The sequence below is a fragment of the Donghicola sp. XS_ASV15 genome, from assembly GCF_041224595.1.
Taxonomy (GTDB): Bacteria; Pseudomonadota; Alphaproteobacteria; order Rhodobacterales; family Rhodobacteraceae; genus Donghicola.
In genome coordinates, this window is sequence record NZ_JBGFGN010000162.1 from 336,307 (window position 1) to 382,618 (window position 46,312).

The 46,312-nt window shown below is 58.9% G+C and carries 38 protein-coding genes and 1 tRNA gene (1 of these 39 cut by a window edge); 24 read left to right on the plus strand and 15 right to left on the minus strand.

Going from position 1 to position 46,312, the window contains the following annotated elements:
• A protein-coding gene (gene mnmA, locus AB9K37_RS18040; protein WP_369841366.1) for a tRNA 2-thiouridine(34) synthase MnmA crosses the window boundary here: on the plus strand, positions 1-137 show its final stretch. Its footprint begins 1,009 nt before the window's first position; 137 of the gene's 1,146 nt are visible here — the last part of the coding sequence; its start codon lies beyond the left edge, outside the window; the stop codon is at positions 135-137.
• A gap of 37 nt (positions 138-174) precedes the next feature.
• Positions 175-777: an NTP transferase domain-containing protein gene (locus AB9K37_RS18045; protein WP_369841368.1), complete on the plus strand. Its 603-nt coding sequence runs from the start codon at positions 175-177 to the stop codon at positions 775-777.
• Here the strand turns inward: AB9K37_RS18045 and AB9K37_RS18050 are convergent.
• The 3 genes from AB9K37_RS18050 to AB9K37_RS18060 all read right to left on the minus strand — a co-directional run bounded on the left by AB9K37_RS18050 (position 753) and on the right by AB9K37_RS18060 (position 6,038).
• Positions 753-1,460 carry a Hint domain-containing protein gene (locus AB9K37_RS18050; protein WP_369841484.1) on the minus strand — a complete coding sequence of 236 codons (708 nt, stop codon included), beginning with the start codon at positions 1,458-1,460 and terminating at the stop codon, positions 753-755. The two genes, AB9K37_RS18045 and AB9K37_RS18050, sit on opposite strands and share 25 nt — an antisense overlap.
• Positions 1,461-1,639: 179 nt before the next feature.
• On the minus strand, positions 1,640-5,176 hold the full coding sequence (locus AB9K37_RS18055; RefSeq protein WP_369841371.1) for a Hint domain-containing protein: 3,537 nt from the start codon (positions 5,174-5,176) through the stop codon (positions 1,640-1,642).
• 776 nt (positions 5,177-5,952) lie between these two features.
• A tRNA-Leu gene (locus AB9K37_RS18060) sits at positions 5,953-6,038 on the minus strand.
• Between the two features lie 152 nt (positions 6,039-6,190).
• Between AB9K37_RS18060 and AB9K37_RS18065 the strand changes: the two genes are divergently transcribed.
• Together AB9K37_RS18065 and AB9K37_RS18070 are read left to right on the plus strand one after the other, a co-directional pair.
• Entirely contained in the window at positions 6,191-6,769 is a 579-nt protein-coding gene (locus tag AB9K37_RS18065; RefSeq protein ID WP_072706709.1) for a YqaA family protein, read from the plus strand.
• Positions 6,766-7,233, plus strand: a complete 468-nt coding sequence (locus tag AB9K37_RS18070) for a disulfide bond formation protein B (RefSeq protein ID WP_369841373.1) — start codon at positions 6,766-6,768, stop codon at positions 7,231-7,233. Before AB9K37_RS18065 ends, AB9K37_RS18070 begins: the two co-directional genes overlap by 4 nt.
• Positions 7,234-7,288: 55 nt before the next feature.
• Here the strand turns inward: AB9K37_RS18070 and AB9K37_RS18075 are convergent, their stop codons facing one another.
• Complete coding sequence (locus tag AB9K37_RS18075) at positions 7,289-7,558, minus strand: usg protein (RefSeq protein ID WP_072706540.1); 270 nt, start codon at positions 7,556-7,558, stop codon at positions 7,289-7,291.
• A 195-nt stretch (positions 7,559-7,753) separates the two neighbouring features.
• Here AB9K37_RS18075 and gyrA point away from each other — a divergent pair, with 195 nt between their 5' ends.
• From gyrA to AB9K37_RS18090, 3 genes are all read left to right on the plus strand, one after another.
• A complete protein-coding gene (gene gyrA, locus AB9K37_RS18080; RefSeq protein WP_369841376.1) occupies positions 7,754-10,531 on the plus strand; it encodes a DNA gyrase subunit A in 2,778 nt (925 codons plus the stop codon).
• A 113-nt stretch (positions 10,532-10,644) separates the two neighbouring features.
• Entirely contained in the window at positions 10,645-11,496 is an 852-nt protein-coding gene (locus AB9K37_RS18085) for a LysR family transcriptional regulator (RefSeq protein WP_369841378.1), read from the plus strand.
• 548 nt (positions 11,497-12,044) lie between these two features.
• The gene (locus AB9K37_RS18090) at positions 12,045-13,820 is read left to right on the plus strand and encodes a hypothetical protein (protein WP_369841380.1); all 1,776 of its coding nucleotides are present in this window, start codon (positions 12,045-12,047) and stop codon (positions 13,818-13,820) included.
• 275 nt (positions 13,821-14,095) lie between these two features.
• Here the strand turns inward: AB9K37_RS18090 and AB9K37_RS18095 are convergent, their stop codons facing one another.
• The 6 genes from AB9K37_RS18095 to AB9K37_RS18120 form a co-directional block, all read right to left on the minus strand.
• On the minus strand, positions 14,096-15,553 hold the full coding sequence (locus AB9K37_RS18095) for a carboxypeptidase M32 (protein WP_369841382.1): 1,458 nt from the start codon (positions 15,551-15,553) through the stop codon (positions 14,096-14,098).
• The gene (gene ctaA / locus AB9K37_RS18100; RefSeq protein WP_369841384.1) at positions 15,553-16,695 is read right to left on the minus strand and encodes a heme A synthase; all 1,143 of its coding nucleotides are present in this window, start codon (positions 16,693-16,695) and stop codon (positions 15,553-15,555) included. The genes AB9K37_RS18095 and ctaA overlap by 1 nt, the downstream gene beginning before the upstream one ends.
• Before the next feature lie 215 nt (positions 16,696-16,910).
• A complete protein-coding gene (locus AB9K37_RS18105) occupies positions 16,911-18,008 on the minus strand; it encodes an ABC transporter ATP-binding protein (RefSeq protein WP_369841387.1) in 1,098 nt (365 codons plus the stop codon).
• A 4-nt stretch (positions 18,009-18,012) separates the two neighbouring features.
• The gene (locus AB9K37_RS18110; protein WP_369841390.1) at positions 18,013-18,903 is read right to left on the minus strand and encodes a carbohydrate ABC transporter permease; all 891 of its coding nucleotides are present in this window, start codon (positions 18,901-18,903) and stop codon (positions 18,013-18,015) included.
• Positions 18,896-19,768, minus strand: a complete 873-nt coding sequence (locus AB9K37_RS18115; RefSeq protein ID WP_369841393.1) for a carbohydrate ABC transporter permease — start codon at positions 19,766-19,768, stop codon at positions 18,896-18,898. The genes AB9K37_RS18110 and AB9K37_RS18115 overlap by 8 nt, the downstream gene beginning before the upstream one ends.
• Positions 19,769-19,834: 66 nt before the next feature.
• A complete protein-coding gene (locus AB9K37_RS18120) occupies positions 19,835-21,079 on the minus strand; it encodes an ABC transporter substrate-binding protein (RefSeq protein WP_369841396.1) in 1,245 nt (414 codons plus the stop codon).
• A 244-nt stretch (positions 21,080-21,323) separates the two neighbouring features.
• Here AB9K37_RS18120 and AB9K37_RS18125 point away from each other — a divergent pair, with 244 nt between their 5' ends.
• The 10 genes from AB9K37_RS18125 (at position 21,324) to AB9K37_RS18170 (ending at position 31,008) form a co-directional block, all read left to right on the plus strand.
• A complete protein-coding gene (locus AB9K37_RS18125; protein WP_072706550.1) occupies positions 21,324-22,058 on the plus strand; it encodes a response regulator transcription factor in 735 nt (244 codons plus the stop codon).
• The gene (locus AB9K37_RS18130) at positions 22,055-23,476 is read left to right on the plus strand and encodes a sensor histidine kinase (RefSeq protein WP_369841399.1); all 1,422 of its coding nucleotides are present in this window, start codon (positions 22,055-22,057) and stop codon (positions 23,474-23,476) included. The genes AB9K37_RS18125 and AB9K37_RS18130 overlap by 4 nt, the downstream gene beginning before the upstream one ends.
• Positions 23,477-23,631: 155 nt before the next feature.
• Positions 23,632-24,573 carry a nucleoside hydrolase gene (locus tag AB9K37_RS18135; protein ID WP_369841402.1) on the plus strand — a complete coding sequence of 314 codons (942 nt, stop codon included), beginning with the start codon at positions 23,632-23,634 and terminating at the stop codon, positions 24,571-24,573.
• Complete coding sequence (locus tag AB9K37_RS18140; protein WP_072706553.1) at positions 24,570-25,019, plus strand: N-acetyltransferase; 450 nt, start codon at positions 24,570-24,572, stop codon at positions 25,017-25,019. Before AB9K37_RS18135 ends, AB9K37_RS18140 begins: the two co-directional genes overlap by 4 nt.
• A gap of 74 nt (positions 25,020-25,093) precedes the next feature.
• Positions 25,094-26,521, plus strand: a complete 1,428-nt coding sequence (locus AB9K37_RS18145; RefSeq protein ID WP_369841405.1) for a YdiU family protein — start codon at positions 25,094-25,096, stop codon at positions 26,519-26,521.
• 123 nt (positions 26,522-26,644) lie between these two features.
• Positions 26,645-27,697: an AI-2E family transporter gene (locus tag AB9K37_RS18150; RefSeq protein ID WP_369841408.1), complete on the plus strand. Its 1,053-nt coding sequence runs from the start codon at positions 26,645-26,647 to the stop codon at positions 27,695-27,697.
• An 88-nt stretch (positions 27,698-27,785) separates the two neighbouring features.
• Positions 27,786-28,202, plus strand: coding sequence for a Fur family transcriptional regulator (locus AB9K37_RS18155; RefSeq protein ID WP_369841411.1), 417 nt, complete (start codon positions 27,786-27,788; stop codon positions 28,200-28,202).
• Positions 28,203-28,286: 84 nt separating this feature from the next.
• The gene (locus AB9K37_RS18160; protein WP_369841414.1) at positions 28,287-29,180 is read left to right on the plus strand and encodes a DMT family transporter; all 894 of its coding nucleotides are present in this window, start codon (positions 28,287-28,289) and stop codon (positions 29,178-29,180) included.
• 34 nt (positions 29,181-29,214) lie between these two features.
• The gene (gene eno, locus AB9K37_RS18165) at positions 29,215-30,492 is read left to right on the plus strand and encodes a phosphopyruvate hydratase (RefSeq protein ID WP_369841417.1); all 1,278 of its coding nucleotides are present in this window, start codon (positions 29,215-29,217) and stop codon (positions 30,490-30,492) included.
• Between the two features lie 84 nt (positions 30,493-30,576).
• Complete coding sequence (locus AB9K37_RS18170) at positions 30,577-31,008, plus strand: cupin domain-containing protein (RefSeq protein WP_369841420.1); 432 nt, start codon at positions 30,577-30,579, stop codon at positions 31,006-31,008.
• 64 nt (positions 31,009-31,072) lie between these two features.
• On the opposite strand, the gene AB9K37_RS18175 is transcribed toward AB9K37_RS18170, so the two are convergent.
• Positions 31,073-32,191 carry an anhydro-N-acetylmuramic acid kinase gene (locus AB9K37_RS18175; protein WP_369841422.1) on the minus strand — a complete coding sequence of 373 codons (1,119 nt, stop codon included), beginning with the start codon at positions 32,189-32,191 and terminating at the stop codon, positions 31,073-31,075.
• Positions 32,192-32,255: 64 nt separating this feature from the next.
• On the opposite strand from AB9K37_RS18175, the gene tyrS reads away from it, so the two are divergent.
• Both tyrS and AB9K37_RS18185 read left to right on the plus strand, forming a co-directional pair.
• On the plus strand, positions 32,256-33,506 hold the full coding sequence (gene tyrS, locus AB9K37_RS18180) for a tyrosine--tRNA ligase (RefSeq protein ID WP_369841425.1): 1,251 nt from the start codon (positions 32,256-32,258) through the stop codon (positions 33,504-33,506).
• Positions 33,507-33,689: 183 nt separating this feature from the next.
• Positions 33,690-34,643 (plus strand): GNAT family N-acetyltransferase, encoded by a 954-nt coding sequence (locus AB9K37_RS18185; RefSeq protein ID WP_369841428.1) that lies wholly within the window; start codon positions 33,690-33,692, stop codon positions 34,641-34,643.
• Between the two features lie 42 nt (positions 34,644-34,685).
• Here AB9K37_RS18185 and AB9K37_RS18190 read toward each other — a convergent pair whose 3' ends face one another.
• Complete coding sequence (locus AB9K37_RS18190) at positions 34,686-35,240, minus strand: peptidylprolyl isomerase (protein WP_369841431.1); 555 nt, start codon at positions 35,238-35,240, stop codon at positions 34,686-34,688.
• Positions 35,233-35,739, minus strand: a complete 507-nt coding sequence (locus AB9K37_RS18195; protein ID WP_369841435.1) for a peptidylprolyl isomerase — start codon at positions 35,737-35,739, stop codon at positions 35,233-35,235. Before AB9K37_RS18195 ends, AB9K37_RS18190 begins: the two co-directional genes overlap by 8 nt.
• 130 nt (positions 35,740-35,869) lie before the next feature.
• On the opposite strand from AB9K37_RS18195, the gene pgk reads away from it, so the two are divergent.
• From pgk to AB9K37_RS18220, 5 genes are all read left to right on the plus strand, one after another.
• Positions 35,870-37,045: a phosphoglycerate kinase gene (gene pgk, locus AB9K37_RS18200; protein WP_369841438.1), complete on the plus strand. Its 1,176-nt coding sequence runs from the start codon at positions 35,870-35,872 to the stop codon at positions 37,043-37,045.
• Between the two features lie 133 nt (positions 37,046-37,178).
• The gene (locus AB9K37_RS18205; protein ID WP_369841441.1) at positions 37,179-37,475 is read left to right on the plus strand and encodes a septum formation initiator family protein; all 297 of its coding nucleotides are present in this window, start codon (positions 37,179-37,181) and stop codon (positions 37,473-37,475) included.
• A 235-nt stretch (positions 37,476-37,710) separates the two neighbouring features.
• A complete protein-coding gene (pdhA, locus tag AB9K37_RS18210) occupies positions 37,711-38,733 on the plus strand; it encodes a pyruvate dehydrogenase (acetyl-transferring) E1 component subunit alpha (RefSeq protein WP_369841444.1) in 1,023 nt (340 codons plus the stop codon).
• Between the two features lie 18 nt (positions 38,734-38,751).
• Complete coding sequence (locus tag AB9K37_RS18215; protein ID WP_293707620.1) at positions 38,752-40,122, plus strand: pyruvate dehydrogenase complex E1 component subunit beta; 1,371 nt, start codon at positions 38,752-38,754, stop codon at positions 40,120-40,122.
• A 12-nt stretch (positions 40,123-40,134) separates the two neighbouring features.
• Complete coding sequence (locus tag AB9K37_RS18220; protein WP_369841447.1) at positions 40,135-41,445, plus strand: pyruvate dehydrogenase complex dihydrolipoamide acetyltransferase; 1,311 nt, start codon at positions 40,135-40,137, stop codon at positions 41,443-41,445.
• A 302-nt stretch (positions 41,446-41,747) separates the two neighbouring features.
• Here the strand turns inward: AB9K37_RS18220 and cysE are convergent, their stop codons facing one another.
• Entirely contained in the window at positions 41,748-42,560 is an 813-nt protein-coding gene (gene cysE, locus AB9K37_RS18225; RefSeq protein ID WP_369841450.1) for a serine O-acetyltransferase, read from the minus strand.
• Between the two features lie 109 nt (positions 42,561-42,669).
• A complete protein-coding gene (locus AB9K37_RS18230; RefSeq protein ID WP_369841453.1) occupies positions 42,670-46,287 on the minus strand; it encodes a glycoside hydrolase/phage tail family protein in 3,618 nt (1,205 codons plus the stop codon).
• Positions 46,288-46,312 lie beyond the last annotated feature (25 nt).

Here is a 46,312-nt window from a genome sequence, read left to right on the forward strand (position 1 = left end):
GCCCGATCAGCGAGACCGAGGCAGAGGTTGAACTCCTGACCGCCGAAGAAGGCATCAGCCCCGGTCAGGCCTGCGTGTTCTACGATCCTGACAGCACCCGCATTCTAGGTGGCGGCTGGATTTGGCGCGGATACTGATCCTTTGCCACTATCGCGTGGCGCGGTACAGTCAGGCATGACACCCGCGCCCGCCATCCTCATCCTTGCTGCCGGAGCATCCTCGCGCATGGGCGAGGCGGACAAGCTCTTGATGAAGCTGGACGGTGTGCCTTGCCTGCGCATAATGGCAGAGAGAGCCGTCGCGACCGGGATGCGGGTTTTGGTGACCGTCCCAGCGGATCGTCCTGCGCGAGAGGCCGCTCTATCTGGGCTTTCTGTGACAATCGTCCCAGTCCGAGATGCCGCCGGCGGGATGGGACGTTCCATCGCGGCCGGTGTCTCTGCCCTGCCCCGCGACGTGACTGGCGTCATCATTCAGCCAGCAGATATGCCAGAGATTACGACCTTGGACCTGCAACTGTTTGCCAAGGCCCACGAAGCACATCCCAACCGGATTTGGCGCGCGATTACCGAAACGGGAAGCCCCGGCCACCCGGTCCTTTTTCCAGCTGCCCTGTTTAGCGCCCTGACAGCGCTGCGCGGAGATGAGGGCGCACGGTCTGTAATTCAAAACCACGAAAACAATTTACAAGGAATTACACTTGGAGGGGAGCGAGCCCGCCTTGATCTAGACACACCTGAGGCGTGGGAACGCTATTTGTCAGATCGCTTGAGGTGATCGAGCACATCAGCGCCACAGGACTCACGTGCGGGTTCAAAGACCGGACCGCGCAGTGGATCACGACCGGACAGAGCTGACAGCAAATCCTCTCGGACTTGAACTGGCAGAGACCGTACAACAGTCGTGTCGGGCCGATAGCTCTCAGTCCACGCGCCATCCGCAAGCAGGATTTCGTGACGCTCCATCAGGACATGCACAAACTCCACCTCGCGCTGAGGCGCAACGAGGATACCCGCCTGCCCCAGCAAATGACGCGCGGGCACCAACATCTCGGTTGTGGCCAACGGACTGGGAGCAAAACGGCGCGTCAGAAGCATTTGATGGTCAGGAGACACCAGAAGATCACTCTGTGGTACGCCATTCCCAAGGGCATTTGCCTTGATCAGGATAGGCTGCAAGCGTGCGCCACCGGTTGACCCGGATAAATTGTACTTACTGTGCCCCACCCAAAGCACCGGACGGAACCCATTGTCTCGGGTCAGCAAAACATCCCCGACGCGCAATTCCTCAACAGGCCTTGGTCCGTGTCGGGTGGCGATGAGTGACCCCGGCGTAAAGCACGGGACACTGAACGGGGAGGCATAGTCCGGATCATTGGCAAATGAACGCACGGCGTCGGCCTGCGGCGCCTTGCGCCAGCTGCCGTTGATCCGCACCACATTTTCGCCAGAAGCCTTCATATCCCTCACACATCATCGTTCTGCGCGCGTCAGCGCAGGCTCAATAGACCTGCCGTTAAAATAGGGCACAAATTGGCCCCCTTGCAGGCGGTTATGTGAGATTTTCTTACTAAAAAAGTTAACAGGCGATACCCATCGGATACCGCCTGTCACCTATTTGGTATGTTCGTTAACGCGAATTAATGAACCAAGAGCTTTGCTTCGTGCTTTTTCAGCGAACGGCGCGCGGCCTCGAAGTTCTCCAGACCCTTCTGGTTTTTCAACTCGGGGAACAGTTCATAGATCTCGTTCCGCTGCTCTTCGCCGATTCCTTTCAGCGAATAGTCACCAGGCTGGAAGCTTTCCGACCAGCACCCGTTCGACAGGACAACCTCGTGACGGTCGAACATGAAGTGGATGTAGGTGGTCGAGGGCACGTTCACTTCGTAGACGCCGCCGGTTCCCAGCAGGTGTTTCGCCGCTGCCAGAACTTCGGGTTCTTCGAAGTAAAGCGAGGTCTTTTCGTTCGCGATCAGCATCCGGTGGTTCGGGCTCACCATGATGTCAGTTTCCGGCAAACCATTGCCCAGTGCGCCGGCCTTGATCATGATCGGACGCAGGTGCTTGGAACGCTGCAGATCCTGCGAGGTCACGTTCTTGGCGCCAACCCAACGGATGCGCTGGATGCCGTTGTCGCGTGTGATCACACGGTCACCAACCTGCAGTTCTTCGACCAGACGCTCGCCCATGGGGGTCGCGATGACAGTGCCCGGGGTGAAGCACGGGATGATCTTTTCGATCTCTTCGAACTTCAGGGTGCCCGTCACATTGCCAAGGCTGTCGAGGAAGTTGACCTGACCACTGGTCGAGTCGCCGTCCGCGTCGGTGGTGACATTGCTGAACTGCCACTTACCCAGACCGGTCAGATCCAGAGTATCGTAGTCGTTGCCGCCGGTACCGCCATCAACGGTGTCGCCCGCGCCGACGCCAGTGAAGGAGTCACGATCGTCGCCGCCTTCTGCATAGTCAGCTTCTGCGTCACCCGGAAGGCCGAGGTTGATGAGGTCATCACCTTTGCCACCAAACAGCGAGTCTGCGTCGATACCACCGTCGATGGTGTCGTTTCCGTCGCCGCCGTAGATGGTGTCTGCGTCATCCGAACCGAAGACAAGGTCGTTGCCTTTGCCCGCATCAACATAGTCGGTGCCGTTGTTAGTGACCAGATCTTCGCTATCGGGAATGTACAGATCATCCGGCAGGTCAGGTGCAAAACCAGCATAGACGGTGTCGTTGCCGTCGCCCGCAAGAATGGTGTCAGCACCTTCGCCGCCGACGATCAGGTCGTCACCTGCCCCCGAGTCAACGGAGTCGTTGTCGATGCCAGCCAGAATGGTGTCGTTGCCACTGCCCGAAACGATCGTATCGCGGTCGTCGCCGGTCCAGACGTAGTTGTCGCCTTCACCTGCGTCGACAAAGTCACGGTCATTCTCGGTGTCGCTGTCCGCGTCGAACAGGCCGGGGTAGCCCAGATCAGGCAGAGCTTCGGTGTCCTGCCAACCGACCATGATCGAGTCATTGCCGTTGCCACCCAGAACGCTGTCCGCGCCATTGTAGGCGTCAACCGTATCGTTGCCTTCGCCCGCGTCGATGGTGTCGTCGCCCGAGCCACTGTCGATGTAGTCGTCGCCGTCGCCACCTTCCATGGAGTCGTTGCCGGAGCCGCCACGAACAAGGTCGTCGCCTGCGCCACCCAGAACAGTATCGTCGCCCGCACCGCCAGAGACGCTATCCTTGCCGTCACCGCCGTCAACAAAATCGTTGCCGTCTTCGCCGCGCAGGGTGTCGTCGCCGCCTTCGCCGCGGATCGAGTCATCGCCCGTGCCAGCGCGGACGCTGTCAGCACCGTCGCCCGCGTAGATCGAGTCATTCTCGGACCCACCGGTGATGCTGTCATCGCCGCCTTCGCCAAAAATCAGATCCTCGCCCGCGCCGCCTTCGATGGTGTCGTCGCCAAGGCCCGAATATACGGTGTCTTTGCCGTCGCCCGCGTCGATCAGGTCAGCGCCATCAAGGATCACCAAATCCGCATCGTCGATCAGGTCGTCGCCTGCGCCGCCTTCGATGGTGTCGGTGCCGGCGCCGTAAAAGATGGTGTCGTTGCCGTCGCCGCCGATGACAGAGTCGTCGCCGTCGCCCGAGTCGATCAGGTCGTCATCCGCGCCGCCATCGATGGTGTCATTGCCACCTTCGCCGTACAGCGTATCGTCGCCGTCCTCGCCGTAGATCACGTCATCGCCAGAGCCTTCGGTGACGATCGCACTGCCCACATCCGAAGAGGTCTCGTAATGGGCGTTGTCAAAGGTCGCGCCCGAGGTGCCCAGATCTACAGTAACCTTGACGTCATTGTAGTCTTCGTCACCCAGATTGTACCAATCTTCGAAACCGATTTTCACTGTGGTTTCGTCAACTTGGCTCAAGCCTTGAGTGTGAAGTTTGCCGTCGCTGTTCAGGCTCAGGTTATCGCCGTAGCCCGAGGACAGGAACTGGCCCTGCTCGTTGACAATGCCGATACCGACGACGGCACCCTGCGCAACCTCGTAGGAGTAGGTTTTGCCGATGCCGTCGCGGGCATCATCCTCGAGGCACAGGACATTCGAAATTTTACCGGTCTCGGGGTCGATGGTATAGGCGTAAATCTTGTTGGCCATGGCGGCCGATGCGTCGTCGATCTTGATGGTGACCGGCGAGGTCTCAGTGGTACCTTGCTTGCTGTCGCCATAGACGATGTCGTTGCCTTCGCCGGCTTCGACAGTGTCATTGCCTGCGCCTGCCAGAACCACGTCATCGTTCAGATCGCTGTTTGCGAGGATCGCATCCTCGTTGTCGATCATATCGCCTTCGGGGTCGTCGTCATAGTTGACGTCGATCACGTCATTGCCTGAAGTGCCTTCGACATATCCGTCGCCGGCGGGATCCTCGCTATCAAAGATCGCGACGTAATCGATCGCGCCTTTGAAGAAGTTCGAGTAATCGCCATCATAATCGCTGTCTTCGCGGGCGCCAACGGTCCAGCTTTCGCCATCATCGTCGCCGATCTGCATATCGAGACCTGTGACGTTGTGGGTCAGTGTGGTTTCCGTCGCCTCGGTCAGGTTCTCGATTTTGAAGGTGCCGCCGGTGTCTTCGTCCCAGGAATAAGAGACGTTGACGACGTCGCCAGCCGAAAAGAAGTGCGCGTCCGTTTCGAGGTAAGCTTCTTTGCCATCATCGGTGTGCGAGACATAGACGCGACCATCCGAGGTCACACCCATTTCGAAGTAACCTTCGGGGGCGTTCTTTTCGCCGCCATCGGCGTCCTCATACTCGCCGCGCGAGATCAGAACGTTCAAGCCGTCCTTGCAGTCCTTGAAAGAGTCCTGCGTGAACTGAATTTCGATTGTGCCCTGATCCAGATCGAACGGGTCGTCATTCCCTTCGACCGTCATATACTGGTCGTGACCATCAAGCTTCAGCTGTCCGTCTTTGACGCATGCGCCGCCGAACAGTTTGCCGTCCTGCGTTTCGTTGTCAGCGGTCCCAGTGTCTGGCGTGTAATGATTGGAACTCGAGAGGAAATCCCACAGACCGATCAGGCCTTCGGAGTTTCCGTCGGTGTAGTTTTCGGCAGAAGAACCATCATGCTCGGAGGAGTGCTTTTTCTCCCATTCCGACCACGAGCCGTACTTATAAAACGTCATCTCTCTTACTCCTGTCCGGCGCGTCTGGCCGTAGCGTCAACAAGAGCCCACAGAGGTTCTGCTCGAACCACAATGTCGCTTTCAACGTCCAAGGTGTAAGAGATCGTTCGCAAAACCTGACGGTTTGCGGTGCCCCAGCAAGGAGGACAAGTTTACTCGTTACGCCTTCCACTTCCCCTGCCAGAACAAGTTCAGACAGCAGTTGCTACTCAGTCAAAAGCGCCATCCCCCCAGATGGGCACTTCTTTGGGATACATCGCACCTACCCTTAAGACAAAGAGAAAATTCGAAATGGTTAGTACTCCCACCCCTTCTTTCGGCCCCAAACCTGCCTTTTTTCCGCCATATTTGCCCGATTTTCGCCTTTTTGTTTCTCATAGTGATCCAATGATGCACGCGCAGAAACCGAAGAGATCCACTTTTAGCTATAATTTACTGGGTTTTGCACGAATTCACGGAGTATCATCAAAACGTGAACGTTTCTGGTCCCGAATAAATTTAGTTTTTTTGTGAAAAGTTTATGCACAGGGGACGACGCCCACTTTCAGCCACATTCGTAAGTATGGATCTTTCGACACTTTCACGGAATTTCGTCCGTTTTACCGGCTTTCGAACTAGCGCCCTCTCCGAATCACGCGCGGTTTCAAGTGGTTAATTCTCGAAAGTATGGGGTTGCAGAATGCAAGCCGCACTGCGGCACTGCAAATGCAGAACACAGCTGCAAGAGCGCGGGTGATCCCTGCAAACTCTGCTTCATCAATGTCATTGAGAAACTGTGGTGCCTAAGGTGGGACTCGAACCCACACGATGTTGCCATCGGGGGATTTTGAATCCCCTGCGTCTACCATTCCGCCACTCAGGCAGGCACTGTGAGGGACTGACTAGCCCAACCAATCGGCAGGGACAAGACCCAACCCGCATATCAGGCACTGAAAAGCGCACGACACGTCAGCATTATTGACCGCCGCCACGCAGCGTGGAATGTCTGACGCGATTTCAGCAGGAGTAAGACCGATTATACGTCGACTTTATGATTGGACGATGGGACTCGCCGACCATCCTCGCGCACTTTGGGCACTGGCGATTGTCTCTTTCGTCGAAAGCTCGTTTTTCCCTATTCCCCCAGACGTCATCATGATCCCCATGATCCTTGCCCGCCCCAGCCGCGCTTGGCTGATCGCGGGCGTCGCTCTGATCAGCTCGATCCTGGGCGGTCTGTTTGGCTATGCGATTGGGGCCTTCGCATTCGAAACCGTTGGCCAGCCCATTCTTGCGGCACTTGGCAAGGCCGACGCGATGGAGGCGTTCAACGTCCGCTTCAATGACATGGGCTTCTGGGCCGTGCTGATCGCGGGCATGACCCCCTTCCCTTACAAGGTCATTACCATCATGTCCGGCTGGACCGGCATGCCACTGGCGACCTTTATGGTCAGCTCTCTCTTGGCGCGCGGCATCCGCTTCTTCCTTGTCGCCGCGCTGCTCAAGCAATTCGGCGCACCAATCCGTGATTTCATCGAGAAGCGGCTCGGCATTATGTTCGCGCTGTTTCTTGCCGTGCTGATCGGCGGCTTCTACGTGGTAAAGTTCCTATGACCCAACGCTCTCTCATCGCTCTGGCTGCTTTCGGCTCGCTGGCCATTTTGCTTGGCGCTTTTGCCTTCCAGTATATCGGAGGCTACCCGCCCTGCGCCATGTGCCTGTGGCAACGCTGGCCCCATGCGGCCGCGATCGCGCTTGGTGTGGTGGGAGTGCTGTTTCCCGCGTCGTTCATCGCATGGCTCGGCGCATTGGCGGCGGCCATCACCAGCGGCCTCGGCGTCTATCACACAGGGGTCGAGCAGAAATGGTGGCAAGGGCCCACAAGCTGCACTGGATCAGGTGATGCGCTGTCCGGCCTGACGGGCACTGACCTGCTAAGCCTTGACGGACCCACCGGCGTCGTCATGTGCGACGAGATCGTCTGGGATCTGTTCGGCATCTCCATGGCTGGCTACAACGCCATCTTCTCGGCGCTGTTCGTGCTGATCTGGATCGCCGCTGCGCGCAGCAAATACTGACACTCTCTATACAGAGACAACAGAGGCGGCCCACCCAAGGCCGCCTTTGGCATGTTTAGTGGATGCGGAATTCGCCCACGATCTGTTGCCAATCGGTCGGGCTCAGCAATTTACGGTGGGCAAAGCGGACCGTGTGCAGCTTGCCCTCGATCTCCCGTTCCCAGAATTCGATGAACTCGAACATCTTTGGGTAATCGGGGGCCAAGTCATACTCCTGCCACACAAACGTGTTCAGTACGGACGTGTAATCAGGCATGCGGTAAATCATCTCGGCGGTGGTCAAGCCGTAGCCCTTTAACAGCAGTTCAGTCTCACTCTTTTCCATCTGTGGTTCTCCTGTTCTTCCTGCCCTGATTCAAATTACAGGCCAACCGGAATTTTCTGGCAAGAAAAACAGTGTGTTAGCAGCCACCCTTTTGGGCTGCCAGCGCAGGTGTCCACTGGCATTGCGCACCATATGCTGGCTCTGCTATAACCCTTTCAACAAGATATAGAACCAACGGCTGGGACAGGCGACACAGTGACCGACACTCCGGAAACCCCTGAAAACGCAGAAGAAAATCCGAATCCGCGCGCGATCCATCACGGACCCACGATTTCGATCGCGGACGAGATGAAGACATCCTATCTGGATTACGCGATGTCGGTGATCGTCAGCCGCGCCATTCCCGATCTTCGCGATGGCTTAAAACCTGTGCACAGACGCATCCTCTATGCGATGCACGAAACCGGGAACGCGCACGACAAACCCTATCGCAAGTCCGCGCGTCCCGTCGGCGACGTCATGGGTAAATACCACCCCCACGGCGACAGCGCGATCTATGACGCGCTGGTCCGTATGGCGCAGGACTTCTCGATGTCGCTGCCGCTGCTGGATGGTCAGGGTAACTTTGGCTCTATGGACGGCGATAACGCGGCGGCCATGCGCTATACCGAAGTTCGCATGGACAAGCCCGCAGCCGCGCTGCTGTCCGACATCGACAAAGACACGGTCGATTTCCAAGACAACTATGATGGCAAGGACCGCGAACCCACGGTTTTGCCCGCCCGCTTCCCCAACATGCTGGTCAACGGCGCTGGCGGTATTGCGGTCGGTATGGCGACCAACATTCCGCCCCACAATTTGGGCGAAGTGGTTGATGCGACCCTGGCACTGATCGAGGATCCGGACCTGAGCAGCGAACAGCTGATTCAATATGTGCCCGGTCCCGACTTCCCGACGGGCGGCATTCTGTTGGGTCGCTCGGGCGCGCGCAAAGCCTATCTTGAGGGACGCGGCAGCGTGATCATCCGCGCCAAAACCCACGTCGAGGAAATCCGCAAAGATCGTTACGCCATCGTCTGCGACGAGATTCCTTATCAGGTGAACAAAGCCTCGATGATCGAAAAGATCGCCGAAGCCGCACGCGAGAAGCGGATCGAAGGCATCGCCCACGTTCAGGATGAATCGGACCGCAACGGCGTGCGCGTCGTGGTAGAGTTGAAGCGTGACGCAACCCCCGAGGTCGTGCTGAACCAGCTGTTCCGCTTCACCCCGATGCAGACCTCGTTCGGCTGCAACATGCTGGCTCTGAACGGCGGCCGCCCCGAGCAGCTGACCCTGCGCCGGTTCCTGACCTGCTTTATCGACTTCCGCGAGGACGTCGTGGTGCGCCGCACCGCCTATCTGCTGCGCAAGGCCCGCGATCGCGCGCACATCCTGTGTGGCTTGGCCGTGGCCGTCACCAACGTGGACGAAGTCGTCGCGACCATCCGTTCGTCCGCAGACGCCGCCGAAGCCCGCGAAAAGCTGATGACCCGTCGTTGGCCTGCGCAGTCCATCGCCGAATACATCAAGCTGGTGGACGACCCGACCCACACGATTAACGGAGACGGCACATATAACCTGTCCGAAGCACAGGCCCGCGCCATCCTCGAACTGCGTCTGCAGCGCCTGACCCAACTGGGTGTTCAGGAAGTCACCGACGAGCTGCAAGAGCTGGCCAAGTCGATCCGCGAATACCTGGAAATTCTTGGTTCGCGCGAACGCATCATGGGCATCATCGCCGACGAACTGCACGAAGTGCGTGACCAGTTCGCCGTTCCCCGCCGCACCGAGATCGTGGATTGGTCCGGCGACATGGAAGACGAAGACCTGATCGAGCGTGAGGACATGGTCGTGACCGTGACTCAGTCCGGTTACATCAAGCGGACCGCGCTGGCCGACTTCCGCGCGCAAAAGCGTGGCGGCAAAGGTCTGTCGGGCATGGCGACCAAGGATGATGACGTTGTCACCACCCTGTTCGTGGCCAACACCCACACGCAGCTTCTGTTCTTCACGACCGATGGCATGGCCTACAAGCTGAAGTGCTGGCGCCTGCCCCTTGGTGGTCGGACCGCCAAAGGCAAAGCAATCGTGAACATTCTGCCGATCCCGGTCGGTGTCTCGATCGCTGCGATCATGCCGGTGGACCGCCCCGAGGACGATTGGGACGACCTGCAGATTGTCTTTGCGACCTCCAAGGGCTCTGTCCGACGCAACCGTTTGTCCGACTTCACCAATGTGAAGGCGAACGGCAAGATTGCGATGAAGTTCGAAGGTGAAGATGAAAACACCCGCCTGATCAACGCCCGCATCTGTTCCGAAGAAGACGATGTGATGCTGGTCACGAACTCGGGCCGTGCGATCCGCTTCCCCGTGCCCGAAGTGCGCGTGTTCAACTCGCGCGCCTCGACCGGTGTGCGCGGTGTGAAGCTGTCGGGCGATGATGAGGTCGTGTCGATGTCTGTCATCCGTCACTTCGAAGCCGGCTCTGACGAGCGCGCCAGCTATCTGAAGATGCGCCGCCTGATGGCCGGCGTAACCGAAGATGATGCCGCGAGCGAAGAGGAAGGCAACGCAGACAGCCAACTGCCCCAAGAGCGCTACGCGGAAATGTCTGCAGCTGAAAACCTGATCCTGACCATCACGGCCAAGGGTTTGGGCAAGCTGTCCTCGAGCCATGACTACCCGATCCGGGGTCGCGGCGGCCTTGGCGTCACCGCGTGGGAGAAATCCATGCGCGGCGGTGAAATCGTCGCCTCGTTCCCAGTCGAAGGCGGCGACCAGATCATGCTGGCAACGTCCAAAGGCCAGTCGATCCGCGTGCCTGTCGATGGCATTTCTTTCCGCTCGCGGAGCGCTGGCGGGGTCCGCGTCTTCAACACGGCAAACGAAGAGCAGGTCGTCTCGGTCGCGCGCATCGCGGATCAGACAGACGAAGATTGCGAAGAGGATGGCGCAGCAGAGGCAGCACCTCCCGAGGCTCCTGAAAGCTAAGGCAGCCACCTATACGAAAGATACAGAAAAAATATCCTACGGGCGTGAACCTTTGTTCGCGCCCGAAACGTTTATAAAATAGCGTAAGTGTTAAAATGCTAAGTTGAGGGTACATGCCGAGCTTTAAGAACTGGGACGATCTGCGTTATCTGATCGCCTTTTATCGAACTGGAAATATGGCTGCCGCCGCGCAGCGCCTTGATTCAAACCCTGCCACTGTCTCGCGACGGATGGCACGCCTCGGAGAGGCGATGGGCTTTCCGCCATTTGAAAAACGCCCCGAAGGCTGGGTTCTCAACCCCCGTCTAGAATCCATCGTAGAACAAGCGCTGCAGTTCGATGGCGCGCTGATTTCCGCGATCCGTCAAGAAAACGAAGACACCTCTGGCGACCTGGCTGGGGATCTTCGGATTTGTGTGCCCTTTATGGTTGGCACTTATATGGTCTACCCACGCCTGTCCGAATTTATGACAGCGCACCCCAAGATCCGCATCTCGTTCAATCTGGACTCGATGCAAGAGAACTTGAACGACAACGACATCCTGATCACACCGGCGCGCCCGGACCATGGTCGTCTGATCTCGTCGCAATGCGGTGTTCTGCGCTTCAAATTATACAAACACCGCGACAACGCTTCAGACTCCAAGGAGTGGGCCAGTCTTCCGCCGGAAACAGACAAGTATTCTGCCATGAGCGTGGCCAAAGAGTACTTTGGCTGCGAGCCAATGATCCGCGTCGATAACTTTCAGTCGATCCATAGTGTCTCTTCAGAAACCGGCCTGTCTGCTGTGTTGCCCACCTTTGTTGGTGACAATGATCCGACGTTTGAAGCGATCGAAGATGCACCGCCGATTGACGAAGTGCCTTTGTACCTGTGTTACCACGAAACGCGCCGCAGCGACCCTGTCCTTAAGGTCGCCCGCGAATGGCTCAAGGAACGCACAACTGAGTTTCTGCGCGCCTAAAGCACCTCAATAAGATTAAAACGAATCAAAAGCCCGCCTCCCAAGGCGGGTTTTTTCGTGCGAAAAGGGCTGTTTTTTATTTTGACGCGGCGTTTCGAGAAAAAATTCGCAGCAATTTTGCATGTTTTTTTGCAACTCCACGCCCGCATAATCGCACTTTGATAGATTAATCGCCCCTTACATCAGTGTTGGTCGCCATATCCGTGGGAATATAGACCATCCACTCGAACGTGTTCTGCAACCACACTTTTGCAGTACCGATCTATCCTATCACGTCGAATTTGCACAACCATTACGTGATCTATACTTACGGATTATACATACTTTAGTGCTTGTTTCACGCCTTTGGGGTGGAACCCGAAAATCTCTCGCAGACCTATACTATCATGTTTTTCAGGGCTTTAAGGATCGTGCTGCAAAGGCTTGTTTGCGTACTTCCAAGGCTGCGAACCTCTACCTTTGCGTTACCGTCAATGCATCCACTTCGGTGCGACTATCAACTTTTCGAACGGGCACCCCCAACGTTGGGGCCCCCGCGGAGCAAACAGATGACCCTCGGTCTTACAACCAACGGCTCAATCAGCGCAGATGCTCTCGACATTACGAGTGATAGTTTTGGTGCACGGTACGTTAGCTTCCGCAGCTTTGGGCAATTCGATGACGCCCTGTCGCAGACCAATCTGGGCATGGTGGTCTGGCCAGGCGGCACAATGTCAGAGAAGAACCCAGAGCGGTTCGGCTTTGAGTACGATGGCCTGTATAACTCTGACGAGACCGGCAATAAGCCCGGTCTGGATCAGATGATGGAATACTGCGTGGAGAACGATCTGGGACTGACCGTCGTCCTTCCGACCGCACGCTACAACGACGACCACGACCTGCTGCGTGACCAGCTCGACACATTTTTGGACGACCTCTACTCTGGAGAATACGGCGAACTGCCTGACACTCTGATCTTCGAGGTCGGCAATGAATACTACGCAGTGTTCAAAGGTTCGGAGCTTGAGAAGTCCGCAGATTACGCCGAAGTAGTAAATGTCTACAGCGAGGCCGTTCTGGCCGCCAAAGCAGAGTATCCCGAGGTCGCCGACAAGATCGAGTGGAACGTTCAGCTTGGCCGTTCGGTCGAAGCCACCGAAGAGATCCTAGAGAACCTGTCCGATGCGTCGATGGAGATGACCGATGCGGTCATCCACCACCGGTTCGCGATCACTCTGGCGGCTTCTGAATCCTCGATCGACGACGTCACCGCGAGCCTTGAGGCATGGGAAGAAGAGGCTGCAGAGCTCGGCCTAGACCGTCCCTCCCTGTCCCTGTCCGCGTACAATACCGCGTCGCTGTCCCGCGTCGAAGCGGCCAACAGCTTCCTGGCCACGGATGCAGGCAGCAAGTACGACTTCGATGATCTGGATCTCGACGGTCGTAGCAATATCGCATTCGAACAGCACTACCAGAACATGCTCGACTATCGCCCCTACGGTCTCGAACAGGGCGAGCATCTTCTTCAGATGTTCTCGGAATATCAGGCGCTCGGGACGTCATCTGCGGGCGTGTATGGTTGGGACCTGACCCACGCTGGTCGTTCCAGTTATGTTGGCTCGGACGGAGACACCTACATCTTCACCCCCGGCGCCATGCAGGACATGATGGCAGAGTCGCTCGAAGGCACAAAAGTGCTCGATTGGTTCCAGGACAACGAACTGCGCGACGATACCGCCGTGACCACATATGGCTTCGATAGCGAAGATAAGCTGGTCATGTTCATCGCCGCCCCCGCAGACTTCAGCGGCAAAACCTTCAGTGCTGACATCGCGCTCGAAGGCCTTGGCGAGATCACCGAAGTCTGGGGCGAAAGCCTGCGCAGCGAAACTCCGGATAACTGGAAAGACCTGTTCGACGTACCAGATCTGCCCGGCGTCGATCAGACCCCCGAAGCCGAGACCTATGCGCTGGCCATCCGCGAGAGCTTTGGCCCCGAGGTCAAGAACGGGGTGATCTCACTCGACTTCACCCAGCCCGGCCAGATCATCCGCCTGACCTTTGCACGCAATGAAGACGCGGCGGACGAGATTGATCAGTGGCATGGCGGCGTCAGCACCGACCTCAGCGCAGGCGATAGTGACGGCAGCGCTGCGAACTTTGTCTTCCGTGCTGGCCCTGACGCTCTGGATGATGACGTACTGCCCTACCTCGAGGAGAGCAGCGAAGACGAAAAGGACGCAGAAAAAGAAAGCCTTGATAAGGAGACCGAGGGCGAAGGCGATATGAACTTCGCAAGTATCCTCACCTCAATGCTGCTTGGTCTGCTGGGTGTGGGCATCTAAGCCCACCCCTTTTGACTCTCTATTCAGGTTTCAAATTCGAATCGACGCAGGCGCCTTATGGCGCGACGTTCACGCGATGCACTGCAAATATGCATCACGACCTGCGGTCGGATGTATATGTTTTTATATGTGAAATCCGACTCAACCAATAATTTTGCAAAGAAATGCAAATACACGCAGGGAATAAATATTAACAACGCAATGCGATTGTGGTTTAATTTGCGCTAAGAAAGCCGCTCAAAACGCAGAGGGGGGCATTTATGCCCCCCTTTGTGTCATAAAGCGCTGAACTTCTCTTCCAGATAGTTTAGCAATGGGTCCGGACTTACAGGTCCACCAACGGCGCGTTCGATCACCTCGCGCGGGGCGTAGAGCGCACCATGCTGCTGGACCTTCTCCTTCAGCCAAGCCGTCGCAGGTGCGGTATCACCCTGCCCCAGCGCCGCATCCAGATCCGGTACATCGCGGCGCATCGCTGCATTCAGACAGCCCGCATAGACGTTCCCCAGACTGTAGGTCGGGAAGTATCCGAACAGCCCCACGGACCAGTGCACATCCTGCAGCACCCCGTTCGAAGGCTTGTCCACTGCATAACCAAAGTCCGCTTTGAACCGGTCATTCCAAGCCGCCTCTAGGTCGTTGACCTGTAGATCACCGCTGAACAGCGCCCGCTCTAGATCAAAGCGCAGCATGACATGCAGGTTGTACTGCACCTCGTCCGCTTCCGTCCGGATGTATCCGTTATGCACACGGTTTACGGCACGATAGAATGCCTGCGCATCCGCCACGCCAATCTCCCCGAACCGATCCACCATCCGGTCATAAAGCCAACCGGCAAAGGCCGCCCCACGTCCGATCTGGTTCTCGTAAATCCGGCTCTGACTTTCATGAACACCCATCGACACCCCGCGTCCCAAGGGGCTGAGCAGGTAGGTCCGGTCAATGTTCTGCTCATAGCAGGCGTGACCGACCTCGTGGATCGTCGAATACAGGCAGTTGAACGGGTCGTCTTCGGATGTCCGCGTGGTGATCCGCACATCCAGACCACTGCCAGAGCTAAACGGATGCACAGCCTTATCGATGCGCCCGTGGTTCAGATCATAGCCAAAGGCAACGGCGACCTCTTGGGCCAGCGCCATCTGGATCGCAGGGTCAAACGTGCCGCTCAACTGATAGCACTGCGGCTTTGCCAGTACCTGATCACGCAGGGCCACCAGCCTCGGACGCATGGCGTCAAACAGTTCGGCGATCTCGGCGCTGGATGTGCCTGGCTCGTAATCCTCGAGCAGCGCATCATAAGCGATCTCACCGCCCAAAGCCGCAGCTTCTTGGCGGCGCAGGTCAACCACCTCGGCAAGGGTGGGATGAAACGCCGCAACGTCCTCATTCGCCCGCGCCTTGGCCCAAATGCCTTGGGCCCGGCTGGTGGTCCGCGCCAGCGCCTCGGCCAGATCACCGGGCACTTTGGTGGCGCGATCATAGCTGCGCTTGACCTCACGAAGCATCGCCTTTTGCACATCATCCGCAGGCTCGGCAGCAGCCAGCCACTCGCCCACGCGGGGATCGCAGCGACGTGCATGAAGCACGGATTCCAACGCGGCCATTTCCTCGGCCCGCTGATCAGCAGCGCCTTCGGGCATCAGAACCTCTTGGTCCCAACCGGTGCGCCCCGCGACCTCGGCCAAAGCCGAGGTCTGACGCTGAAACGCCATCAACGCGTCATATGCAGACATCACAGACCCTCACGAACACTGGTGGAGACCGGGTAGCGCGACATGAACCGCGCCCGCAGGATCAGCACCCACAGCGCAACCGCGCCCACTTGGTGCAGGATCGCCAGATACCAAGGCGAGCTGTGCATCACAGTCACAATCCCCAACAACATCTGCAGCACCAGCATCGCGAACACGACGGTAAAGGCCCCGCGGGTCTTGGGGTACGCGCTCTTGCGCCCCTTCAGGAAGACCACGACGCCAAAGATGAACAGCAAGTACCCCGACATGCGGTGAATGAATTGCACAGTGCCGTCGTTCTCAAAGAAGTTCCGCCACACAGGCTCTAGGCTCAGCATATCCGGCGGGGTCCACGATCCGGCCATCATCGGCCAATCAGGATAATTCCGTCCCGCGTCGATGCCAGCCACCAACGCCCCCAGCAAAATTTGCAGAAAGGCAAAGTGCAGCAGACCGGTCGACATCCCGAACAGTTTCTTCTCGCCGCCGCGGCGCGCTTGCAGCAGATCGCGCGGCTCGCGCCCCAGCTCGAACACATACCACGCAATGAACCCAAGGATCACGAACGCCAAACCGAGGTGCGTCGCCAAACGGTAGCTCGCCACATCCAGCATCTCGCCGGTCAAACCGCTGGCCACCATCCACCAGCCAATCGCGCCCTGCACACCGCCCAAAGCGCCGACGAACAGCAATCGCCCGGTCCAACCGGGCGGAATGCTGCGGGTTACAGCAAAGCCGAGGAAGCCCAAAGCCCAGACCAGACCGATGGTCCGCCCCAGCTGCCGGTGCCCCCATTCCCACCAGTAGATCGCCTTGAACTCGGACAGGGTCATGCCCTTGTTCTGCAACTGGTATTCAGGGATTTCCTTGTACTTGGCGAATTCGGACTCCCATGTGGCCGCATCCAAGGGCGGCAAGGCACCGGTGACGGGCTTCCATTCGGTGATCGACAACCCGCTATCAGTCAGGCGGGTCAAGCCGCCCACCGCGATCATCGCCATCACCATGACAAACAAAAGCATCAGCCAGATCCGGACGGCGCCCCGCGCCCCGCGGCGGGTCCGGTCAATGGACCCGACGGCGCTGGTCTGCACCGCCTCTTTGCTGTCTACCTCTTCGAAAATACTGCGCTTTCCGCTCATGGACCTACTTCTCCAAGTTTCGAGCGGACATTAGGGCGCAAGCCCCCCATCTTCAAGCAAACCGCCCGCCCGCAATCACGAGACGCGCCAGAAAACCGCACCTGAAAGGTACATTTTCCCAAACGACAAAGGGGGCAGCGCACGCCACCCCCTCTTTCTTGGTAAAAATACCCACGGCGCACTGGGACCCTCAGGCACCGACACCGCAGAATAGATCACACCAGACGGGCACCGCTGGCAGGATCAAAGTACGTTGCCTTACCCAGATCGAACGCGAATTGCGCACGGGCGCCGGGGCGCACTTCGGTTTCTGCCTGCAAGCGCGCGGTGACTTCCTTACCGCCTAAACGCGAGACCACATAGGTGTCCGCACCGGCGGGCTCGACCACGTCCACGTGGACGTCGGCCAGCTCCAAGTTGTCGCCCTGACGGCTGCCCGGATCGGTGATGTCCTCGGGGCGCAGGCCGATGATCACATCGCGCGGCAGATCCACCCCGCGGCGGTCGGTCAGCACCAAAGGCGCCTCGCCGTCGCGGGCAATCTCGATCCGGCGGGCGTTGCCGTCTGCCGACACCGTGGCCGGTATCAGGTTCATCGCGGGGCTACCCATGAAGTCCGCCACAAACAGGTTGGCAGGCTGGCGGTAGATTTCCGCAGGCGTACCGATCTGCTGGATGATGCCGTCCTTCATGACTACGATCTTGGTCGCAAGGGTCATCGCCTCGATCTGGTCGTGGGTCACATAGACCATCGACGCATGAAGATCCTGATGCAGGCGCTTGATTTCAGTACGCATTTCCACGCGCAGCTTTGCATCAAGGTTCGACAGGGGTTCGTCAAACAGGAACAGCGCGGGGTCACGGACCAGCGCACGACCCATCGCCACACGCTGACGCTGGCCGCCGGACAACTGGCTAGGCTTGCGGTTCAGCAGCTTTTCGATTTGCAGCTGTTTCGCCACTTCGGCCAGCTTCTGGTCCTGCACAGATTTGTCGACGCCGCGGACCTTCATGCCAAAGGTGATGTTCTTAGCCACCGACATGGTCGGGTACAGAGCGTAGCTCTGGAACACCATCGCGATATTGCGGTCTTTGGGGCTGACATTGGTCATGTCCTGTCCGGCAATGTTCAGCTGACCGCCAGTGATGGGTTCCAGACCAGCGATACAGTTCAGCAGCGTGGACTTACCGCAGCCCGAGGGGCCGACCAGCACCAGAAAGTCACCCTTTTCGATGGACACGTTGATGTCCTTGAGGATCTCGGTCTGGCCGTAAGATTTGTACAGGTTTTGAATGTCGAGAATAGGAGCCATGGGGTTATCCTTTCACCGAACCGGCGGTGAGGCCGCGGATGAAGTACTTGCCGGCGACGACATAGACGAGCAGCGTGGGCAGAGCGGCGATGATCGCAGCAGCCATATCCACGTTGTATTCCTTAACGCCGGTGGTGGAGTTGACGATGTTGTTGAGGGCCACGGTGATGGGCTGGGTGCCCGCCTGGCTGAACGACACACCAAAGAGGAAGTCGTTCCAGATCTGGGTGAACTGCCAGATGACCGAGACCACGATGATGGGCAGCGACAAGGGCAGGAAGATCGAGAAGAAGATCCGGAAGAAGCCCGCGCCGTCGATTTTGGCCGCTTTGACCAGTTCGGCAGGGATGGTCACATAGTAGTTGCGGAAGAACAGCGTGGTGAAACCAAGGCCGTAGACCACGTGCACCAGGATCAGACCGGGGATCGAGCCTGCAAGGCCAAGGATACCCAGCATTTTCGCCATGGGCAGCAGGACCACCTGAAACGGAATGAAGCATCCAAACAGCAGCAGAGCAAAAATGATGTTCGCCCCGCGGAAGCGCCACTGCGCCACCACATAGCCGTTCATTGCGCCAATCACGGTCGAAATCAGAACCGCCGGAATGGCCAGCAGGATCGAGTTCCACATGTAGGGCTTCAGGCCCTCGCACTGGATGCCGGTACAGGCGCCGGACCATGCTTTGGCCCATGCGTCAAAGGTCACTTCGCGCGGCAGGGCAATCAGGCTGCCCGAGCGGATTTCATCTAGGCTTTTCAGCGATGTGGTGACCATCACGAAAAGCGGGACAAGGTAGTACAGGGCAAAGAGTCCCAGCAGGACATACAGGCCCCAGCGCAGGGCGATCTTGCCCCACGGGCGGGGTGCGCCTTGGGTTGCAGACAGATCAGTCATTGCGGGTTCTCAGTTCGGAATAGAGGTAGGGAACAACGATGGTGAACACGACGAGCATCATGATCATGGCAGAGCTTGCCGCCTGCCCCAGATCCCCGCGCGAGAATGCCATGGCATACATGTAAGTCGCCGGAAGGTCAGTCGCGTATCCGGGGCCGCCATTGGTCATGGCAATCACGAGGTCAAAGCTCTTGATCGCGAGGTGCGACAGAACAATGAACGCGGACAGGAAGATCGGCGCCATCGAAGGGATGATGATCGCGGTGTAGATACGGGTGGTCGGGATTCCGTCCACTTGGGCCGCCTTGATAATCTCGGTATCGACCGAGCGCAGACCCGCAAGGAAAAGCGCCATCACAAAACCGGACGCCTGCCAGACAGCGGCGATCACAATGGTGTAGATGGCATAATCAGGGTTCACCAGCCAGTCGAAGGTAAAGTTTTCAAAGCCCCAGCCCTGAACAACTTTTTCCAGACCCAGACCGGGGTTCAGAATCCATTTCCACGCGGTGCCGGTCACGATCATCGACAGCGCCATGGGGTAAAGGTAAATGGTGCGTAGCACGCCTTCGGTGCGGATTTTCTGGTCCAGTAGGATTGCCAGAAGCAGCCCAAGCACCATCGAAATCACGATAAACAGCGCGCCGAAGATATAGAGGTTGTTCATGGCCACATCCCAGCGGGGTGCAGCGAACAGACGCTCGTATTGGCCAAAGCCCTCGATATCGTACTTGGGCATCAGGCGGGATTTGGTCAGTGAGATCCATCCTGTCCAGGCGATGAAGCCATAAACAAAGAGCAGAATGGCAATAAAAGTCGGGGCCAGTACCAGCTTGGGTACATGGCGTTCAAGCCAGAGGGTCATTTTGGATTGCTCCTGACGAAAAGGCCCTCCGCGCTTTGGCGCGCGCGAAGGGCCGTAGTTCAGGGGTTACTGGACAGCCGCGACTGCGTTGACCAGCATTTCGACTGCGTCTTCCGACGACATGTCAGAGTTGAAGTGGGCGGTCACAACGTCGGTGATCGCACCCGATTGCGCGCCGCGCAGAGCCATGCCGTGCGCGTAGCTGGGAAGCAGCGAGCCGCTTTCGCTCGATGCTGCCATTTCTTCGCTCGAGGTGTGGGCGCACATGTCGAACTCGTCCAGCGAGACGTCGGTACGCACAGGGATCGAGCCCTTGTTCAGGTTAAAGACTTTCTGGAAGGACGGACCAACGATCAATTTCGCCAGCAGCGCCTGACCTTCTTCTTTGTCCGCACCGTCCACGTCGAACATCGCAAAGCTGTCTACGTTATAGAGGTAGCCTTCACCGGGGGTCGATGCGCAGAGGAAATCCTCGCCGGGGGTTTTGCCCGCTGCCAGGAATTCACCCTTGGCCCAGTCACCCATGATCTGGAACGCGGCTTCGCCGTTCATGACCATTGCGGTTGCCAGGTTCCAGTCGCGACCCGAGAAGTTCTGGTCCACGTAGCCGCGCATTTTGCGCATCTGGTCGAACGACGCCTTCATGGTGTCCGAACCCAGTGCTTCGGGGTCCAGCTCGACCAGCGCCTTGTGGAAGAACTCGGGGCCACCCAGACCCAGAACAACGGTTTCAAAGACAGTGGCGTCCTGCCATGCCTGACCACCGTGTGCCAGCGGGGTGATGCCAGCGGCCTGCAGCTTGTCTGCGGCGGCGTTGAACTCTTCCCAAGTGGTGGGCATTTCGATGCCGTTGTCGGCCAGCACCTGAGCGTTTGCCCAGATCCAGTCAACGCGGTGGACGTTTACGGGCGCGGCACACCAGGTGCCTTCGCACTTCATGTGCTCTGCGATCGCTGCGGGCAGTACGTCAGCCCAACCGTTTTCCTCTGCAACGGCCGAGATGTCCGACAGAACGCCCTCTTCGTACCATTCCTGAATCGCGGGGCCCTTGAGCTGAACCGCTGCGGGCGCGTTGCCCGACAGAACACGAGCACGCAGAGCGGTCATCGCCGCGTCGCCGCCACCGCCTGCAACGGGCATGTCGGTCCAGGTGCCGCCGTTATCCTTGAATTCCTGCTGCAGAACAGCAACCGACTTGGCTTCGCCGCCCGAGGTCCACCAGTGCAGAACTTCTGCCTGAGGCTCCGCGACAGATGTGGTTGCGAGTGCGCAAAGAGCCGCGGTCGCGGCTGCAAAAACTGTAAACTTCATGATTTCCTCCCATCGGCGCCCCAGATCATTGTAGGGCGTGAAGTGCGCAAAGTGTTGCGCCCCTATGCATCAGGCGCAAGGCCGCCACACGGTAGCTGCATGACATTTCGAGAGCCTTTGTTACCGTTTGTTACCCAACAGACAGCCATTTTGTTACAAAGCGTTACGCTCGACCGTCAGGTTCCACTAGACAGGGCCCTATTCGCCCGCCATTTTCGCGAGCCAAGCAGGGAGAGACCCCGACATGACGATACCCCGTTTGCTCGTTGTCGATGATGACACCGAACTCCGAGAGATGTTGACCAAGTATTTTCAGGGTCAGGGCTTTGCCGTGTGCCCCGCCGCGACGGGTGCCGAAATCAGCGCAGCGATGGAGCGCTACCGGATCGACCTGATCCTCTTGGACGTCATGCTGGGGGATGAAAGCGGGCTGGAGCTGTGCGCCCAACTGCGGACAGAACAGGATGTCCCAATCATCATGGTGTCTGCCCTGTCCTCGGACAATCAGCGGATGCAGGGCTATGCAGCAGGCGCGGATGATTACGTGGCCAAGCCGTTCAACCCCGATCTGCTGGCCGCCCGCGTCAAAGCGGTCCTGCGGCGCGGGAACCGTGCGGCATCGCTGACCTATCGCCGGTCCGCAGGCACTTATCGGTTCGAAGGCTGGTCCCTAGACGCCCGCACCGGCGAGGTCCGCGCGCCCGGTGGCTATCTGGTGTCCCTGTCCCGCCGCGAGGGCGCGCTGCTCAAGGCCCTGCTCGCCAACCCGATGATCCCCTTGAAACGCGAGGAGATCGCCGAAGCTTTGGACCCTGACCGTGATCCCCAGCGCGTGATGGACGCCGCCGAGGGCCGCGCAATCGATGTTCTGGTGGGCCGTCTCCGCGGCAAACTGGAAGCCAACCCCAAAGACCCCAAGCTGATCCGCACGGAACGCGGCGTCGGCTACGTGCTGGCCTGCGAGGTCACACAGGAATGAAGCTGCTGCCCTCCCTGCAGGCCAAGACCGTCAGCTGGATTTTGACGGGTACTCTGGCAGGGCTGATCACGGGCGCTCTGTGGAACGGCAGCCAGCAGGCGTGGGAACGCTATCTCGACCGCGCAGACTATGCCGGTCAACAACTCTATGGCGCGCTGAACGATGGCGCGCCCCTGCCCGCTGGCGTTTACCTGACCGAAGTCAAAGCGCCGCCGCGCGGTGTGGGCCGTGTGACCGAAGCCTCGATCCTGCAAAGCCTGTGGGACGAGGATTTCGGCGGCGCTCGCTTGTTGATCCAAGTCCATGATCCTGACCTGAGCTATACGCTCACCGATCTGCCGCCATTTTCCCTGCCGCCCCAGCAGCTTGGTGCCATGACCCGTAAAATGGCGCGCCTGTGCGGGGACCCCACCCTCTATGCCCGCGCCGAAGGCGGCAGTTGGGTACGGGTGAACGCCCCTGACATCTGGTCCTGCGCGGCGGCGCCCAATGACCTGCGCCTGCCCCTGGGCCTTGGGTTTTTGCTTTTGATCGTGACATTGCTAAGCCGCAGCACCGAAGTCACTGGTCGTCTGGGCCGGTTGGCGCGCATCTTTGCCAACAATGGCGCAGGCGGGACCGCAATGCTGCCCACCGAAGGCCCGTCAGAGTTGAACGAAATCGCAGGCGCGCTGAACGCCTCTATCGCCCAAGAGCGCGAGGCGCTGGAAAAACGGGCCGAGGTTCTCTCTGCCATCAGCCACGATCTGGGCACTCCTGCCGCGCGTCTGAAATTGCGCACTGCCTTGATCGGGGACGCGACCTTGCGCCAGAAGATGGAGGGCGACATCGACCAGATGATCGCGATGGTCGAAGGCGTTTTGTCGTTCACTCGCACAGAGTTAGACGCCGAAGCGGCACAACAGATTTCCTTGACCGCGCTGGTGGAGTCCATCGTGGACGATTACGAAGATCTGGGCCGCCGTGTGACTTTGGCCCCGGTGGAATCAGAGGTGCCAGAGGTGCGCCATTCCGTTTTCGGGGTTGCGCCCCGTGACACCAGCCTGCCCGAACCCCGCACCAGCCTGCGCGAGGCACAGCGCGTGCTGGTCGTCGCCCGTCCATTGGCGTTGCAACGGGCGATCACCAATCTGGTCGAAAACGCCCTGAACTACGGGCGCCGCGCCACGGTTCGGATCGAAAGCCACGCGGACGAGGTTTCGGTCTTGGTCGAGGATGCGGGTGGATCAGGGCTGTCTGCACTGGAGATAGGCGAATTGATCGCCCCGTTCCGACGCGGAGCGAATGCGGGGCGCGCTGCGGGCAATGGCCTTGGGCTGAGCATCGTGCAAACTGTCGCCCGCCAGCACAACGGGTCTCTGACCTTTGAGGAAGGCGCCGAGGGGCTGGTTGCGCGGTTGACCTTGCGGCGGGAATAAAGCCCGACATCCGGGTTGTTTGGCGGGCAGAGGGACGCTCCGCGGGGAGGTATTTTCACCAAGATGAAAGCCGAAGCGCGCCAGACCCCATGGCAGGGCTTGCAAGCGACGGTTTCGCCTGCCACTGAATTCCCCGAAAGTACAAAGGAAGTGACATGTCTGTGCGCAAAATCATCATTGATACCGATCCCGGACAGGATGATGCCGTGGCGATCCTGCTGGCGCTAGCCAGCCCCGAAGAGATCGAGGTTTTGGGGATCACGGCTGTGGCGGGCAATGTGCCGCTCCCGCTGACCGAAAAGAATGCGCGCATTGTCTGTGAGTTGGCGGGCCGCACGGATGTGCCGGTCTACGCAGGGTGCGATGCCCCACTAGAGCGCCCACTGGTCACCGCTGAACATGTGCACGGGAAAACCGGTTTGGACGGCCCCGACCTGCCCGATCCGACCATGGCGCTGGCGGAGGGGCACGGGGTGGATTTCATCATCGACACCCTGCGCGCGGAGCCTGCTGGCACCGTGACCTTGTGCCCCTTGGGGCCGCTGACGAACATAGCGCAGGCATTCAACAAAGCGCCAGATATCATTGAAAAGGTGCAGGAAATCGTCCTGATGGGCGGCGCCTATTTCGAGGTAGGAAACATCACTCCGGCCGCCGAGTTCAACATCTACGTGGACCCAGAAGCGGCCAAGATTGTTTTTGGTGCTGGCTGCCCGATCACCATCATGCCGCTGGATGTGACCCACAAAGCGCTGGTCACCAAAGACCGCAATTACGCCTTCCGCGCACTCGGCACCAAGGTGGGCGTGGCCGTCGCGCAGATGACCGATTTCTTTGAGCGGTTCGACAAAGAGAAATACGGGTCCTCCGGCGCGCCGCTCCATGATCCTTGCGTCACGGCCTATTTGATCCGGCCCGACCTGTTTACGGGACGCCATATCAATGTCGAGATCGAAACCGGCAGCGAACTGACGCTCGGGATGACCGTTGCCGATTGGTGGCGCGTGACAGACCGCGCGCCGAATGCCATGTTCATGGGCGACATCGATGCGCAGGGCTTTTTCGACCTGCTCACAGAAAGGTTGGCCCGTCTATGAGTGCGCAGCTCACGCTTGCTGTTTCCGAGGATTATCCCCGTCTCGCCCCCTTGATGGAGGCGCTCGATATCGAAATCGGGGTTGCCCACGATGCCGTGGCCCGCGAGGCGGCCATCATGCCCTTGCTCGAAGGGTCGCCGCTCGGGGCGGTCTATATCATCGGGCCGACCCGCGCGCCCATCGGTTTTCTGGTGATGACCCTGACGTGGTCGCTGGATTACGGAGGCATCATGGCCTCGGTCCGTGAAATCTATGTGCGCCCTGGCGTACGTGGCCGCGGGATCGCGCCAGAGGCCCTGACGGCGTTGGTCGCCCCCCTCCGTGCGGGCGGTGTGCGGGCCTTGGGGATCGAGATTGATCCCAGCAATAGCACCGGCCAGAGCGTTTATGCCCGCGCGCTGTTCCAGCCGCGCCCCAGCGTGTCGATGATGGTACGAAAGCTGTAGAGCCCTTTTGCAGGGCTGCTCTGGCAAAATCGGTGTCCGGTGCATAGGTTCTGTCCTAGCGAAAGGACACCGTCATGAGCTTGCACATTCCATTCGATAACAGCTACGCCCGTCTGCCGGACCGCTTCTTTGCCCGCCAAGGGGCCGCGCCCGCCACCGCGCCAGAGCTTTTGGCGTTCAACACGGGGCTCGCGCGGGAGTTGGGGATCGGCTTTGACGAAGACCCCGATGCGCTGGCCGCTGCGTTTTCAGGTGTCGCACTGCCGGACGGGGCCGAGCCACTGGCGCAGGCCTATGCAGGACACCAGTTCGGCGGATTTTCCCAGCAGCTCGGAGATGGGCGCGCGCTGCTCCTCGGCGAGGTTTTGGACCCGAATGGCATCCGCTATGACATCCAACTCAAAGGGTCGGGCCGCACGCCTTTTAGTCGCAACGGCGATGGCAAGGCATGGCTGGGTCCGGTGCTGCGCGAATACGTGGTGTCCGAGGCAATGCACGCTTTGGGCGTGCCCACAACACGGGCCTTGGCGGCAGTGTCCACCGGCGACAGCGTGATGCGGCAGGCCATGCTGCCCGGTGCCGTGCTGACCCGTGTGGCGCGCAGCCATTTGCGGATCGGGACATTCCAGTATTTCGCCGTGCGCAATGACATCGACGCCCTACGCACCCTGACCGATTACGCGATCCAGCGCCATTATCCGCAGGCCAAAGGACCGGCATGTCTGCTGCAATCGGTGATCGACGCGCAAGTCAAGTTGATCCCCCAATGGATGGCCTTGGGCTTTATTCATGGGGTCATGAACACCGACAACAGCACCATCTCGGGCGAGACAATCGATTATGGTCCTTGCGCGTTCATGGACGACTACCACCCGCACAAGGTCTTTTCCTCGATCGACCAACAGGGGCGCTACGCCTTCTCGAACCAGATGCACATCGTGATCTGGAACCTTGCGCAATTGGCCAGCGCTCTGGTCGCGCTGGCACCAGAGGCCGAGCAGGACGCGGTGGTCGAAGATTACACCCAGCGCATTCACGCCATGCCAGAAGCGCTTGATGCTGAATGGCTGCGCCTGCTGGGCCGCAAAGTCGGCATTGCGGACGCCCGTCCCGAGGACAAAGCCATGATCGAAAAGCTGCTTGATCTGATGGCCCATGATGGCACGGACTTTACCAATACCTTCCGCGCTTTGGCCGAGGGGACCGCCCGGGACCAATTCACCAACCGAGAGGCGTTCGACGACTGGCACGCGGGGTGGCAGCAGCGGACCGCCTCCGAAGAGGACTCGCACTCGCTGATGGCCTCGGTCAATCCGGTCTACATCCCGCGCAACCACCGGATCGAACAGATGATCGAGGCTGCGGTCGAGGGCGATTTGGCCCCCTTCAAGCGGTTGATGAAAGTGCTGGCGACGCCCTTTACCCCGCAAGACGGGGCCGAGGATCTGACCCTTCCTCCGACCCGCGATGAGGTGGTGCATCGCACTTTCTGCGGGACCTAAAGCGCCCCTGTCCTGAAATACTTGGCCCGAGGCGCAGGTTTTTCATTGCGTTCTGGGGGGCGGTTCATACATCCATGGGACTAGGGCCAATCACGGCGCACGCGTTCTGCAAGAGAGTATGACATGGGACAGGCCGACCGGCCCTTTGTGACACTGGTCTATAGCGTGGCTTTGGCCCTGATGCTTGGCTACCTTTTGGTGATCGGCAAACAGATCCTTGTCCCGATCCTGTTTGCGATCATCCTGTGTTATATCCTGCTCGAAAGCGCGCGGGGCATTGGGCGGGTACCCGGCCTGAAACGCAGCCCAACATGGCTGCGGCACATTTTTACCCTGCTCGCCTTTGCGCTGGTCCTGACCCTGCTGACCTCAATCACGACGGAAAACGCGCAGGCGCTGGCCCAACGGGTGCCGGAATACGAGATGCGCCTGAATGTCTTTGTCAACGATGTGTCAGAGCGCCTGAACCTGCAAGAGCAGCCCTCTTGGACAGCGCTGCGGAACATGCTGGGCACCGACATCAACCTTGGTCAGATCACCAGCCGGATGCTTGGCGTTCTGGCCAGCTTTGGCACCAATATGTTCCTTGTTCTTCTGCTGGCGGCGTTTCTCATGCTGGAAAGTGCTGGCCTGAGTGCCAAAGTCACCCGCGCCTTTGAGACCCGCGAACAGTCCGACGCGATCATCAACATCTTTCACAAGATCAACGCGCAGATCGGTCAGTACCTGGCGGCCAAGACTGCGATCAACCTATGTTTGGGCTTCATCTCTTGGGTGATCATGGCGCTGATCGGCGTGGACTTTGCGATGTTCTGGGCCGTTGTGATCGGGCTGCTGAACTATATTCCTTACGTGGGCAGTCTGATGGGTGTGCTGTTCCCGACGCTGCTGAGTGTTGTGCAATTTGGCGATATGGCGACCACCGTGACCACCGCGATCACCCTAACGCTGGCACAGATGCTGATGGGCAATATCGTCGAGCCCCGCCTCTTGGGCCGCCTTGTGAACCTGAGCCCGTTTGTCGTTCTGGTCTCGCTGGTTGTCTGGGGGAGCCTATGGGGCATTCCGGGCGCGTTTCTGGCGGTGCCCATGACCTCGATCGTGACGCTGATCCTCGCGGGCTTTCCAGCCACGCGCTGGATTTCGGTGCTTCTGTCCTCTGAGGGAAAGATCTGACCTTTTCCTTGGCGACTTTCCTATGGCACTCTTCGGCCTACGGCGCTATTCGGCCCGCCCGAAAGAGCAGTAACCAACTGGGATCTCTATGACGACTGACAGCATCATCGTGCGCTGCGAAGCCAAGGGCCTTCGGATGACCGGCCAGCGCCGCCTGATCGCAGAAGTACTGGAAAGCTCCAACGACCATCCCGATGTCGAAGAGCTGTACGCGTTGGCCAACGCGCGTGATCCCAAAATCTCTTTGGCGACGGTCTACCGCACGGTCAAACTGTTCGAAGAATCCGGCATTCTAGAGCGCGTGGATTTCGGCGACGGCCGCGCCCGCTACGAAGACGCCGAGCGCGAGCACCATGATCATCTGATCGACATGACCACAGGACAGGTGATCGAGTTCGTTGATCCCGAAATCGAAGAACTGCAAGAGCGTATCGCCAAACGTCTTGGTTACAAGCTCAAGGGCCACAAGCTAGAGCTCTATGGGGTTCCAATAAAGAAATCCTGATATATCGAACACGTCTCGTGTTATTTCTTGCGTTTGCGCTAACATTTCCGTAGGTCTTCCTACAAATGAGGGGGAGAAGCCGCTTTGGATAATCTGCGCGGTATCATGTTGCTTGTGTTCGCGATGGCCAGCTTCGCGATCGAGGATCTGTTTATCAAAACAGCCTCCCAGACCCTGCCAACAGGTCAGATCATCGGCATTCTTGGCATCGTTGGGGCTATTTTCTTTGCGATCTACGCCCGCGCCATGGGCCACCGGCTGATCCATCCCGACGCGCTGCATAGAACGGTGGTTATTCGTAACATCTGCGAGATTGTGGGCACCCTGTCTTTTGTCACTGCCATCTCGCTCAGCGCGCTCAGCACCTCGACCGCGATCTATCAGGCCGCCCCTTTGGCGACGACCTTGGGTGCGGCCGTATTCCTGAAGGAACCCGTGGGGTGGCGCCGCTGGATGGCAATCTTTGTGGGCTTTGTCGGGGTAATGCTGATCATCCGTCCCGGCTCTGAGGCATTCGAGCCAGCCTCGCTCTTCGCGGTGCTGACCGTGATCACCTTGGCGGGTCGCGACGTGGCCACCCGCGTGATCCCCCAGCGCTTGTCCACGCTGGCGGTTTCGGCCTACGCCTTCTTGGCCATCGGCATCTCGGGCTTTGTCCTGATGATCGCGACAGGCCAGCCCGTCACCCCAATGAATGCCGCCGAGGTCAAAACCGTCTCGGCTGCCATCGTTTTTGCCCTGATGGGCTACTACACCCTGACCGCCGCCATGCGAGTCGGCGAGATGGGTGTGATCATGCCCTTCCGCTATACACGCCTGATTTTCGCAATGATCATTGGCCTGACCTTCTTCGAGGAGCGACCTGATGCGCTAACATACCTCGGGGCCGTCATAATTATTGCATCTGGCGTATATACCCTTTTCCGTGAGCGCAAACAGAGGCTTACACGTCTTTCCACAGCGTCCGGCACCCGCTAGAACGCACACAAACCAATCCACCGAGGGACTTTTTATGAGCACCATCATCGATATCCACGCGCGCGAGATCCTCGACAGCCGTGGCAACCCCACCGTCGAAGTCGACGTCATCCTCGAAGACGGCACCATGGGCCGCGCCGCAGTTCCCTCGGGCGCATCGACCGGCGCCTATGAGGCTGTTGAAAAGCGTGACGGCGACAAGTCGCGTTACATGGGCAAGGGCGTTCTGGAAGCTGTTGCTGCTGTAAACGGCGAGATCGCAGAAAACATCGTTGGTTTCGACGCGACCGAGCAAGAAGCCATCGACGCCGCGATGATCGAACTCGACGGCACCGACAACAAGGGCCGTCTGGGCGCAAACGCCATCCTCGGCGTATCGCTGGCCGTTGCTAAGGCCGCTGCCGAATACACCGGCCAGCCTCTGTTCCGCTATGTTGGCGGCACCTCGGCGCGCACCCTGCCCGTTCCGATGATGAACATCATCAACGGCGGCGAGCATGCGGACAACCCGATCGACATTCAGGAATTCATGATCATGCCCGTTTCGGCCGCGAACATCCGCGAAGCCGTCCGCATGGGCTCCGAGGTCTTCCACACCCTGAAAAAAGAGCTGTCGGCTGCTGGCATGTCCACCGGTCTGGGTGACGAAGGCGGCTTTGCCCCCGAACTGGGCTCGACCCGCGAAGCATTGGATTTCGTTCTGAAATCGATCGAAAAAGCAGGCTACAAACCCGGCGAGGACATCTATCTGGCCCTCGACTGTGCCGCGACCGAATACTTCGAAAACGGCAAATACGAGATGAAGGGCGAAGGCAAATCGCTGAGCCCCGCCGAGAACGTCGAATATCTGGCACAGCTCTGCGCAGACTACCCGATCATCTCGATCGAAGACGGCTGTGACGAAGATGACTGGGAAGGTTGGGCCATGCTGACCGAAAAGCTCGGCGACAAAGTCCAGCTTGTTGGCGACGACCTCTTCGTGACCAACCCCTCGCGTCTGGCAGACGGCATCGCCAAGGGCGTTGCAAACTCCATGCTGGTCAAAGTGAACCAGATCGGCTCGCTGTCCGAAACCCTGAAGGCCGTCGATTTGGCCCACCGTGCGCGCTACACGAACGTGATGTCGCACCGCTCGGGCGAAACCGAGGACGCGACCATCGCGGACCTCGCGGTTGCCACCAACTGTGGCCAGATCAAAACCGGCTCGCTCGCGCGTTCGGACCGGCTCGCGAAATACAACCAGCTGATCCGCATCGAGGAAATGCTGGGTGAGACTGCCGTCTACGCGGGCACCTCGATCCTGAAAAAGTAATCACCCCATCCGGTGATCAAATGGCCCCGCTTGCACATCGCAGGCGGGGCTTTTCTTTTGCCTAATCGCCCCTCAACTCGCCCCATGACCACAGCTGACCAACTCATTGAGCGCCTCGCCCTCCAGCCCCATCCCGAGGGCGGCTATTACCGTCAGACATGGATTGCAGACAGCGCAGACGGCAAACGCCCCGCTGGCACCTGCATCTATTTCCTGCTCAAAGCGGGCGAGTCCAGCCAATGGCACCGCGTCGATGCCGCTGAAATCTGGCATTACTACGCAGGCGCTCCCCTGATCCTGAGCCTCTCGGAATCGGACGAAGGCCCCGCTAAGGATCACATGCTCGGCCCAGACGTCCTGAACGGCGAACAGCCGCAACTGATCGTCCCGCCACACCACTGGCAGGCCGCCAAAACCACAGGCGACTACACATTGGTTGGCTGCACAGTCAGCCCCGCCTTCGAGTTCGAAGGCTTCACCCTCGCCCCGCCGGACTTCGACATCCCGCGCAGCTAGGCTTCTTTTTGCAAGAAATACTCCGGGGGTGACGGCGCCCCGCGCCGGAGGGGGCAGCGCCCCCTTATTCCCCGATCGCCACAGCCCCTGCCGCCGGACGGCTCACAATACCGCCGCCCACTGCCGCAGGCACGCCAGTGGTCGACCGACACGACGTCGGCAGCCCCTTCAATACCCGCACGGCCAAATGCCCAAAAGCCTGCGCCTCAAGCATATCTCCGTCCAAACCAACGTCCTCGACTGGCAGAACCTCCGCATTAACCGCGCCGCGCAAGCCATTCATGATAAACGCATTCTTTCGACCGCCACCAGTCACGAGCAGCTTGGACGGCACCGCCGGGCAATGCTCCAGCCCCGCCGCCACACAGCGCACCGACAGCATCGACAGGGTCGCTACAGCGTCCGCATCGGACAGACCATCCACCCGCCCGATCACATCGGCAAAGTCATCGCGATCCAAAGATTTCGGCGGAATGCGGTGGAAGAATGCGCGCTCCAACACGTCAGCAATCAAAGCCTCATCCACGACGCCCGTGGCCGCCAACGCACCATCTGCGTCATAGGCCTGCCCCAGCCGCGCAAACATCACGTCATTCACCGGCGCATTCGCAGGCCCCGTGTCAAACGCCAACAACGCGCCCTCTTCCTCGGGCCGGTCAAACCGCGGGTCCACATAGGTGATGTTCCCCACACCGCCCAAATTCAGAAAAGTAATCGGCTCCTCAGCCCCGATATACTTGGCGCAGGCAAAATGGAAAAACGGGGCCAGAGGCGCCCCTTCACCGCCCAAGCGCACATCGGCGGATCGGAAATCCCACACGACCGGATATCCCAGCAATTCGGCCAGAACCGCGCCGTCTCCGCATTGGTGCGTGCCGCGCCCTGATGGGTCATGGGCCAAGGTCTGCCCGTGGAATCCCCCCAGATCAACCGGACCAAAGGGGGCCATCACCTGCGCATGAACTGTCTCGACAATCTCGGCGGCCTCTTCGAAATCCCCGTCCTGCCACTGGCCCAAAGCGGCGCGCAACGTGTCCCTCTGCCAGTCCGTATAGGGCCGATAGGCCGACGGCCCGAACCCGTGAATCCGCTCGCCATCACTCAGTACAATTGCCGCATCCACCCCATCGAGCGATGTTCCTGACATCGTTCCCAGGGCTTGCAGCACACCAGATTGCTTCATGCGCTTTTCCTCTGCTCGCAACCGCTCTATAGAGTGCCTCGCAACCGTAAAAGGGACAAGTGCAATGACCTACCATCCAAAGTCTGAATTCCTGCGCATCATGATCGAGCGCGGCTATCTGGCGGATTGCACCGACTATCAGAGCCTCGATGACGCGCTGATGGCGGGCACTGTCCCTGCGTATATCGGCTACGACGCCACCGCCGCGTCGCTGCACGTCGGGCACCTGCTGAATATCATGATGCTGCGCTGGCTGCAGAAAACCGGCCACAAACCCATCACCTTGATGGGCGGCGGCACCACCAAAGTGGGCGATCCGTCCTTCCGCAGCGATGAACGTCCCCTGCTTGGCCCCGATCAGATCCAATCGAACATCGACGGGATGCAGCAGGTGTTCGCCCGCTACCTCAGCTACAGCGACACACTCAATGGCGCGATCATGCTGAACAACGCCGAGTGGCTGGACAACCTGAACTACCTCGAGTTCCTGCGCGACATCGGCCGCCATTTCAGCGTGAACCGTATGCTGTCCTTCGAATCGGTCAAATCCCGTCTGGACCGCGAACAGTCGCTCAGCTTCCTCGAGTTCAACTACATGATCCTGCAGGCCTATGACTTCCTCGAGCTGAACCGCCGCTATGGCTGTCTTTTGCAGATGGGCGGCTCTGACCAGTGGGGCAACATCGTCAACGGCATCGACCTGACCCGCCGCGTGCTGGACCACGAAATCTACGGCCTGACCTCGCCCCTGCTGACCACCAGCGACGGCAAGAAAATGGGCAAGAGCCAAGGCGGCGCCATGTGGCTGAACGCCGACATGCTGTCGCCCTATGACTTCTGGCAGTTCTGGCGCAACACCACGGACGCGGACACTGGCCGCTTCCTGAAGCTCTATACCGAGCTGCCCGTGGACGAGTGCGAGCGTCTTGGCGCGCTGCAAGGCTCCGAGATCAACGAAGCCAAAATCATTCTGGCGAACGAAGTCACCAGCCTGCTGCACGGGGTCGAAGCGGCCAAAGCCGCCGAAGCCACCGCCAAAGAGGTCTTTGAAAAGGGCATCGCTGGCGGCGACCTGCCCCGTCTAACCCTAAGCGCCGATGAGCTTGGCGATGGCATCTCGGTCGTGCAGATCTTTGTCCGTTCCGGCCTTGCAGCCACTGGCAAAGAGGCCAAGCGCCTGATCGCCGACAACGGCGCTAAGATCGACGACGAGGCCGTCACCGACGCGGGCAAGCTGATCACCGCAGCCGATCTGTCCAGCCCCCTGAAGCTGAGCGCAGGCAAGAAACGCCACGCCATCGTCGAACTGGGCTAAACCAGCCAATCAATCAGGCTGAGCCCCAAGTACACAGGCACAGCCAAAACGCAGAACAACCAAAGCGCCCCGATCAACGTTGGTCGGGGCGCTTTTGCGTGAACGCCCTTTACGGTTTTTTCAGGTTTCTTAAAAAATTCCATACCGGCATTAACCAGTCGTTAAGTTTAGATATGGTTAATGATGTCCATGAACCTTGCATGGACCGCACCGTCAGCCATCCCCCCGGCCACTCACACGGTTCCCCTGCAGCAAAGCGCGGCATACCACAGAACTTGCGCAGCACTGGGTCATAAAACACTTTGCCTGACCCTCGGGGATGTCTCCGCACCTCTGGGTCAGGCACATGTTCTCTTCCGGCAGGTTCCGGTGATCGGCACGGTCGCATCCATCATCGGCGGTCCGATCTGGTCGGAGCACCTATCGAGCATACAAAAGAAAACTGCCCTGACAGGATTAACAAGGCGCATCAAGGCACGCGCCATCCTCATGGCGGCAAACAGCGCCGACGACCCCATCGCACGGCGCGCCATCCCGATTATGACGCCAGCAACCTCTGCCATCTGGGATTTGCGGACGGACCTCCGCGCAGGGCTCTGCCAGAAGTGGCGCAACCGTCTTATCAAAGCAGAAGCATCCGGCCTGTCGATCCGCAACGAGAATCTTCCAACCGCGCCCGATCACTGGCTTCTGAAAGCCAACGCGGAACAAGCAAAGCTGAAACGCTTCCGCCCCTATCCGCCCGCCTTTGTCGCCACATGGGCGCGCACGCAGGGCAAGGGCTTTACACTGACTGCCCTCCACAAAGGCAACCCGATTGCCGCCCTCTTGATCCTGATCCACGGCGACAGCGCCACCTACCAGATTGCGTGGACCACAGCTGAGGGACGCAAGGTGCACGCGCAAAACCTTCTGCTGTTCTATGCCGCGCTGACCCTGCGCGACCAAGGGGTCACGCGTCTCGACCTTGGCATTCTGGACACCGACCGCGCCGCAGGTCTTGCCCGATTCAAACTCGGCACAGGGGCACAGGCCCACACCCAAGGGCCAACTACCCTCCTCGCCCCCTTCACGCGCCTCTTTGCCAAAAAGAAAAAGGGCAGACGCTCAACAGCGCCTGCCCCTCTTTCTTGGTAAAAATACCCAATCCGCCGCGATAGCGGCGCACAGAGTCAGCTCCTATTCGGTGACTTCAACCTTGGTCATCACGTCAGGTTCGCCGACAACAGCGCCATTGCGACCCGCGCCGCGCTTGATCGCGTCAACCACGTCCATGCCCTCGGTCACTTCGCCCACGATGGTGTAGCCACCATTCAGATGGGGCGCAGGCGCGAACATGATAAAGAACTGCGAGTTTGCCGAGTTTGGGTTCTGAGACCGCGCCATGCCGACAACACCGCGCTCGAACGATTTGTCCGAAAACTCGGCCTGCAGGTCCTCGCGGTCCGACCCGCCCATACCAGCGCGGCGGATGTCAAAGCCTTCGCCCATTTTGCCGAACTGCACGTCACCCGTCTGCGCCATGAAGCCGTCGATCACGCGGTGGAACACCACGCCATCATAAGCCCCTTCGGCTGCCAGAGCGGTGATCTGCTCTACGTGCTGGGGGGCGACATCTTCGAACAGGTCCACGTGGACGGTGCCGTTGGCCTCGCCCGAAACCGTGATATCCAGACCGGTTGCCAGTGCGGGGCCTGCAACCAGTGCAAACCCCAGAGCCGACAGATTACGCATCTGCGGCCACCTTGACGCTGATCATGCGGTCAGGGTTCGCAGGGGGCTCGCCGCGCGCGATCTTGTCCACGAACTCCATGCCGGAAACCACACGGCCATAAACGGTGTACTGACCGTTCAGGAAGTGGTTGTCCTTGAAGTTGATAAAGAACTGGCTGTTCGCCGAGTTCGGGTTCATCGAACGCGCCGCACCCAGAGTGCCACGGTCATGGGGCAGCTTGCTGAATTCTGCGGGCAGATCGGGCTTGTCCGACCCACCGGTGCCTGCGCGGCCAGGGTTGTAGTCCTTTTCCATGTTCGCGTGCTGCACGTCGCCAGTCTGCGCCATGAAGCCGTCGATCACACGGTGGAACGCGACATTGTCATACGCGCCTTCGCGGGCCAGTTCTTTCATGCGTTCTGCATGCTTGGGCGCGACGTCGGCCAGCAGTTCGATGGTCACGGTGCCGTCCTTCAGTTCGATCAGGATGGTGTTTTCAGGATCTTTGATCTCGGCCATAACTGGTCCTCTCATTGGTATTTGCGCACAGACTTAAGCCTTGGACGCAGGATTGCCAAGCTAAGCCGTTGACCTGAGCGTCCCGACACGCGAAGAAACGCGCAGGTTATATTTAGGAGGAGCCACGATTATGGCCTGGAAAACCCTCGACCAGATGGACCTGAACGGCAAACGCGTTCTGACCCGTGTAGATATCAACGTCCCGATGAAAGACGGGGTCGTCACCGACGCCACCCGTATCGAACGCATCAAGCCCACCATCGACTCGATCTTTGCGGCTGGCGGCACCCCTGTCTTGTTGGCGCACTTCGGTCGCCCCAAGGGTCAGGTTGTGCCGGAAATGTCCCTGAGCCACGTCGCCCCCAAGGTCGAAGAGGTTCTGGGCCGCAAGGTGACCTTCATCGAGAAGCCTGATTCCGCTCAGTTGGATGCCGCTGACGCAGGCAGCATCATCCTGATTGAAAACACCCGTTTCGCTGCTGGCGAAGAAAAGAACGACCCAGAGATGGCCAAGTTCCTTGCAACTCTGGGTGACGTGTACTGCAACGATGCGTTTTCTGCGGCCCACCGTGCCCATGCCTCGACCGAGGGTGTGGCCCATCTGCTGCCCTCTTGCGCGGGCCGCAACATGGAAGCCGAACTGACCGCACTCGAGTCCGCTCTGGGACAGCCCGAGCGCCCTGTTGTTGCAGTCGTCGGTGGGGCCAAGGTGTCGACCAAGCTTGAGCTGCTGTCGAACCTGATCGAGAAGGTCGATTATCTGGTGATCGGTGGCGGCATGGCCAACACCTTCCTTGCCGCACAGGGCATCAACGTTGGCAAATCGCTCTGCGAACATGACCTGACCGGCACCGCCAAAGAGATCATGGACAAAGCCAGCGGCGCAGGCTGCGAGATCGTCCTGCCAGAAGATGTTGTTGTGGCTTGGGAATTCGCGGCGAACGCCAAGAACGATACCGTGGCCAACACCGCCTGCCCCGAGGATGCGATGATCCTGGATGCGGGCCTTGCCGCGGTTCAGAAGATCGTGTCGGTGTTCGAGCAGTCGAAAACCCTAATCTGGAACGGTCCCCTTGGTGCCTTCGAGATTGAGCCCTTTGATACTGCGACCAACGCTGCGGCCAAAGCGGCCGCCGAGCTGACCAAACAGGGCAAGCTGGTGTCGATCGCAGGTGGCGGCGATACCGTTTCGGCACTGAATCAGGCCGGTGCAGCTGACAACTTCACCTACATCTCCACCGCTGGCGGCGCGTTTTTGGAGTGGATGGAAGGCAAAACCCTGCCGGGCGTCGCCGCGCTCGGCTAGGGCACCCCACAAAACTGAGGGGGTGGGCCATACCTACCCCCCAAATTTGGGGTATTCCCTGATTTGTATCGTTGTGGCAATATCTTATCCACAGGCTTACGCAACGACAGAGCGGATAACCGCCAGAGGCAGCATGGCAGAGCAACGTCCCGGTCTCGGGTTCTTGATATACTTTACTGCGGCCTTTACGTTAGGTCTCTACTTTACATTCGCTGCGGTTCAGGGTGATTACGGTGTATTCCGTCGCGCTGAAATCGAGGCGGAGACCCAGGCGCTGCGCGCCGAACTTGCGTCACTGCAAGCAGAGGTCGACAGGATGGAGAATTTGACCCGTCGTCTGTCTGACCGCTATCTGGATCTGGATCTGCTGGATGAGCAGGCCCGCGAGGTCCTTGGAATGGTTCGATCCAACGAGATCATCATTCAATAAAGTTTCTTGTCACCACTCACACGACAAGGCCGCTCCCTTCGGGGGGCGGTTTTTTGTATACAATACTTACAGATTACTCCGATCTGTATACTAAGCCCCCTTCAGATTTTGCAAAGCCGTTGCGATGCGCTCCCGTTTTTCGGGTGTGCAAGATTTTCTCTCGCATCATGGAAACAGATAGGATATAGATAGTTCAACGTTAAACTATTTGCTTGAAAATGGGAGGGGACGGATTATGGCCACTCGGAAAAGTCCAGCAAAACCGAATGTATCGGCGGAAGAGCTGCTCGAATACTATCGTGAAATGCTGTTGATCCGCCGGTTCGAAGAAAAGGCAGGCCAGCTTTATGGCATGGGCCTGATCGGCGGGTTTTGCCACCTGTATATTGGTCAGGAAGCTGTTGTTGTCGGCCTTGAGGCGGCAGCAAGCGAAGGTGACAAGCGCGTCACATCCTACCGCGACCACGGCCACATGCTGGCCTGCGGCATGGACCCTAAGGGCGTCATGGCCGAACTAACTGGCCGCGAAGGCGGCTATTCGCGCGGCAAAGGCGGCTCGATGCACATGTTCTCGAAAGAGAAGCACTTCTACGGTGGCCACGGCATCGTGGGTGCGCAGGTGCCGATCGGTGCCGGTCTGGCGTTTGCCGACAAATACCTTGGAAATGACCGCGTGACCTTTGCCTACTTTGGCGACGGCGCAGCGAACCAAGGTCAGGTCTACGAGACCTATAACATGGCGCAGCTCTGGGAACTGCCGGTCATCTTCGTGATCGAGAACAACCAGTACGCCATGGGCACCTCGGTCGCACGTTCGACCAAATCCCCTGCCCTGTGGAAACGTGGCGAAGCCTACGGTATCGCAGGTCAAGAAGTGGACGGCATGGACGTTCTGGCGGTCAAAGAAGCGGGCGAGAAAGCTGTCGCACACTGCCGCGCAGGCAAAGGCCCCTACATTCTGGAAGTGAAAACATACCGTTACCGCGGTCACTCCATGTCGGACCCTGCGAAATACCGCACCCGCGAAGAAGTGCAGAAGATGCGCGAAGAGCGTGACGCAATCGAACACGTGCGCGATCTGCTGCTGTCCGGCGGCCACGCGTCCGAAGATGACCTGAAAGCCATCGACAAAGAGATCAAGTCTGTTGTCAACGAAAGCGCCGAGTTCGCCAAGGAAAGCCCCGAGCCCGCGCTCGACGAACTCTACACCGACATCTACGCCGCGGAATTGCCCGCAGGCCAAGAAGCAGACGCCTAAGGGAGAGGACATAGGATTATGGCAACCGAAGTTTTGATGCCCGCCCTTTCGCCCACGATGGAAGAGGGCACACTGGCCAAGTGGCTGGTCAAAGAAGGCGATACTGTAAACTCTGGCGATATCCTCGCCGAGATTGAAACCGACAAAGCGACCATGGAATTCGAAGCTGTTGATGAAGGCATCATCGGCAAGATCCTGATCGCCGAAGGCACCGAAGGCGTAAAGGTGAACACCCCCATCGCCGTGCTGGTCGAAGAAGGCGAAAGCGCTGACGATGTGGCGACCTCTTCTGCCCCTGCAGAAGACGCTGCGCCTGCTGCCGAAGCCGCCCCCAGCGCGCCCGCCGCGCCCAAGGGTCCGGTCGAGGTCGTTGTCCCCGAAGAGCAGGACATCCCCGAAGGCACCGAATTCAAATCCATGACCGTCCGCGAAGCGCTGAACAGCGCCATCGCCGAAGAACTGCGCCGCGACGAAGGCGTGTTCATCATGGGTGAAGAAGTCGCCGAGTATCAGGGTGCCTACAAAATCACCCAAGGCCTGCTGGACGAATTCGGCGCCAAGCGCGTGATCGACACCCCCATCACCGAGCACGGCTTTGCCGGTGTGGCTGTGGGTGCCGCGTTCGGTGGTCTGAAGCCCATCGTCGAGTTCATGACCTTTAACTTCGCGATGCAGGCGATCGACCAAATCATCAACTCTGCTGCGAAAACCCTGTACATGTCGGGCGGCCAGATGGGCGCACCGATGGTGTTCCGTGGTCCGAACGGCGCCGCCGCCCGCGTTGGCGCGCAGCACAGCCAGGACTATGCAGCTTGGTACGCGCAGATCCCCGGCCTGAAAGTTGTGATGCCCTACTCGGCAGCGGACTACAAAGGTCTGTTCAAGACTGCCGTGCGCGATCCGAACCCGGTCATCTTCCTCGAGAACGAGATCCTGTATGGCAAATCGTTCGATGTGCCCGTTCTGGACGACTATACCGTGCCCTTTGGCAAAGCCAAAATCTGGCGCGAAGGTACCGATGTGACCATCGTCTCGTTCGGCATCGGCATGACCTACGCCCTAGAAGCGGCTGACAAGCTGGCCGAAGAAGGCATCAGCGCCGAAGTCATCGACCTGCGCACCCTGCGTCCGCTGGACAAAGACACCGTGATCAAGTCGGTCATGAAGACCAACCGCTGCGTCACCGTCGAAGAAGGCTTCCCTGTCTGCTCGATCGGCAACCACATCAGCTCGATCCTGATGCAGGAAGCGTTCGACTATCTGGACGCACCGGTCATCAACTGCACCGGCAAGGACGTTCCGATGCCCTACGCCGCGAACCTTGAAAAGCTGGCTTTGGTCACCACCGACGAGGTGATCGACGCTGTCAAACAAGTCACCTACCGCTAAGGAGATCGCAGAATGCCTACCGAAATCCTGATGCCCGCCCTGTCTCCGACCATGGAAGAGGGCACGCTGGCCAAATGGCTGGTCAAAGAGGGTGACACCGTGAACTCGGGCGACCTGCTGGCCGAGATCGAAACCGACAAAGCCACGATGGAATTCGAAGCCGTGGACGAAGGTGTTGTTGGCAAGATCCTGATCGCCGAGGGCACCGAAGGCGTGAAGGTCAACAGCCCCATCGCGGTTCTGCTGGCCGAAGGCGAAAGCGCGGACGATATCGGAGCGGCCCCTGCGGCGGCTCCGGCAGAAGCGCCCAAAGCCGAAGAGACCAAAGCCGCGGCGGCAACGCCTTCGGCTGCGGCCCCTGCCCCTGCGGCGGCAACCACCGACAGCGGTGACCGCATCTTCTCGTCTCCCTTGGCGCGCCGCATCGCTGCGGACAAGGGTCTGGACCTGAAGTCGATCAAAGGCTCGGGCCCCCGTGGCCGTATCATCAAAGCCGACGTCGAAAGCGCGACCGCAGCGCCCAAGGCCGAAGCCGCCGCGCCTGCAGCGGCAGCCCCTGCCGCTGCGCCCGCAGCTGCCGCCGCGCCTGCAGGTCCGTCGACCGACGCTGTCCTCAAAATGTACGAGGGCCGCGAGTTCGAAGAGAAGAAGCTCGACGGTATGCGCAAGACCATTGCGGGCCGCCTGACCGAAGCCAAGCAGACCATCCCGCACTTCTACCTGCGCCGCGACATCAAGCTGGACGCGCTGCTGAAGTTCCGCAGCCAGCTGAACAAGCAGCTCGAAGGGCGCGGTGTGAAGCTGTCGGTCAACGACTTCATCATCAAAGCTTCGGCTCTGGCGCTGCAAGCCGTTCCCACCGCAAACGCGGTTTGGGCCGGTGATCGCGTGCTGGAACTGAAGCCTTCGGACGTGGCCGTTGCGGTTGCGATCGACGGTGGTCTCTTCACGCCCGTGCTGAAAGACGCCGAGATGAAGTCCCTGTCCGCTCTGTCGGCAGAGATGAAGGATCTGGCGAAACGTGCCCGTGACCGCAAACTTGCGCCCCACGAGTACCAAGGCGGCAGCTTTGCCATCTCGAACCTCGGCATGTTCGGCATCGACAACTTCGACGCTGTGATCAACCCGCCCCACGGTGCGATCCTTGCGGTTGGTGCTGGCGTGAAAAAGCCGGTGGTGAACGCAGACGGCGAAATCGAAGTGGCGACCGTCATGTCCGTCACCCTGAGCGTTGATCACCGTGTGATTGACGGCGCACTAGGAGCCGAGCTGCTGCAGGCGATCGCAGAGAACCTCGAGAACCCGATGATGATGCTGGCGTAAGATAGACAGCCATACATTCGAAAGATATTCGAATACCCGAATGGGCAGTTTGATCTTTCTGCGACAAAAGTATTAGGGTCGTTTGCAAGAAAGCCGCTCACTTTCATGGAACCGAGGGCGAAACGGACATATCCGTTTCGCCCTTTCCCTATTTAAAACCCTGATAAATATACATTTTTGAATTGGGTTTCTTAGCGTGGATTTTTGCAGGCATGTAAGACTGGCTACCCACTACGCATAGGGACAAAAAGAAACGGGACTGCGTTTCTGCAATCCCGCAATCAACATTAATATCGAACGGACTATCCGCCTTGGGACGGGAAACTGTGGTCCATGCTCAGGGATGGTTGGCTGCACCCTGCCTCGCCGACAATGCGCGCTGGCACACCTGCTACAGTTTTGCAGGGCGGAACATCTTGAAGGACAACGGAACCCGCAGCAACGCGCGAGCAGTCACCAACTTTGATGTTTCCCAGAACCTTTGCGCCGGCGCCGATCAGAACGCCGTTGCCGATTTTCGGGTGGCGGTCCTCTTCTTCTTTCCCGGTGCCACCAAGGGTCACCGAGTGCAGCATCGACACGTTGTCACCAACCACAGCGGTTTCACCGATGACGATCGAATGCGCGTGGTCGATCATGATGCCACGCCCGATTCGCGCTGCGGGATGCACGTCCAATCCGAACTGCTCGGAAATTCGCATCTGAAGAAAGTAAGCCAAGTCCCTGCGACCGGTTTTCCACAACCAGTGCGCCACGCGATAGCTCTGGACTGCTTGGAAGCCTTTGAAAAACAAAAGCGGTTGAATGTAGCGAAGGCATGCAGGGTCGCGCTCAAAGACCGCAACGATGTCTGCGCGCGCCGCCTCGCCGAGCGCTGGGTCCTTGGCATAGGCTTCTTCGGCAATCTCGCTCAACAACTGTCCGGACATCTCGGGCGAGGACAATTTCATCGCCATCCGGTATGTCAACGCGCGCTCCAAAGAGCCGTGATGCAAAATTGTAGAATGCACCAAACCGCCGAGAAGTGGCTCTTCTTGGATCGCCTCTTCGGCTTCTTGCACGATGCGATTCCAGACAGGATCGACCTCGGCAATTTTTGACTGTGTCTCGGGCATAGGGGCTCTCCGCTCTTTCGGACACCATAACAAATAGATTTGTACTGCGAAACACAAGGACGAGAATGTGAAGAGGCGGCGCTCAATGAGCACCGCCTGTTGTTTGCGATCAAGACACGGTGAAACTTGCCGCGGGGCCCGGACCGAAAAGGTCCGAAACCTGAGCGATTTCAAAGCGGTATTCGTCTTGGCTTTGATCTAGTATTCTCTGATCCTGCGAGTAGGTGAAAGCAGCCTCTGACAGAGTCACTTCGCGTCGTAGGACACCCTGTGAAAAAATGCTAAGCCGATAAGCCTCTTTTGTTTCAGAGAGCGGCACATCTTCGCGGTCCCAGTCATCTCCACCGATACGCGTCCGCCGGACCCAAGTGAGTTCGTGTTCTGTGCCAGACTTTGTGCATTTCAGGTGACAAGGCCGATAGGGTGAAAGCCCGCGCCCAACAAAAGTGAGTTCTTGGGTTGTATAGGATCGATCGTCATACGACCGTCCAACCGGCCCAGAGCGAATGAACTGGGGGCTGTTCAGATGCGCAAGCGCAAGATCCATTTGACCAAGCGCTCCGTCGAGCAGAACAAAGTAGCTGCCCTCGGGCCATGAATCCGTATTGACCCAATCCGTCCCTGCCTGCCCGCGCAAGAAGCCAGACAGTCGATACCGGCCGTTCCCGAGGGGCTCTGCCTGTCTAAACTGGAGAAGCTCCCAGCCGTCTGCCGATCCAGACCCGATGGCGGCCAGATTTCCACCTGACAGAAAAGCGTCTTCACCGACCGAAGCAAGTGTACCGGTGGCGAGCGCTACGTCACAAGAGATCCCCCTCTGTTCGATCCCGCAAGGCGCAGGAAGAAGCGCTGTGTCCAGCTGGCCAATGGTCGCCGGCGCTGTGAGCGTATTGGACAACGTGAAACCAGTGTCCGTGGGGCTGGTGTAAACGTTGACCCCGTCACGCCAAGGATCGGAGGTTGCCGCAAGATAAGGCGCATGAGCCACCTCATCGCAGCGCAAAAGTGGCAATTCAAGCGCCAGGCACAGTGCTGGAAGCGGTGGCACATAAGGCGCTGTTATGACCTGCTCGGCGACTTCTGGCGCTGCTTGATAGACCGAAGGATCGACGCGCACAGCCTCTATTTCGCGCCCCTCGCACAGCGTCACTCCCTCAATACGGTATATGAGTTCCGGTTCGTCTGCAAAAGCAACCAGATCTCCAACCGCGATGTCGCTCCGAGACGGAGGCAACGAAAAGGCGCAGGTCTCTCGGCCAACCTGTGCTTCGCTGAGCCACCGATTGCTGGCCTGTTTCGCCTCGGCTCGGGTCAAGACCAACGGAACTTCGTTTTGGACAGGCCGCTGAATGCTGTCCCAAGGGGCTCGGACCTCGACCGACACAGGCTCAAAGCCAGCATCTGCCTCGAAAAACGACAAGCCAACAGAATTCGGCACCTCAAGAGCAGTTGACCGCTCTTTGCGGAGGTCCCCGTCATGTGACTGCAGGACTTCTGCTCTGTCCACTAGCTTAGTGGCACCCGACTTGCGAGAGCGGAACACCAGCACGCCATTGTGCTCAAACGCGTCGAACCCATAGGTCAGCATCAGCCCTTGTAACGCAGCACGCGCCGATTGCGGACCATCTTCGGAGTAGCCGCGAACCACACCATAAAGGTCTTGGGTGTCGATGTCCGTCACCCCGGCAGATGCGCAAATCTCGGCCACAACGGACGCCAAAGTTCGATGACCACTGCGCCCCGTGATCCAATGACCGCGCAAGTAGTTCGGCGCGTCCTTCCACACCAGACCATGGTTCGGAAAAGCTGGATAGGGTCGCGCATCCCATGCCCAAACATACATTCGCGAGGCATCGATCATCCGCTCTCCATAGACCGGAGAAACGGGATTATTCTCGGGTTCTTGCCAATATTCCCGCATCGCACGCAGATATTGCATCTGAATAAATTCGTCCCGCTCTCCCGTAGAGTAGAAGGGCAAAGCAGATTCCGACGACTTCGGATCAACGAATTTGTTGGGCTGGTTGGTGCCTTTGTCGACTGCCGCGCAACCAATCTCCGTGAACCAGATGGGTTTGGAAAACGGCTGCCATTCCGTGGCGGACTCAGCCCGTATACCTGCAATCCGTTCGTGGTGATGACTCGCCCACCAGCTGCGAATATCCTTGGAGCGATAAATCCAGGGCTCACCATACCCGCCATCGGCGATTGGTGCGCGCTGTTGTTTGTCGCGCGCCACGGCACTTGGGTAGTACCAGTCAAAGCCCTCTCCACCCTCGATATTACTCTTCAGGTAATCAAGGTTATACACGTCGCCCCAAGCGGAGTCTGCATGATCGATTTCATCGCGCCAATCCGACAGGGGCATGTAGTTGTCGATACCGACAAAGTTGATTTGCGGATGTGCCCACAAGGGGTCCAAATGGAAGTATCGGTCACCGCTTCCATCTGTCGGTTGATACCCGAAATATTCGCTCCAGTCTGCGGCATAGCCCAGCTTTGTCTCATCCCCGAGAATAGCACGCACATCATCAGTCAGTGCGATCAGCGCCTGGACAATCGGAAAACCATTTGCACCCCGAATTTGTGTCAAACCCCGAAGTTCTGAACCCACGCAGAAGGCATGCACACCGCCCGCAGCCTGACAGAGCATAGCGTAATGCAAAACAAAGCGCCGCAGCGACCACTCATCGGGACCATTGTAGATGATCTTTTCGCCGTCGAAGCTGAAATCAGAGGGCCGCGCCGTCCCCACAAACTTCGCGACCTCTTCATCGGCCAAGGCTGTGCCATCGGGTGACCCATGGCGGGATGGCGCTACGGAGAGAGTAATCCGTCCCCGCCAAGGCAAAGGCGGTTGCTCTTCTCCGAGGCCCCATGGATCAGCTAAACCGTTGCCAGACAACTGATCCATCAAGATAAACGGATAGAACATCACCTGTTGGCCAACAGCATTCAAATGCCGGATTGCTTCGATGACCGACTGGTCAGAAGGTGTCCCGCCATAAACAGGATTGCCGTCGATTTGGGAAATGACGGGCGCATCGGCGCGCGCAACGCCGCAGACCTGCCATGGCATCCCAACACCGTCATATTGTGTTTGCTCTACTTTGGGCTGGATCGTGCAGGAGCCGCATCGCAAGTCATCCCCGAACCACGAAACGACGAGCGAGCTCGCCCTGCAATTCGGAGCTTCCTCGACCAATGCGCCGACCGAACTCTCCAGATCGCTGATCCCTGAGAAGCTGTTCACATTCGAGGACTCTGCAGCCGCCAGCGCTTTCTCATAGTGAACAGGGGTTGTGGCCAGAGCGTACTCTCCGGATCCTGGGATCATTGCAACTGCCGTAATGTCCTGAGAGATATTCCCATGCTCACCCAACCCACCAGGCGCGTGTCGGACGACCTCGAAGCTGAACTGCGGAATCCTATTGCCATAAGGGGCAAGCTGTAGATCTTCGAAAACAACATATGCCGTCCCGCGATAGGCTGGCACGGCATCGTCTCCTTCAATCGCCTCAATCAGCGGATCGGGCAACTGGTCGTCATGGCCGTGGTACACCCGCATGTTCAAAGTCGAAAGACCGACCTCTGTACCGTCAGCCCATATGCGACTGTCAACGGCGGAGTAAAATTCGGCCATTGTGGCGGAGCAAAAGTCGGCCAGTTTGGGGCGAGCGCCTTGGAGCGTGCGGCCCTCATATAGCAAGCCCGGTCCAAGGCGCATTGGCCGTCAGGCCAATTCTGTGAGG

Bases quoted from the DNA above. Each gene is read 5' to 3' on its own strand.
- AB9K37_RS18095 (WP_369841382.1), bottom strand. From the start codon at position 15,553: ATGTCTGCATATGACGCGTTGATGGCGTTTCAGCGTCAGACCTCGGCT.
- AB9K37_RS18145 (WP_369841405.1), top strand. From the start codon at position 25,094: ATGAGCTTGCACATTCCATTCGATAACAGCTACGCCCGTCTGCCGGAC.
- AB9K37_RS18090 (WP_369841380.1), top strand. From the start codon at position 12,045: ATGACCCTCGGTCTTACAACCAACGGCTCAATCAGCGCAGATGCTCTC.
- AB9K37_RS18105 (WP_369841387.1), bottom strand. From the start codon at position 18,008: ATGGCTCCTATTCTCGACATTCAAAACCTGTACAAATCTTACGGCCAG.
- pgk (WP_369841438.1), top strand. From the start codon at position 35,870: ATGGCCTGGAAAACCCTCGACCAGATGGACCTGAACGGCAAACGCGTT.
- AB9K37_RS18175 (WP_369841422.1), bottom strand. From the start codon at position 32,191: ATGAAGCAATCTGGTGTGCTGCAAGCCCTGGGAACGATGTCAGGAACA.
- AB9K37_RS18075 (WP_072706540.1), bottom strand. From the start codon at position 7,558: ATGGAAAAGAGTGAGACTGAACTGCTGTTAAAGGGCTACGGCTTGACC.
- AB9K37_RS18085 (WP_369841378.1), top strand. From the start codon at position 10,645: ATGCCGAGCTTTAAGAACTGGGACGATCTGCGTTATCTGATCGCCTTT.
- AB9K37_RS18110 (WP_369841390.1), bottom strand. From the start codon at position 18,903: ATGACTGATCTGTCTGCAACCCAAGGCGCACCCCGCCCGTGGGGCAAG.
- AB9K37_RS18115 (WP_369841393.1), bottom strand. From the start codon at position 19,768: ATGACCCTCTGGCTTGAACGCCATGTACCCAAGCTGGTACTGGCCCCG.
- AB9K37_RS18050 (WP_369841484.1), bottom strand. From the start codon at position 1,460: ATGAAGGCTTCTGGCGAAAATGTGGTGCGGATCAACGGCAGCTGGCGC.
- AB9K37_RS18120 (WP_369841396.1), bottom strand. From the start codon at position 21,079: ATGAAGTTTACAGTTTTTGCAGCCGCGACCGCGGCTCTTTGCGCACTC.
- AB9K37_RS18185 (WP_369841428.1), top strand. From the start codon at position 33,690: ATGTCCATGAACCTTGCATGGACCGCACCGTCAGCCATCCCCCCGGCC.
- tyrS (WP_369841425.1), top strand. From the start codon at position 32,256: ATGACCTACCATCCAAAGTCTGAATTCCTGCGCATCATGATCGAGCGC.
- AB9K37_RS18150 (WP_369841408.1), top strand. From the start codon at position 26,645: ATGGGACAGGCCGACCGGCCCTTTGTGACACTGGTCTATAGCGTGGCT.
- cysE (WP_369841450.1), bottom strand. From the start codon at position 42,560: ATGCCCGAGACACAGTCAAAAATTGCCGAGGTCGATCCTGTCTGGAAT.
- AB9K37_RS18170 (WP_369841420.1), top strand. From the start codon at position 30,577: ATGACCACAGCTGACCAACTCATTGAGCGCCTCGCCCTCCAGCCCCAT.
- AB9K37_RS18055 (WP_369841371.1), bottom strand. From the start codon at position 5,176: ATGACGTTTTATAAGTACGGCTCGTGGTCGGAATGGGAGAAAAAGCAC.
- AB9K37_RS18125 (WP_072706550.1), top strand. From the start codon at position 21,324: ATGACGATACCCCGTTTGCTCGTTGTCGATGATGACACCGAACTCCGA.
- AB9K37_RS18220 (WP_369841447.1), top strand. From the start codon at position 40,135: ATGCCTACCGAAATCCTGATGCCCGCCCTGTCTCCGACCATGGAAGAG.
- eno (WP_369841417.1), top strand. From the start codon at position 29,215: ATGAGCACCATCATCGATATCCACGCGCGCGAGATCCTCGACAGCCGT.
- AB9K37_RS18135 (WP_369841402.1), top strand. From the start codon at position 23,632: ATGTCTGTGCGCAAAATCATCATTGATACCGATCCCGGACAGGATGAT.
- AB9K37_RS18205 (WP_369841441.1), top strand. From the start codon at position 37,179: ATGGCAGAGCAACGTCCCGGTCTCGGGTTCTTGATATACTTTACTGCG.
- ctaA (WP_369841384.1), bottom strand. From the start codon at position 16,695: ATGAGCGGAAAGCGCAGTATTTTCGAAGAGGTAGACAGCAAAGAGGCG.
- AB9K37_RS18190 (WP_369841431.1), bottom strand. From the start codon at position 35,240: ATGCGTAATCTGTCGGCTCTGGGGTTTGCACTGGTTGCAGGCCCCGCA.
- AB9K37_RS18195 (WP_369841435.1), bottom strand. From the start codon at position 35,739: ATGGCCGAGATCAAAGATCCTGAAAACACCATCCTGATCGAACTGAAG.
- AB9K37_RS18215 (WP_293707620.1), top strand. From the start codon at position 38,752: ATGGCAACCGAAGTTTTGATGCCCGCCCTTTCGCCCACGATGGAAGAG.
- AB9K37_RS18130 (WP_369841399.1), top strand. From the start codon at position 22,055: ATGAAGCTGCTGCCCTCCCTGCAGGCCAAGACCGTCAGCTGGATTTTG.
- AB9K37_RS18230 (WP_369841453.1), bottom strand. From the start codon at position 46,287: ATGCGCCTTGGACCGGGCTTGCTATATGAGGGCCGCACGCTCCAAGGC.
- AB9K37_RS18140 (WP_072706553.1), top strand. From the start codon at position 24,570: ATGAGTGCGCAGCTCACGCTTGCTGTTTCCGAGGATTATCCCCGTCTC.
- AB9K37_RS18155 (WP_369841411.1), top strand. From the start codon at position 27,786: ATGACGACTGACAGCATCATCGTGCGCTGCGAAGCCAAGGGCCTTCGG.
- AB9K37_RS18045 (WP_369841368.1), top strand. From the start codon at position 175: ATGACACCCGCGCCCGCCATCCTCATCCTTGCTGCCGGAGCATCCTCG.
- AB9K37_RS18070 (WP_369841373.1), top strand. From the start codon at position 6,766: ATGACCCAACGCTCTCTCATCGCTCTGGCTGCTTTCGGCTCGCTGGCC.
- pdhA (WP_369841444.1), top strand. From the start codon at position 37,711: ATGGCCACTCGGAAAAGTCCAGCAAAACCGAATGTATCGGCGGAAGAG.